Here is a 56,613-nt window from a genome sequence, read left to right as displayed (position 1 = left end):
GTGGCGGGGGTGAGCACGCCCTTCAGCGTCCAGGCGTCCGCGCTGCTGTGGTCCACACCGACTGCGAGGTCGTGCACCACGCCCAGCCGCATCCCCGAACGCAGCGCTGCCTGCTGCGCGTTCTCCAGCTGTTCGTCGCAGATCCACTGCAGCCACCGGTGGAATCCAATCCGGTCCTCGAGCCTTCCCCGCAGCGCCTGCGCCTCCTGCGAATCCAGCGAGAATGCCGGGTCCGTCCACATGGGATCGTCCGGCGCAGCGTCCTCGCGGATGGCTGACCAGAGGGCGAAGTCGTCCAGACCGCTGCCCGAAATGCGGCAGAACTCATCGAACGCCGCCTGCCGGGACGGCGACCGACGCGTGTAGTACAGCAGCTCCAGCGCCTGCAGTTTCGCCGCGTAAACCGCATCCCGGTCCAGCCGCTCGGCGTCCTTATTAAGCCCTGCCACTTCCTCGCGCAGCTTCTCCAGCGCGCCGCGCTTCCGGGGGCGCAGGTAGGCAAGCTCCGGAATGGCCTCTATGCGGATATAGATCGGGTTGAAGAACCGCCGGGTGGACGGCGAATACGGTGAGGGCTGCACCGGCGGAACCGGTTCTGCGGCGTGCAAGGGGTTGACGAGGACGTAGTCGGCGCCGCGGGCTCCACTGAGTGCGGCGAGGTCGGCAAGGTCGGAGAAATCCCCGATCCCCCAGGAACGCTTCGAACGCACGGAGTAGAGCTGGGTGGCGAGCCCCCAGCCGCGCCGCTCCTCAAGGTCCCGGGCGGTGTCCAGCCGGCCCGGCGTCACCACGAGGGTTGCGGTGGCGGTGACGCTCCCGGCTTCCGCGTGCAGCGTGTGCCAGCCGAGCGGAAGGTCCTGCGGCAGGGCAAAGGTGGCCCGGCCCGTTGCCACGCCGTCCACGTCCTGCGGCTGCACCCACACGTCCTGCTGGGCCGCGTCCACGCTCCCGGCACCGCCTTCAAGGCTGATGCGGAGGCTCACCGGGGCGCCGTCGGGGATGTGGACAGGTACCTGGGCCGGCTCGCCCTGCTGGATGACGACGGCGGGAGGCAGCGTTCTGCGCCAGGGTGCCAGTTCCGCTTCGGCCAGCCCGGCCCGGATCTGTTCATCGGTGTGGGCCGGCACGCCCAAAGCGCCCAACACCTTCGTCAGGGTCTCCGGGGAAACTGCGTGCGGCAGCCCGTCCCAGCCCTGGAAGGAAGTGCCCACCCCATGGGCGTCCGCGAGCTGCTGCAGCAGGTGGGCATCCACGGCCGGTGGTTCCGCGGGCGCGTTCCGCCGTAATACGTGCTGCTGGTCTGATGCCGTCATGCGTGTCCGCCTCGTCTGGTGTGATGGGCCTGAACTTACGTGCTGCACGTTGCACCGGGCGTTTGCACCCCCGCGCACAACCGTTGGTTCAGATTATTGCAGTGCTGCCGCGGGACGAAACTGCGGACCGAAACCGGCCGGCCCGCCACAAAACGTCACGCCCGCTGCCGTGCGTTACTTCCCGCGTCGAAAAGAGAAGGAACAAGGCGGGATTCCGCCGGGTGGAAGTGAATCTGTGTAGCCTCGTGACGATCGGCGGCACGTTTCCATCACTCGACGACGCGCCGGCAACATGCAGGCAGCAGCAGGCATTCAGGCACATACGCAACTGGCACGCAGCCAACAGGAGGGAACCGGGGATGAGCCTCAGCGAACTGAGGGTGTTCGGACGTTCGGGCACCCCTATCAGCCAACTCACCCTTGGCACCATGAACTTCGGCGAAGGTACGGGTGGTCCGCACGGGGCCCCCACCGGCGCCGAAGAGAGCATCCGCATCATCCATTCCGCCCTCGACTCGGGCATCACCGCCATCGACACAGCGGACGTCTACTCCCAGGGCGAATCCGAGCAGGTGGTGGGGCGGGCCCTGCGGGGCCGGCGCGACGACGTTTTCCTGGCCACCAAGTTCCACGGCCAGATGAGCGCCAACCCGGCCCATTCCGGCAACTCCCGCCGCTGGATCACCCAGGCAGTAGAAGGCAGCCTCCGCAGGCTGCAGACGGACCGGATCGACCTGTACCAGGCGCACCGGCCGGACTACAACACTGATGTGCTGGAAACGATCACCACGCTCAACGACCTGATCCGGCAGGGCAAGATCCTGTATTACGGCACGTCGGTCTTCACACCGGCGCAGCTGGTGGAGGCCCAGTGGCTGGCCAACACCAACCACCTCATCCCCCCGCTGGGCAACCAGGTGCCGTATTCCATGCTGGTCCGCGGGAATGAACGCGACGTCCTTCCCATTGCCCAGCAATATGGGCTCGGCGTCCTGGCCTACGGCCCACTGGCGGGCGGCTGGCTCTCCGGAAGCTTCACCTTCGAAGCCGGTAAGGCCCCCACCCGGGTGCACTCGCTCCCGGGCCGATACGACATCTCAGGGCCCGCCAGCGAGCGCAAGCTCCATGCCGCGGATGCGCTGGCCCGGCTGGCGGACAAGCTGGAACTTTCGCTGGTGGACCTGTCCATCGGGTTCGCCCTGACCCACCCGGCCATCAGCAGCGTGATCATCGGACCCCGCAACGAGGAACATCTTCAGGCCTACCTCGGCGCGGCGGATGTCCGGCTCAGCGAGCCGGTCCTGGACGCCATCGATGACCTGGTGCCGCCGGGCACCAACTTCGTGGAGCGGGACGCCGGCGCCATCGTTCCGTCCATCGAGTTCGCGGAATTGCGACGACGGTAGGCGGCTTTCCAAGGTAGCGCCCGGGGTGCGCCGGCCGCGCAGGCCGCGGCCCCGCCGTCGTGCGCCGGCTGAAAATCCCGGCTTAAAAAGGGTGGGCCGGTACCCCTTCCTGGCAGGGCGCATGCCCGGGATCGTGCTGCGGGACAACGCGAACCCTTGACTCGATGGTGGAACGCTCTTAGCGTCATAAGCGATACCCGCGTCTCATGGAATTCAGGGGCATCCGATGCCAATGTCCGAAGAGGAGCGGAGGCTGCTCAAGGAGCTGGAGCTCGGACTGATCGCCGACGATCCCCACCTGGCCATGGAGCTGCTCTCCGGTTACCCGTCCCGCCGTATTCCGCCGGGCCTCGTGCCCGGCTGCCTGGTGTGCGTGCTCGCGTTCACGATCGTCGCCGCAGGCATTGGCAGCCAGGAGCTGGCCGCCGTGGTGGTGGGCGCTATGCTGCTGGTCCTGGGTGGCTGCCTGCTGCTGAACCGCCCCGCCACCGGGCGCGGTCCGCAGCGTGGGAGGGCTACGGGCTGAAGTACCCGCGGCCGGGCTGCCGGCTGACGTCCTTGTGGCGGTCAACGGCGGCCGTTCCCGCTACGGGGTTACCGGCTGATGTCCCGGTGGCCGACCTTTGCCGGCTGAGCCCCTGCGGCCTCCGGCGCTGACCGTGTGCCGTCCGCGGGCGCGGCGGGCTGCGGGGAGCGCTGGGTCCGCGGCGTCAGGATGAAGAGGCTGCCCAGGACGACGGCGGCGCCAAGCCAGCCAAGTGCCGGGAGCCGCTCGCCCACTACCAGGACGGCAAGGACCGCTGCCACTACCGTTTCCAGCAGCGAGATGCTGGTGGCCGTGCTGGCCCGGACCCGCGCCAGGCCCCAGCCGAACAGGATGTAGCCGGCAAACATCGGGACCAGAGCCATGTAGGCGCCTACCGAGAAGTTGGTCCAGGAGTCGAGCAGCGGCGCACCGGTGACGGCCAGGACGGGCATCAGCAGCAGCCCGCCCAGCCCGAAGATGCTGCCCATTGCCGCCCGGGACGGGATGCCACCGCCGATCAGTCGGTGCGCCGCCCACGAGTAGAGGGCATACGTGCCGCCGGCCAGCAGCCCCAGGAGGATTCCAGCGGTATAGCCCCAGGCCCCGGCGGCGTCTGTACCGGCTTCCGTACCAGTGGTGGTCGCGGGACTGTGGCCGGCGAACGAGAGCAGCGCCGCTCCGCCCACGCCAAGGAACGCACCAATGATCCAGCGCCGGGTCAGCGGCTTCCGGTCGGTGAACCGTTCGATCAGGGCTGCCGCAACGGGCGCCGATCCGATGGAAACCACAGTTCCCACGGCCACTCCGGACAGGTGCATGGAACTGTAGAACGCCAGGGGGTATACGGCCACGGCCGCCGCTCCCATGGCCACGAGCCGCCACCGCCGCAGGATGCCGGACCGCTGCCTCCTGATGGCCCGGGCCGCGAACAGCGCCTGGAGCAGGCCGCCCACCCCCATGGCTACGGCGCCGATGGCCAGCGGGCTCACCCCCGGCGCGAGGGTGGAGGCGGTCCCCGTGGTGCCCCACAGGATGGAAGCCGCCACGACGAACAGGGCACCCCAGAACGGCGCGTTGCCGGGCCCGGCATGCACGGCGACGACTGAAGCGGGGCTGTCTGTCCCTGGGACATCTGTCCACGGGCTCACGGTTGCACCGTTTTCTGTCCGGCGACTGCCTGTCACAGTCCTGCCAGCATCTGTTGGGCAATGCGCTTGGCCTGCTGGAGGTTGGCGTCGTCGCCTTCGAGGCCGGCCCTCGCCATGGCGCCTTCGAGGAGGAAGGAGAGGTGCTGCGCGAGCCCGGCACTACGTTCGGCCTCGTTCGGTGAGGCCGCAGTCGCGGGACGACCGGCCAGATGCGCAGCCAGATGCGTGGACAGCAGGTGTTCCACCTCTTCCTTGTGCTGCCGCACCGCCAGCCTCCCGGGATGGCCGGCGGGCAGTTCGGCCGCCGCATTCAGCAGGCCGCAGCCGCGGAAGCCGTGCTCGTAAGCGACGTTGGCGTGGTCCAGGTAGGCGTCGAAGACGGCGAGGACCCGTTCAGCAGGGGTGGCGGCAACTGCCACCCGGGCGCCGTACAGGTCCAGCCATTCCTCATGGCGCGCCTCGAGGTAGGCGGCCACCAAATCGGCTTTGGACGCGAAATTGTTGTAGAGGCTTTTCTTCGCGACCCCGGCCGCGGTGGTGATGGTGTCAATCCCCGTGGCGCCCACGCCCTGGGCATAGAACAGCCGGGCGGCGGCTTCAAGCAGCAGTTGCCGCGCCGGCCGACGGGCGGGCAGCGTTGCAGCGGACGCAGGATCAGCAGCAGGCAGCGGCCCAGCGGACGAAGCAGTGGGTAGGGCTGCGGCAGAGGGAACTGATGCGTCGGCGGGCATGGGGCGACTCCTTGGTAGGTAGACCAGTCTACCTACCAAGGAGACTTAAGACCAGACCAGGCCAGCTATGCCGCGGCGGCGCCCGCCCGCGACCGCAGGTCAAGCACGACGGAGTCCACGAGAGCTCCGGGTTCCAGGGCGATATCGCCGATGATGTGCGCCTCATCAGGCTCTAAGGCTTCGAGGGTAGCCAGCTGGGACTCGAGCAGCGTGCGGGGCATGAACTCATGGGCCCGCGCGTCCATCCGTGCGGCGATGGTTTCCGGACTGCCGGAGAGGTGCACGAAAACGACGTCCGGCGCGGCGGCCCGCAGAAGGTCCCGGTAGCTGCGCTTAAGCGCTGAACAGGCGACGATGGGCGCAACCGGCGTGCCGCCGTCGTAGTTTCCCGCGATCCCCGCGCCATGCCCTGCAGCATCCCGCGCTGCCAGATCCTGCCCCGCGAGCAACTGTCCGATGCGGGCGAGCCAGGGCTCCCTGTCGGCGTCGGTGAGCGGGATGCCCGCGGCCATCTTCTCCTTGTTGGCGGCGGGGTGGTAGTCATCGCCGTCAAGGAAGGGAACACCGAGGCGCCCGGCCAGCAGGGCGCCTACGGTCGACTTGCCGCACCCGGACACGCCCATCACCACCAGCGGCGGGACCTGGGTGGTCACTGCCCGCCTGCTGCCTGCGCGGAACCGCCGCCGTTGAAGCTCAGCAGGACCTTGCCGGAGCTGGTGGAGTCCTTGGCAACCTCGAACGCGTGCAGGGCATCGGACAGCGGGAACTCGTGGGTGATGACAGGCTCGATGTGCAGGCTGCCATCGGCGAGCGCGGCGATGACCTCATCGATCTCGTCGTTGAAGCGGAACGAGCCCTTCAAATCCAGCTCGCGGGTGATGGCCAGTGAGATGGGGACTGGCTGCATGCCGGTGGGCAGCAGCCCCACCATCACCACTGTGCCGCCGCGGACGGCGCCGCGGATGGCCGAGGCGAGGCCGTGGTGGTTGCCGGAGGATTCGATCACCACATCCGCTTCGACGGCCTCAATGGCCGCCGTGTCCGCGGCGTTGATGACCTGGTCCGCGCCTGCGGCGGTGGCGATCTCCAGCGGTTTGGGGTGCAGGTCCACCGCGGTGATGTATGCGGCGCCGGCACGCTTGAGCACGGCGACGGCCAGCGCGCCGATGGGTCCGGAGCCGATCACCAGGGCGGTCTTGCCGCGGACATCTCCCGCCCTGGACACTGCGTGCCAGGCGACGGATGCGGGTTCGATCAAGGCTGCCGTGCGCAGGTCGATACCCTCGGGCAGGGGCCGCAGCATCCGCACGGGAAGGTTGACGTAGCGGCTGAACGCGCCGTCCGTGTGCGGGTGGCGGGCCGCACTGCCCAGGTAGGTGCAGCCGGGCGAGAGGTTGGGCCGGTCAGCAGGGTACTTCGCCGCGCCGGGTCCGGGGGTGGCGGGGTGGACGGCGACGGCGGTCCCCGCCTGCGGTCCCTCGCCGTTGGCCGCGGCGCGGACCACCACACCGGAGATCTCGTGGCCCAGGACCAGCGGGTCCTTCAGGATGGACTCCCCCGCGGCGCCGTGCAGCCAGTAGTGCAGGTCCGAGCCGCAGATGCCGCCGTACAGCACCTCCACCACTGCCTGGTCGTCGGCCGGATCGGCCAGCGGGACGTCATCGATGCGCAGGTCCCCCGCGGCGTGGGCCACCAGGGCCGGGCCGGAGACGGGCAGCTTTTCAGTCACTGTGTCCTGGAAAGTGTTCCCTGGCATCAGACCACCACCGTCATTCCACCGTCGATGAAGATTGTTTGGCCGTTCACGAAGTCGGAGCCGCTGGAGGCAAGCCAGACCACCGGCCCTGCGAGGTCCTGCGGGGTGCCCCAGCGGTGGGCCGGGGTGCGGCCCAGGATCCAGGAGTTGAACGGCTCATCGTCCACCAGATTCTGCGTCATCTCCGTGTGGATGTAGCCGGGGGCGATGCCGTTGATCTGCAGTCCGGAGGCGGCCCACTCGGCCGTCATGGCACGGGTCAGGTTCCGCAGCCCGCCCTTCGCGGCGACGTACGGGGCGATGGTGGGGCGGGCCAGGTCCGTCTGGACGGAGCAGATGTTAATGATCTTGCCGCGGCCGCGCGGGATCATGTGACGCGCTGCTTCCCGTCCCACCAGGAACGCGCTGGTGAGGTCCGTGGAGATCACCCGTTCCCAGTCGGCCACGTCCAGGTCCAGCATGGGCACGCGGTGCTGGATGCCGGCGTTGTTGACCAGGATGTCCAGCGGGCCGACGTTCTCCTCGATCCAGGCGATGCTGCGGGCGGCGGCGTCGCCGTCGGTGACGTCGAAGGCGATGCTGGTGATGCGTCCGGGCGGGAAGTCGGCGGCGAGCGCCGTTTCGGCTTCCTTGAGCCGCTCCGGGTTGACGCCGTTGAGCACCACGGTGGCGCCGGCGTCGGCCAGTGCACGGGCGAGCGATGATCCGATCCCCCGGCTGGATCCGGTGACCAGGGCAACGCGGCCGGTCAGATCGAACAGAGCGCTCATGCGGGCAGTCCCTGCTGGGAAGAAGCCTGCTGGAATGGGCCCTGCTGGACCAGGTTCGCCGGGGTCTCGCCGGCGGCGAGTGCTTCGAGCTGGCGCTTCAGGAGCTTGAGGATCCTGGGCTCGAACGCGGAGGCGTTGCCGCCCACGTGCGGGGTGATGAGGGCGTTGTCCGTGGACCAGAGGGGATGGCCCTTTGGCAGCGGCTCGGGGTCCACCACATCCAGGGCGCACTGCAGCCGGCCGGAAACAACCTCGGCGGTGAGCGCGTCGGTGTCGATGACCGGGCCGCGGCCCACGTTGACCACCAGGGCGCCGTCGGGCAGGGCGACGAGGATCTGGGCATTGACCAGGTGGTGGGTGTGGTCGTTCAGCGGGAGGACCGATACCAGGATGTCGTGCTCCCGGGCGAGGGTTTCCAGGTCAGCGGAGGAATGGACCCGGCCGTGCTCATCCGTGCGGGCCGTGCTGCCCACGCGCGTGACGGTGACCTCGAAGGGTTCCAGCCGGCGGGCCAGTTCCTGGCCGATGCCGCCGATGCCCAGCAGCAGGACGCGCCGGTCCGCGAGGGACTGGCGGCGCTGCGGTGCCCAGTTTTCGGTCTGCTGGTCGCGGACGGCCTGGTCGATGCCGCGCAGCTTGGCGAGGATGAGGCCCACTGCCAGTTCCGCTGTGGCAGCGGCGTGCACGCCCGAGGCGTTTGCCACCGCGGCGCCCGGCCCTGCTGCCTCGCGGACGCCGTCGAACCCGGTGGACTGGGTCTGCACGAACTTCAGGTCCTGTACCTTGTCCAGGTTCCCCAGGACGGCCCCGGCGTTGATGTACGGAAGGATGACGCCGTCAATGCTGCCGTGGGCCGCGTCGGGTTCGCCCTGCATGTCCCACACCACGCCCCTGAGTCCTTCGGGAAGCGGGGAAAGGTCAGCCAGGAGCTGGGGTTCGGGGAAACTGACGGTACGTATCAACTGCATCGGTGCGGCCTATCGGGTTGGCGGGCTGGATATTCGGCTGCCCGGGTCCCGGGCAGTGCGGAGTGGCTGTTCGTCAGTCCTCGCGGCGGTCAAAGGTGAGGCCGCCGGGAACCTGGAACGTGGGCATGAGTTCAAGCATGCCAACATTCACGTGGCGCGGGGTTTCGATGGCGTAATCAAGCGCATTGACAATGTCGTCGGTGGTCAGCGACTCGTAACCCTCGTAGTACGTCTTCCAGGCTTCTTCCATGGCTTCGGGGCTGCCGCCCATGTTCCGGCCGAAGATCTCGGTTTCCACGCGGCCGGGGCAGATTTCGGTGACCCGGATGCGCTTGCCCACGGTGTCGTTGCGGAGCTGGCGGGAAACCTGGTGCACGGCGGCCTTGGTGGCGTGGTAGACCGTGTGACCGTAGAAGTTGTAGGTTCCGGCGATCGAGCTGATGTTGACGATGTGGCCCAGGTCGCGCTCCACCATGCCCGGCAGGACCAGCCGGGTCAGCTGCAGCAGCCCGCGGAGGTTGACGTCCACCAGTTCATCGATGTCCTCTTCGGAGGAGTCCAGGATGTTGCCCGGTCGGGAGACGCCGGCGCAGTTGACCAGGACGTCCACGTTCAGGTCGCGGACGACGGCGGCCAGCGCTGCGGTGTCGGTCAGGTCCACCACGTGCGGGACTGCTCCCGTCCGGTCCGCCAGTTCAGCGAGGCGTTCTTCGTTGCGGGCCACGGCGTGGACGGTGAGGCCGCGCTTGGTGAGGCGTTCGGTGATGGCGGCGCCCATGCCGGTGGAAGCTCCGGTGACGAAGGCGGTGGTGTAGTCAGAAAAAGACATGTGGTTCTCCAGGTGTGGGGAATGGGAGTGCTCCTGCGCCCGGCAGCGGGGCCGGACGCAGGAGCCTGTGGATCGGGGGTGCTTAGGCGTCCCGCAGCGGTTCGTGGGCACGGTCCTTGACGGTGCTGACCGCTGCGAGGGTGCCCAGCGCCGTGATGACGGCGTAGAAGGCAGGCATGTAGATGTTGTTGGTTTCCGCAATCAGCCAGGTCATCAGCAGCGGAGCGGTTCCACCGAAGAGTGCCGAGGAGATGTTGTAGCCCACGCCGTAGGCGGAGTAGCGGACACGGGTGGGGAACAGTTCCACGAGCAGGATGTGGATGACTGCCGTGTGGCCCGCGAAGACGACGGCCATGATGCAGGCGCCGAGGATGGCCAGGCCCATCTGGCCGGTGGCGATCAGGGCGTAGGACGGGATGCCCAGGACGGCCATGGCGATAGCCGAACCGGCGATGACCTTCTTGCGGCCCAAACGGTCGGAGAGGGCGCCCATGAACGGGATGGCGATGCAGATGACCACCAGGCTGCAGGCGGTGACCAGCAGTGCTTCACCAATGGTGAAGTTCAGCTGCTTGCCCTTCAGGAACGTGGGCATGTATGAGAACAGGACGTAGTAGCCGGAACCGTTCATCAGCGGAATGAACAGCGCCAGGAGCATTGCGCGGCGGTGCACCGGGCTGGCCAGGGCTTCCTTGAGCGGATTCTTGGAAAGGCCGCCCTCTTCCTTCAGCTTCTGGAAGTTGGGGGTGTCGCTGATCGCCTTGCGGATGTACCAGCCAATGATGCCCATGGGGATGGCCACCAGGAACGGAATACGCCATGCGAAGGAACCGAAGCCGCCGCCTTCGATCGCTGCCTGGGTGAGCCACGGGGACATGGAGAAGGCAACCAGGGTACCGGTCAGCAGGGCTGCGAAGGAGGCGATCTGGGCGTAGGAGGTGATCACGCCGCGCTTGCCTTCAGGGGCGTGCTCCGCGAGGAAGGTCATGGCGCCGGCAGCTTCGCCGCCCACGGAGAATCCCTGGACCAGGCGGAGCAGGACCAACAGGATGGGTGCGGCAATTCCGATGGCCGCGTACGGCGGCAGCAGGCCAATGCCGGCAGTGGCAACGCTGATCAGCATGATGACAAAGACCAGCAGTTTCTGCCTGCCGATCCGGTCACCCAGGTAGCCGCAGACGATGGCGCCAAGGGGCCGGACGAAGAAGGACACCGCATAGCCGGCGAACACGAACAACAGGGCGTTGTCCGGATTGCCCGGGGCCAGGAAGACCAAAGCCAGGGTGCCGGCCATGAAGGCAAAAATGCCGTTGTCATACAGCTCCACGAAGATGCCCACGCATCCGGCGGTGACAACCTTGCGTGTCTGCTTCGCAGTCAGACGGTCATGCTGCGGTGCTACCGCATTCGTTGATGTTGACATCTTGTTTTCCTTTGTGGGTTTGGGAAAAGCATTCACGGGATTCAGCTTCCTGACGCTGGGCTGAGTTCGTGCCAGCGCTCGCCGGCTCCGATGCCGAGGAGTCCGAAGACCGTTTGGATGGTGCTCCGCAGCCTGTCCAGTTCCAGGCAGGCTGCCCTGTGGGTGGCCGTTGCATCAGCAACGGTTGTCTTTCGAAAGGTGATGGTGTGTCCGGGCCTGGCCTGCGCCAGGGCGTCCAGGGAGCGGCTCGTGACCACTGCCAGGACCGGATAGCCCGCCGTCACGCCGCGTCCCCGGTGCAGGACCAGCAGTTCCTCCCGGGACGGGACCTCAATGGCCCCCACCGGGACGCCGCGGGACAGTACTTCGGAGGTGAGCTGGCGTTCGGGCAATGCGCCGCCGAGCCGGAGGCCAATGTGGTTGCTCCTGGGGCTGACGGTGTACTGCGAGGTAAAAAGCAGGTCTGCGGTGTCGCCGAACTCCGCCACGTCCGGACCATCGGTGACGTCGATGACCGGGTGGGTGGTGAAGTCCGGTTTGGTCAGGCCCAGCCGGAACAAGGGCAGTCCGTAATGCGGCTGGGTAATGGGGGCGGTGGTCTTTTGCGTGGCGAGTTCGGTTCCCTCAATAAGCTTGAGGCCAAAGCCCACCACCGTGTCCGGGGCGCAGCTGCCCAGCAGGGTGGGCACCGTGAACGATCCGTGGACGGCGAGGTAGGCCCGGAGCCCGGTACGGATTCCACGGACTGCCACTGTTTCGCCGGCCCGGACGGAGACCGGCTCCCACTGCGGGCAGTCGCGGCCGCCCACGGTGAGGTCCAGCGGTGCGCCGGTGACGGCGATCAGCAGATCCGTGGTGGCACGCATCCGGAAATCCAGTGCGGTGAGTTCCAGCAGCGGTTCGTTGTCCGTGTTCCCGGCCAGGATGTTGGCGGCCTTGGCCGAGAACTGGTCCAGGGCGCCGTTGACCGGGAGGCCAAAACCGGGGCCTCTGGTGCGGCCGAGGTCGGTGACCACGGAGTGTCCGGGCTGCAGGATGACGAGGGATCCGGTCATGGCCGCGCCTCCAGGAACTGGCCGGCGAGGCTGTCGAAGTCCGCTTCCGGGATGGCGTGGAAGCGCAGTTCGTCGCCCGGAACGTAGGGCACCAGCGGTTCGCGGGTGGCGTCAAGGACAGTCAGCGGCGTCTGGCCGATGACGCACCAGCCACCGGGTGCCGTGGCCGGGGCGATCACTGCCTGGCGTCCGGCCACGGAGACTGCCCCGGCGGGGACGGAAAGCCGCGGGTCTTTGAGCCTGGGGACGGGGAACGGGAAGTCCGGTCCGTCCATCATGGGAGAGCCGGCCGGCGCTCCCAGGCAGCGGATGACGTAGGTCTTTTCGGTGTGCCGGGCAATGACGTCAGCGGCGTCCAGGCCCTGCTGTGCAGCCACGCGCTCCAGGTCCGGACCGTAGCTGCCGCCGTACACCACCGGCACTTCGAAGCGGCGGGGCTCGCGGACGGTGGCGCCGGTGAAGTCCAGCTGGCGCATGGCGAGGAGCACGAATGCCCGCACCTGCCGCGCTGAGGTGACGTAAGGATCGAATTCCACCAGCACCGAATCGTAGGTGGGCACGGCGCCGTGGACGCCGTCCACGCCTGCCGTTGCCAGCCAGCCTGCCAGGGAGTGGACGGTGGCCCAGTCGGCTTCTACATTGCCGGAGGTTGCCACTACCCGGAGGGCGGCGTCACCCGACTCGTGGATTTCCAGTGCAGCGGGGGCGGCGATGGTTGGGGCCGGCATGGTCAGGAAACCTTCTGCTTCGCGGCGAGCACCTGCGCCAGCGGGGCTACGGTAACACTGGCGGCGATCAGTTCGCTGCGGATCAGGCGGGCCAGTTCGACGGCGCCGGGGTTGTCCCCGTGCAGCAGGATGGTGTCTGCCTGGATGGCGAGCTCCCTGCCGGACGCGGTCGTGATCAGGCCTTCGCAGACCATCCGGACGGTCCGTTCGACAATGACTGCGGGATCGTGGATGACGGCGCCGGGCTGGCTGCGGGGAACCAGGGTGCCGTCCTCCTGGTAGGCGCGGTCTGCGATGCCCACGATGGCAACCGGCAGGCCGCGGTCAGCTGCTGCGGTGGCCAGTTCGCCGTCCTGGGCGAGCACGATCAGGCGGGGGTCCACGCGGGCCGCGGCGTCGGCCACGGCCTCTGCGTAGTCGGCGCGGGTGGCTACGAGGTTGCCGAGGCGCCCGTGCGGTGCCAGGTGGGAGACGGATCCGCCGTGGTAGGCGGCAAAGGCCGTGAGGGCGCCGAGCTGGTACACGACGTCGTTGCGGACCTCGTCCGCGGTGAGGTCCATGGCGCGGCGGCCGAAGCCGCGGAGGTCCGGGAAGCTCGGGTGGGCACCGATGCCCACTCCCTTGCGGACGCATTCAGCAACGGTGGCATCCATGATGTCCGGATCGCCGGCATGGAATCCGCAGGCGATGTTGGCGCTGGACACGATATCCAGGAGGGCCTTGTCGTCGCCGATCGAGTAGGCACCAAAACCTTCACCAAGATCCGCTACGAGATCAACTGTGGGCATTGCGGGCCTTCCTCTGCTGCATGTTTGGGGATGTAAAAAAGTGTGGCACCGGAGACTTGACTCACACAAAGACGTAATCGGTGTCACGGGATAGGGGACGGTTATGACCCCCGCTTGCGGCCTTCCTGCCGACACCTGGAAATGTACTTAGGGCGTGTTTCGGAAATGTAAAAGCAATGCGGCCAAATGACGCCTCTGCGGTTTATGCAAAATGCATATGCCGTCATCGGAAGCCGCTATGACCGGAGCGGGGATAGAATGTTCTGGTCATTGGGAAGTCATCTGCAATTAACCTATGCCTGAGGCCGGGATCACACAAAGACGTAATGCCTGTCCCGCCATAGCGCCAACGTATGACCCCCTGCAGCACTGTGCCGTCCCCGCCGGAAAGAGAAACGCTATGGACACCCGCAAGCTGGCGTACTTCGTGAAGATCGTCGACTCCGGCAGCATCACCAAGGCAGCCGCCGCCCTCCATGTCGCCCAGCCGGCCCTGAGCCAGCAGGTATCCTCCCTGGAAACCGAACTGAAGCAGCGGCTCCTGATCCGGAGCAAGCAGGGCGTGGAGCCCACCGCCGCGGGCCACACCCTCTACCGCCACTCGCAGACCATCCTGAGGCTGGTGGAGCAGGCACGGCTGGATGTGGCAGCATCCGGCGCTGCGCCGTCGGGCCGGGTTTCCATCGCCATCGCTCCCTACAGCATGGCGTCCAGCCTGACGCCGCGGATCATCAGCGAAGTGAACCGGCGCTACCCGGACATCGTGCTGCACCTGACCGAAATCTACGGCGGCGTACTGAGCGAGGCCATCAAGAACGGCCGGCTGGACATGGCACTGATTTATGAGCCCGGACCCATCCGGGGCGTGCAGTTCACCACCCTGATCGTCGAGGACCTGTACCTGATCGTCAACGCCGGCCGCGAGCTCCCGGTGGGGCCGGAGGCGGACACCATCACCCTGGAGCAGGCGGCTACGTTGGGCCTCTTCCTGCCGGAGCAGATCCACACCCTGAGGCAGGTGGTGCAGGCCGGCATCGAGGGCAAGGGGCTCGCGCTCCGGCTGGTGGGCGAGGTGGAATCGGTCCCGTCCCTCACCCGGCTGCTGCGCAGCGACCTGGGGGCCACCATCTTGCCGAAGTCGGCCGCGGACGCCCTGTTCCATGAGGAGGACTTCCGGGTCCTGCGGATCGTGGAGCCGGCACTGCAGTGCAAGATCGCCCTGTGCACCCCGGACCATGAGCCGCTGTCCGAGGCCGGGTCCGCGGTGCTGCTGGTCCTGAAGGAAATGCTGCAGGAAATGCTCCGCAGCAAATACCCGCCGATTTCCGCCGAAAAGCCTGCTGCCGCGAATTAGCCATCATAAGACGGCCTTATCAGGTCACGCTCCATTAGTCTTATCCATGGAATTAGGGGCGGCCTAGGATAAAAGCCATAAGGGTTCGCCAACGGCGTTTACCCGGCACAAATGATTCCTTGGAGCCCAGCCATGAAAAAGATCACCAGCCTGCAATACCGCAAGTCCTCGGACCGAAGGATCCAGCTCAAGGCGGGCACCGGCTCGCATTGCCCCACCAACGGTTTCTGGCGGCCTGAGGACGGGCCGGCGTCGGACCCTGTTTTTGTCTTTGAGGGAAGCATGATGCCGCCGGGCAAGCGCGGCTCCACCATGTGGTACCTGGATGACAGCCAGGTTGGTCCGCCGGCGCACCTCCTCCCCGGCATGAACTGAACGTTTCACCACAGCAGAAGGGCCCGGAGTTCCGAACGGAACCCCGGGCCCTGCTTTGTGCCTACAGCGCGGGTTCGAGTTCGGCGTCCTCCACCAGCAGGCCCTTGGCCTTGAGGACGTCCGTGAGCTTGCACAGCTCGATGGTGGTGCCGCCTTCCTTGTAGAGGCGGATGAGTTCGTCCTCGGCGTCAACGCGTGCCTGGGACAGTGCGATGACTTCCTCGATCTCGTCCTTCCGGACCACCACGACGCCGTCGGCGTCGCCCAGCAGGACATCGCCGGGGTAGACGATTTCGTCGCCGAAGACCAGCGGGTGGTTGATGGGGCCGATGGTTTCCTTGACGGTGCCCTTGATGCAGACGCTGCCGGAGAACACCGGCAGGCCGAGCTCGATCAGGTCCTTGGTGTCGCGCACGCCGGAATCGGTGACCATGGCGGCTACGCCCTTGGCCTTCATGGCATTGCCCAGCACGTCGCCGAAGGTTCCGGCTTCTTCGAACTCACCGGCCGCCACCAGCACAACGTCGCCCTTCCGGGCGTAGTGGATGGCCACCTGCAGCATGAGGTTGTCCCGCGGCGCGCACACCACGGTGACGGCCGGGCCGCAGAAGGACATGCTGCGGTCGATCGGCTTGATCTTCGAGCTCAGCGCACCCTTGCGCCCCTGGGCTTCGTGGACTGTGGCGGAGGAGAACTTGGACAGGCGTTCGATGGCGTCCTCGGACGGCTTGTCGAACTTGGTCTTAACGTGGATCACGGGTTGGCTCCTGGAGGGGCTTGTAGGGAAGGTGTAGCAGCGGGCAGGTACGGACCGCAGGGCTCAGGAGAGCGCCAGGACCGCTTTTTCGATGGCAGCGATGGATTCCTCGATCACGGGCAGTCCCGTGGCGTAGGAGATCCGGAAGTAGGGGCCCACACCGTAGGCCGAGCCCTGGATGACGGCCACGGAGGCGGCGTCCAGGAGATAGAGGGTGAAGTCCTCGTCGTTGGCGATCAGTTTCCCGTCCGGCGTGGTCTTGCCAATGACCCCGCCGCAGTTGACGTATGCGTAGAAGGCGCCTTCCGGCGTCGCGCAGTTGAGGCCTTCGATGGCGTTGAGCCCGGCAACTGCCGCATCCCGGCGTTCGCGGTACACGGCCACACTTTCGCGGACGAAGGCCTGGTCACCGGTGAGCGCCGCGGCGGCGGCCGCCTGGCTGACGGACGACGGGCAGGAGGACATCTGGGACTGGAGCTTGTTGATGGCTGCCACCAGGGGCGCCGGTCCGCCGGCGTAGCCGAGCCGCCATCCGGTCATCGCGTAGGCCTTGGAGACACCGTTGGTGACAAGCACCCGGTCCTTGAGTTCCGGCGCCACGGCAACGAGGCTGGTGATCGGCTCGGCGCCGAAGTGGATTTCGTCGTAGATCTCGTCGGTGAGGACATGGACGGCGGGGTGCTCCTTGAGGACGGCGGCCAGGCCGGCAAGTTCGTCACGGGAGTAGACGGCCCCGGTGGGGTTGGACGGCGTGTTGAGGATGACCCACTTGGTGCGGTCCGTGAGTGCGGCCGCAAGCACCTCCGGGGTCAGCTTGAAGCCGGTGTCCTCGGAGCAGGGGACAATCACCGGGGTACCCTCATTGGCGAGCACCATGTCCGGGTAGGACACCCAGTAGGGGGCCGGAATGACCACCTCGTCACCTGCATCCAGGGTGGCCATGAAGGCGGTGAAGATGACCTGCTTGCCGCCGCCGCCGATGGTAATCTCGCCGGCCGTGTACTGCTGCCCGGTCTTGCGCTCGAGCGTCTGCAGGATGGCCTGCTGGAGTTCCGGCGTTCCGGTGACAGAGGTGTATTTGGTTTCGCCGCGGCCAATGGCGGCGATGGCGGCGTCCTTGATGTGCTGGGGGGTATCGAAATCCGGTTCACCCACCGTCAGGTCCAGGATCCGCCGGCCCTCGGCCTTGAGCTCCCGGACGCGGGCCGCTGCGGCCACACTCGGTGAGGATTTGATTCGGGTGACGCGTGACGCTGGCACGAATTCAGGCATGTTCTCTTCCGGGGCCTTCCAGTGCGGTCGGAGTGTGATTCATTCGAGCGTAGGGAACGATGCCCACGCTTGGATAAGACCTAAAGTGCGTGGACAGATAAGCGCCCCTTATGACACCCCACCCAGAAGAATCCGCTATAGCACCACGCCAAATAGGTATTCCCCGCCCGGCAGCGGGGCCGCGTAGCGTGGCAGGCTGGACATCCTTCCCGCGCTCGGCGCATGGCGCACGACGGCGGCGCCCGGCTTTCCGCCGTCCGCCCGGGTGGTCCTCCGATACTTTCGTCCCAGGAGCCTTTTGGCAGCAAGGAGCCGGCCGTGTCCGCCCACCATGCCTTCCGTCCAACCGCCGCGGCCACGCACTCCGGCGGGTCCCCGCGTGGCGCGTACCGGTACCGGGGAACACCACAGCCGGACCCTGCCGCCGCCAGGATTGGCGAGATCCGGGACCTCCTGGAGGAGCAACGGCGGATGATTTCCCTCCGGTCCAGCCGGCTGCGGGCCCTGTTTTCCGAACTCAACGAACGCGTGGCCCAGGCCGTCTGCGACGGCGTGAAGGTCACCACCATCGCACGGGCTGCGGGCGTGCCGGTCACCGTAGTCCGCGGCATCGGGCTGGGCCGGGACGGGCTGTATCCCTCGGGCCTGCCGGCCGAGGACCAGCTGCGCACCATTGCCGGGATCGCGGACGAGGTGTCCGCTGTCGAAGCGGCGCGTGCCGCCGTCGAACGCCACCGCGTCCAGGTGCTGGCGGACGCGAGGAAGCAGCGCCTGCTGGACGATTACCAGCTCGCCTCGGCGAGCGGCCTGAAGCACGACGAAATCCGCAAGATGACCAGGGGCGTGAACACCCGGCCGGAGGGCTGACCGGCTGCGCCCGGTACCCGGGGCGGACGGGAATATTGTGACCCCGGCCCGGCGTTGTTGCCCTGTTCGGAAGAATCTGTCCAGAAGAATCAGTCGGGAACAATCCCGTCGGAAGAACCTGTACAAGTGATTCCGGACTTCAACAGCCAGAGAGGAGAACGCATTAAATGGCAGTTGATTACGATGCTCCACGGGTAACGCCGGAAGACGAACCAAACGTTGCCATCGAGGAGCTGAAGGCCGACAAGCCGGGACGCCGGGAGGCCGCTCCCGATGTGGACGAGACGGACCTTGCGGACAGCTTCGAGCTCCCCGGAGCCGATCTGTCCCACGAGGAACTGCAGGTCCAGGTGGTCCCGGTCCAGGCGGATGAGTTCACCTGCATGTCCTGCTTCCTGGTCCATCACCGCAGCCAGCTTGCACGGGAAAAGGACGGGAAGAAGTACTGCAGGGAATGCGAGTCCTGACGGACCGTGCGGAGGCGGCTGACCGCCGCTTCCGCCTTGACCGGGTGGGCTGCTCATAGCGGAAAGCCCTTTCCAAGCCGGTCACGTCCTGATTGAATGAAGCACGCCACGCTTTCTTCAATCACACAGAACGGCTTTCACAGTGCGCATCAATGACAACGGGGCTTGGTGCTGGTTCCAGGACGAACGCGCCCTCATCGATCCGTCCAACAACACCCTGCTGGTGGGTTCCGTCGCCGCTCCGGAAGGACCCGGTGGCGCCGGGCGCGGCGGCAACATCGAGGTGGCAGTGCTTGACCCCGCCACGGGGCACAGCCAGGTCCACGTGCTGCACGAACGGCTGGAATCCGATGACCACAACGCCCCGGCGCTGCTGATCCGGCCGGACGGCAGGTACGTGGCCATGTACGCCCGGCACAAGACGGACAACTACTCCCGCTGGCGGGTATCCGTCCGGCCGCATGACGCCTCCGAGTGGGAGCCTGAGAAGGTCTTCGACTGGACCGAACTGGCCGAGGGCCGCGGCGCCACCTACTCCAACCTGCACCGGCTGGACGCCGAATCCCGCGTATACAACTTTGTCCGCGCCATCAACGACGACCCCACCATGCTGGTGTCCGAAGACGACGGCAGCACCTGGCGCTACGGCGGCAAGCTCTTTACCCGCCCCAAGGTGGGCTACGTCAACGGCTACACCCGCTACTGGGGCAACGGCCTGGACCGCATCGACCTCATCACCACTGACCACCACCCCCGCGACTTCAATAACAGCATCTACCACGGCTTCATCCGGGACGATGCCCTGCACGACACCGAAGGCCGGGTGGTCAGCAAGCCGCTTCTGGGCTCCGGGGGCGTTAACCAGGACACCCTCACCACAGTCTTCCGGGCCGGCACCGAGATTGACGGCGACGTCCTCACCCATGCCTGGACAGCAGACCTGCGGGGGCAGGGCAACCAGCTGGCGGCCATCATCAGCTGCCGGGCCAACGACGTCAATGGCACGCTCCAGCGGCAGCAACAGCTCGACGTCGACGACCACCGGCTGCTGTACGCGCGCTTCGACGGAACGGAGTGGGCCCTGAACCCGCTGGCCGTGGCCGGCCCGGGCCTGCTCCCCCATGAGCAGGACTACACCGGACTGGGCGCCGTTGACCCTAACAACCTGGACCAGGTCTACATTTCCACGCCGGTCCACCCCGGCACCGGCGCAGCCACGGACCACTACGAGATCTACCGGGGACAGACAGCCGACGGAGGCGCCAGCTGGAGCTGGAGCGCGGTGACCGAAGACTCCCGCTCCGACAACCTCCGCCCCCTGGTGGTTCCCGGCGATCCCTCCGTCCACGCCGTGCTGTGGTTCCGCGGCAGCATGGCCTCTTCCCAGGCGTACACCGCCGAGGTAGTGGGACAGGTGGGCAGCCCGGAAGAGAGCTGGCGGACGGCCACGCGGCCGTCCCGCTGACCGAGTGTGATCGAACCGCCACTGATCGGTTGACCGTTCAGGAGAGCCTGCAAAGAATGGTTGAAACGATATTCCTTACAGACCGGGGAGACCCTTGCACTACCTTCCAGAGGGCCGCCCGGTCCTGACAGTTTCCACCCTGGGCGCCCCCGGCGAGGGGCTCGGCACCGTGCTGGGCTGGCTGGCCGAGCACGGCGTTTCAGGCGTTGAACTGCGGCTGGCGCCGGGCCAGATCGCAGCACCGGCGATGACCCGGCAGGACCGTGCCTGCCTCCGCTCGGAGGTGGCGGACTCTGGCGTGGCCATCACGGGGCTGGCCAGCTACATCCGGATGGCGGACCCGGCGCCGGACGAACTCGTGGTGGGAGCCCTCGAAGCCGCGCTGTTCCTGGCCGCGGACCTCGGAGCGCCCACAGTCAGGGTTTTTCCCGGCGCCCCCACGGAGCCCGCCGACTACCAGCAGGTGCCCGTGACGGCGACGGCCCGGCACGAGGTCAACGCCCTCGCCGCCTGCCGACTCACCGCCGTCGGCCGCCTTGCCGACGAACTGGACGTGTTCCCGGCGCTGGAAACCCACGACTCCCACCCCCGCGGAGAAGACATTGCCGCCATCCTGGACCAGGTGGAGGGAAGGGTGGGCGCCGTGTGGGACCTGATGCACCCCTGGCGTGTGGGCGAAAGCCTTGAGGATACGTGGAACATCCTGGCGCCCTGGCTCACCAACGGCCTGGGCAGCGTCCAGGTCAAGGACGCCGGGCTGCCGGAGAGCCGGACCCCGGTGCCGATCGGGGACGGGAACCTCCCGGTGGACGGTTTCGCGCAGCTCCTCAGGGACCGCGGCTACACCGGGCTGCTGTGCCTGGAATGGGAGAAGGCATGGCACCCCGATGCTGTCCGGCTGGACGCCGCCATCGGGTCAACCAAGGCCTGGTACCTGCGCCACTGGCCGGACAGCCAGCAACCCGTTTCAGGCCAAAATACCGTTGTGGAGACACCGTGAACGCCCAGCCAGACCTCAATTTCGACTACTCCCCCTGGACCTTCCGGGACAATGCCTCCACCGCGCAGCGTGAGGCGCAGCTGGAACGGCAGCGGGCCCTGGCCGGCAAGGGCGGCATCACCATCGGCGAAGGGGCCTACGTTTCGGCGCTGGCCATGGTGGACCCTGACAGCCTGGCCTTGGGGGACGAATCGCTCATCGCCGCCCACGCGTACCTCACCGGGGACCTGCGGATCGGCAGCAACTGCACTGTCAACGCCTTCACCGTGGTGCGCGGCACCGTCAGCATGGGCGACGGCGTCCGCATCGGCGCGCACACCTCCATCCTTGGGTTCAACCACTCCATGGAGCCGTCCGCGCCGGTGTTCCGGCAGCCACTCACCAGCAAGGGCATCGTCTTCGGCGACGACGTCTGGATCGGTTCCAACGCGGTGGTGCTCGACGGCGTCACGGTGGGTTCCCACGCGGTCCTCGCCGCCGGTGCCGTGGTCACCAAGGACGTGCCCGACTGGGCGGTGGTGGGCGGCAATCCCGCACGGTTTATCCGCGACAGGAGGACCCCGCGCAAGCCTGCCGGCAGCGGCGATGGGGTCCTGCGGGAACGGCTGGCGTCCTTCGCCGGAACGGCCCGCGCTGATGCCCCCGGGATCATCGCCCGCTCGTGGCAGCAGGAGGCGTCAGGCACCGGCGGCTTCGGAGAGGGCCGCTACGTGGACCGTCCGGGTGCGGCGGCAACGGTCCGGGCCCACTGCGACGCGGTCGAAATCGCCGATCTCCTCCTCCGCACCACTCCCCCGCAACTCAGCAGGGACGCACACGCGGACCGGCTCCGGTCCCTGCAGGATCCGCGGACAGGCCTGGTGCCCGAGTACGGCCCGGACGGGCTGCCGGACGCCGGCGAGCTGGCTTTCGGGCACGGGGCGGCCACGTATCATGTGCTCTCCGTGGGGTACGCCCTCGACCTGCTGGGAAGCGGATTCAAGCACCCCATCCACGCGGTGGCCGGGACCGGGCCTGCCGATTTGGCAAACCGGCTGAACGCGCTGCCGTGGCGGAAGGAAGCCTGGGAGTCCGGAGCCTGGGTAGATGCCTGGGGAACTGCGGAGTATTGGAACCTGGCCCACGCAGCGGACGCCAACCCCGGGAGCACCGGCACCCTGGAAGCCCTGTTCGGCTGGCTCCTGACCCGGGTCAACAGCGCTGCGGGAACCTGGGGAACCCCTTCGGCCGATACCCGCCTCAAGGTGGTCAACGGCTACTACCGGCTCACCCGCGGCACCTTCGCCCAGTTCGGCCTGCCGGTCCCCCACCCGGAACAACTGATCGACACCGTCCTGGAGCATGGGGCTGATCCCCGGTACTTCGCGGACGGCCGGCAGAACGCCTGCAACGTGCTGGACGTCGTCCATCCGCTCTGGCTCGCACGGAAACAGGTGGCGCACCGGGAGGCGGACATCCGGGCCTGGGCCGCAACCCAACTGGACCACGCCCTGGGCCAGTGGCAGCCAGGGCAGGGCATGGCCTTCAGCGCGGCGCCCGAAAGCGGCCAGCAGAACCTCCCTGGCCTGCAGGGCACCGAAATGTGGCTCAGCATCATCTGGTACCTGGCGGACCTGCTGGGACACTCGGAAGCCCTGGGCTACCGCCCCCGCGGCGTGCACCGGCCGGAGCCGGCCTTCCTGCTCCCCACGCTGTAGCCGGGCCGCGCGCCGGCAGGGGGCTGTTCATTGATTGAAAAACCTGGCTGACGCGCGGCGGGCAGTCCGTCATGCTGGTGGGGACTCACACTCCGGCCGTGCCGGGCGACCCGAAAGAAGGAACCGATGTCCCTCAGCGTGGAGGAAATGAACAAACAGCTTCCGGTGGCCAATGCGCTGCCGGGCGAGGCCGTCCCCTACTACATGGCCTCCGGCGAGGGCGCCCGGTATGAGATCAACGGGCAGCTGGTCACGGTCATCGCCCGGGCCGCGGACACCGGCGGTATCTTCAGCGCCGCCTACATTTCCGGCGGCATGGGCGCCGGGTCGCCGTTCGTCAGCCACAGGATCGAGCACAAGACCCTGTACGTTTTCGACGGCATCCTGCACGTCTGGCTGCCCGGCGAGAGCCGGATCCTGACTCCCGGCGATTCGGTGGTCATCCCGCCGAACACGCCGCACGCCTACCGGATGGCCAGCCACTACACCCGGTTCCTGAACTGGATGACGCCCGGTGGCGGCGAGGCGTACTACGAGCGGGTGGGCACACCCATCGATTCGCACGTCCCGCCGGTCCGCGCCGGCCGGTCCGCGAGCCCGCAGGAGCAGGCCGAGGTGGGTGCCGAGTTCGGCATCACCTTCCCGGACGTGGAGCGGGTGGCGCCGTCGTTCAAGCACGACGCCGGGCTGCCGCCAACGCAGAGCCCCTACTTCCTCAGCGCGGGCGAGGGTGAGCGGCTGGCCAGCTACCAGACGATGTTCACCTACCTGTCCCGCCCGGCCAACACCGGGTCCAACTACTTCGCCGTCCACACCAAGGGCGCCAAGTCGCCCTACATCCCGCTGCACTTCCACTCTGAACACACCGAGAACTTCCTCTGCACCGAGGGCCGGATGTGGCTCTACGCCAATGGCCGCGAGATGCTTCTGACCAAGGGCGACTTCGTGCATGCCCCCGCCGGGACCATCCACTCGTTCGCGTTCGACGCCCACAACACCCAGATGGTGGGCTTCCTGACGCCGTCGGTGTTCAACGGGTTCTTCGAGTACTTCAACAAGCCCACCGAGGACTACATGTACACGGAGGGCGGCCAGCCGTACATGGACATGGAAGGTTTCGGCCGGGCCCAGGCGGAGATGGACCTGACCGTCGTCGGACCCCCGCCGCTGCGCCGCGCAGCCCTCGACATCCCCTAAATCCAGCCCACCAACCACCCGAAGCGTTCACAACAGAAGGCCCGGACTTCCGAAAGGAAATCCGGGCCTTCTGCGATTTGAAGACCATCCATGGCTCCGTAACCGCCGTTTTGGCGCCTGATAAGGGCCCTTACGGAGCAATCGATGGTTGGGGTGGTTCAGGAGGTGGCCTGCCTGACCAGTTCGCGGCCGTAGTCGTTGCCGTTGGGGGTGCGGACCACGGTGTGCATGTGGAACGGGGCGGGCTCATCGTTGCTGAGGAACACTCCGGTGTGGTGGTCGAGCTCCAGCACCACCACCGGGCTCTGCAGGCGGAAGTAGAACGCCTCGTCCCCCTCCCAGCCGCCGATCCAGCTGAAGTACGTCTCGCCGTAATGCTCCTGGATTTCCCGACGGCGGGCGGTGCGGGGTCCGTCCGGAAGGTAGCCAATGAAGTCGTCCACCACGGCGTCCAGGAGTTCGCGGGCTTCCGCCGGCATGTCCGCCACCAGGATGCCCTCGTAGGGGATCACCCGGTTGTCCTGGAAGCAGCCGCCGAGGTGGCGTTCATCGCCCGGGTGGATCCGGCCCGCGGGCATTGCCGGGTCCACCATGGAGCCGTAGGACACGGCGCTGGAACGCAGGTCCACCGGCAGCGCACCCATCAGTTGCCGGGCCAGGGCGATGCGCTCCTTGAAGACCTTCACGCCCCGGTGCGGGCCGGCGTCGATCATGTCCGGCTCGGCGCCCATGAATACCGGCGAGATCACCAGCTGGGTGCCCGCAACCAGGCAGTTCAGCGCCGCGTGGTGGCCGAAGAGCTGCCAGCCCCACGGTTCCGTTTCGGACGGCTCCCCGTAAACGGCGAAGTTGTAGCTGAACTCGTTCATGAGCTGCGGTAGCTGCACCAGGTCGCCCAGGAAGCCGTTGATGCGCATCAGGTTCCGCAGCAGCTCAAACCCTTCCCCGGACAGGCTCGCCTCCACCACGCCAAGGATCGCGTCCCGGACCGGCTCGCCGAGTTCGTCCAGGCGAAGCCCGGTATCGTGCTGCATGAACTCGGGGTTGGCCCAGCTCTGCCACTCGGGCGCGTCCACGGCGTAGGAGAGCTTCCCCGCCTGTTCCGGCGTGAGGGCATCCAGGAGCTTGCGCGCGGCGGCCACCATGTCCGCCGTCGGCGCTTCCTCCCCGGGCCGGGCTGGAGCAAGCGTAAAAAGGCCCTTCCGGCGGACGCCATCGCTGGTGATTCCGGCAAAGGGCTGCGGATAGAGCTTCTGCCAGCCCTCGATCATCGGGCCTGCGAAGGAGTCGGTCTTCGCGGCCTCGGCGTATTCGCGGGCGTTCAGGCCGCGGATCTCCGCGACGCGCGGATGGTCCGGGGCAAACAGGTAGTCACGGAATGACGGCGTCGACACGGGCGCTCCTCTTGGAAAGTTCTGGAAATTCTGCTGCCGGGATTTCCGTGCCCGGCTCGTGCGCCGGCCCGGTGGCTGCGGCTTCTTGGCGCGAACCGGGAAGCCGGCCCGCCGCGATGGACAGCGCGGCCGCTGCGGCTGCGGCGGAATGTCCGCGCCACGCCACGTGCTGGTCTGGCCGGACCAGCACGGCGTCGGCGCCCCACAATTCGGAAAGGCGGGTGCCGTCGTCGGAAGGCCCGACGGCGGCGACGGTCACCGGAATGCCCTGCCGGGCCGCTGCTTCCAGTACCGGCGCAAAAGCCTCGTCCGCGGGCACCCCGCCCAGCGCGCCGGCGTCGGCCAGCAGCGTGAAACCGGAGCCCAGCGCGCTGTACAGGGAGAAGGACTCCGCCAGCCAGGCATGCGGCAGCAGCGAGCCCGGGCTGGCGGACGGGACGTAGTGGATGGGGTCCTCGGGCGGTACAGGCAGGCCGTCGGGCACCACCAGGGGCGAGCCGGTGTACGCATAACCCAGCACCAGCCCCAGGGAATCGAACTCGCTCTGCTTCACGGCCAACGCGTCGCGGGCGGTGAGCCGAGCGGCGTCACCGGCAGGCCCGGATGCTGCCAGCTCCGGATCCGCGAAGTGGTATGCCAGCGCTTTGCCGTTCCGTGCGGCGTCGCCGATGGTGCGGTCCGCCACCGGCCGGCGCTCCTCGCCGTAGCTGGCCAACAGCGCAGGTCCGCCCCACCCGTTGATGGTTGCGGCCAGCTTCCAGGCCAGGTTGGCGGCATCGCCAATGCAGGTGTTGAAGCCGTGGCCGCCCCACGGCGGGTTGAGGTGCGCGGCGTCGCCCACCAGGAAGATGGTGCCGCGGCCGTACTCGGGAGCCAGCAGCATGCGGGCGGTCCACGGATCGGTGGCGAGCACCTCGATGTCCATCCCGTCGCCCACGAGCGCGCGGACCATGGCGCCCGCGTCCTCTGTGCTGACGGTGACGGATGGGTCCACACCCTGCACGATGGCCCACCAGGTGCCGTCCAGGTCCATGGGCCCCACCATCCCGGACGTTTCCGAACCCACCACCCAATACTGCACGGCCGGGTCCAGGGTGATGGCCGGGGCCAGCGACGCGGAGCGGAACAGGATGCTGATGTTGGACAGCGCCGCGGAGCCGCCCTCCAGGCGGATCTCCAGGCTGCGGCGGACTGCGGAGGACCCGCCATCGGCACCGATCACATATTCGGCCGCAATGGTGCGGGCGGCACCGGACGTTCCATCCGAAACCACGGCGGTGTGTGGCGCCGGGGTAGTTTCACCTGTCGTATGGACCTCGCTGACAGACCATCCGGTCACGAAGGTCACCAGCGGGTGGCTGCCGACGGCGGCTCTGAGCACTTCTTCGAGGACCGGCTGCGGCACCTGCTGCCCGCCTTCGGGCTGCGGGCCATAGCGGCCGGGGACCAGCTGGAAGGCGTTGGAAAAGCGCCGCAGCTCGTGCGCGGCGGGGCCCGTCAGGCCGGTGCAGAAGATGACGTCCTGGGCGTAGTCCACCGGCAGCGGCGAGGCGTCCCGGAGGGCCTCGGCGAGCCCCAGTCGGCGCAGGTGGGTCATGGTGCGGGCGTTGGTGGTCTTGGCCCGTGGCCTGGTGTGGTCCACGCCGGTGCGGGGTTCGATCACCGTGCTGGCGACGCCGCGGGAGGCGAGGTCCAGAGCCAGGAACAGCCCGCTGGGGCCGCCGCCGGCGATGAGGACCTGCGCCTCATCCGGGATGTCCGCCGCGTCCGTCACGGGAAACGTTTGTGGGATGGTGCCCTGCGGGGTGTCCATCAGGCACGGCTCCGCAGGGAAATGTCGCCCACGGGGGTGGTCAGGGTGCCGAGCTTCTCGATCTCCACCACTACGGTGTCGCCGGGTTGCAGCAGCCACTGCGGGGTGCGGGCGTAGCCCACGCCTTCCGGGGTGCCGGTGGCGATGACGTCGCCCGGGTGCAGCGTGAAGGTCTGGCTGATGAGCGCGATGATGGCAGGCACGGAGAAGATCATGTCCCGGGTGTTGCCGTTCTGGGCTTCGATTCCGTTCACCAGGGTCCGGACCTGGAGCCCGTCGCGGAGATCGCCCACCTCGTCACGGCTGACCAGCGGACCCAGCGGCCCGCTGAAGTCGCCGTTCTTGCCCAGCGTCCACTGCGAGGTCAGCTTCTGGGCCTTGCGGGAGGTGATGTCGTTGAAGGTGGAGTAGCCAAAAACGGCGTCTGCCGCGGCGGCCTCGTCCGCCGATTCGACCCGGCGGCCGATGTAGGCGGCCACTTCCCCTTCCCAGTCCAGCCCGGCTTCACCGGCGGGGACCGGCACCGGGACGTTGCCCACGGACAGGGACGCCGTCCAGCGGGCGAACAGGGTGGGGTACGGGGGCAGTTCCTGGTCCTTGAAGCTTCCTTCGGCCACGTGCGCCTTGTAATTCAGGCCCACGCAGATCACCCGGGCCGCGGCGGGGACCAGGGGCACCTCGGTGACGCTGTCCCTCTCCAGCCAGGCGCCGGCGTCGGACGCGTCTTCCGCACCGGCCTGGGACGCCATGCTGGCAACCAGCGTGGCTGCCTTGTCCTGCCAGCCCTCGGGGTCGGCCCAGAAGTCGGTGACGGTGGCCAGCGGGAGGACGTTCGATCCGGCGAGGGCTGCCGCCCAGGATTCGCCGTGGTGGTTGATGCCGATGAACTGCATGAGGTGGCCTTTCAGGTCTGGCAACCGGGCAGGCAGGCTGCCCGGGCGTGGTGGAAAATCAGCGCTCCGACTGGCGGCGGAGGAAATCTAGGGTTGCTGCAGTGGCCGTTCCGGCTGCCGCGCTGCTGCCGTCCGGGGTGGCCCACATATGGTCCGCCCCGTGCAGCAGGAGAAGTTCGACGGCGGCGCCCGCGTCTTCAAGCGCCGCGGCAAGGGCGGTGGACTGGGCTGCCGGGACGAACCGGTCCGCTGTGCCATGGATCAGGAGGAAGGGAGGGGCACCAGCATGCACGTAGGTAAGGGGGCTGGCGGCCCTGGCCCTGTCCGGGGCGTCGGCGGGCTGGGCGCCGATCAGGAGTGCTTCCCGGGAACCGGGATCATCGGCGCTGGCTACGGCATCGGGCCGGGCCTGGGCCCCCATCCGCACCAGGTCCGTGGGCGGATACCAGGCCACCACCGCGGCGACGCTGTCTCCCACACCCGTGCCGCCTGCGTGTGTCCCGTCCGGCTGCTCCGCAAAAGCGGCTGAGCCAACGGTCAGGCCAACCAGGCTGGCCAAGTGGCCGCCCGCAGAATCACCCCACGCGTAAATGCGCCCGGGGTCCACGTCGTAGTCTGCGGCGTGCGCCCGGATCCAGCTGACCGCGGCCTTGGCGTCGTGCAGCTGGGCGGGAAAGGTGGCTGTATCCGTGAGCCGGTAGTCGGCGGAAGCCACCACAATACCGGCGTCCACCAGCTGTTCAATGGGGCTGAACCCGAAGCCGTCCACGGTGGGCCCAAGCGAGGAGCGCTCCCCCGTCCGCCAGCCGCCGCCGTGGAAGTGGACCACCGCGGGGCGCGGGGTAGCGGACGCGGCGCCCCGGGCGGGATCCGCCGCCGGGAGGTAGAGGTCCAGCAGCAGCGGCGCTCCGCCGCCGGGGCGGGCGAACTCAATTCCCCGAAGGATTCGCCCCGCCGTCGTCGTTGACTCCATGTGTACCGCGCCGTTCTGTCCCGTGATGATCCCGTGGTGACTGCCTGACACGCCCGGTGTGGGCTGCGTCATGAATCAACTGTGGGGTATCGGGAAGCCGCACGGCGCGGCCGGTTTCACTGAATGAAAAGGCTTGCCGAGCGTGCGGCCTATCGCGGGGCGTAGTGGGCGGCCAGCTTCGCGAGTCCTTCGTCCAGCGACACCGCGGGCGCCCAGTCCAGGAGCTCCCGGGTGCGGCGCTGGTCGAACCAGTGGGCGGTGGACAGCTGCTCGGCGAGGAACCTGGTCATGGGCGGTTCTTCGGTGCGTCCGGCCCACAGCCACAGCTTTTCCACCACGGCCCCCGCTCCCCGGGCCACGGCTCCGGGGACGGCCCAGGACGGCGCCGCAACACCGCCGGCGGCGCAGATGCCGGCGATCAGCTCGCCGACGGGACGGGGCTCGCCGTTGCTGACCACCACCGCCTGCCCGTGGACGCGGTCCATGCGGGTCAGGGCGGCCACCATGGCGGACGCCGCGTTGTCCACGTAGGTGGTGTCGATCAGGGCCGCTCCGGCGTCCAGCAAGGGCAGGCGGCCGACGGCGGCGCGCGCCAGGACGCGTTCCACCAGTTGGGTGTCACCCGGGCCCCAGACGATGTGCGGGCGCACGGCGGCCACCCGGAAGTTGGGGGAATCTGCCGCCAGGGCCAGCAGTTCGGCGGCGCCCTTGGTGCGTGCGTAGTCGCCGTGGGCGTGTTCCGGGTCTGCCGGTCCCGCGCCCAACCCCACTATGGCGGTGCCGGAATTCGCCACGGACGGGGACGAAACGAACACGAAGTCCGGAACGCCGGCCGCCCGCGCGGCGTCCAGGAGCCGGCGGGTGCCCTCGATGTTCACCTCGTCGAACTCCGCCGCCCGTCCCGTGAAGGAGACCTTCGCGGCCAGGTGGATGATGCCGTCCTGGCCCTGGACGGCATCGTTCAGCACCCCGGCGTCGGTGATGGACCCGCACAGGTCCGTGGCGCCGTCGACCCCCGAAGGGCGCCGCTGCAGCGTGGTGACGGTGTGGCCCTCGTGAACCAGGAGCCGCGCAACGGCGCCGCCGAGCATGCCACTGGCGCCGGTGACCAGGACCCTCATGGTTTCCCTGGCCGACCGCCGGCCAGCACGCGCGTTGCCCAGCGCGAAAGGCGAGTCCTGTCGATCTTGGCGTTATGCCGGATGTCTGTGGGCTGCGCGGGAACGGCCAGCACCGCGGAGATCTCGACGCCCGCCGTGCGGGCGGCTGTCCGGACGCTTGCGGCGAGGGCGGGTTCCGCTGGGCCCGCGGTGCGCGTTGGAGGCACAGTTTCGACGACGGCCACCACCGCCTGCGTGCCGGCCGGTCCGACTCCCGTGACAGCAGCCAGCCGGACGCTGTCCAGCCGTTCGATGGCCTGCTCGGCACCCACCGGAGTCACCGCGGCGCCGGGTGCCGTCACCACGTGGGCGAGGCGGCCTTCCACCCAGAGCCTGCCGGCGGCGTCGAAGTGCCCCACGTCCCCGGTGCGGTGCCAGCCGGGCAGGCCTGCGCTATCCCGCTGGGTCAGCCAGAGCCTGTCGTACGAGTCCTTGACGTGCGGGGCGCTGACCAGGATTTCACCGGTCACGCCGGCATCCGTCACCGGAGTGGTTCCGGACGCGGTGCCGTCCGCCGCGAGCGGGATGATGGCCAGGCGTGCCCCGTGGACGGGTTTGCCGACGCACACGCCGTTACCGCCGCCTTGGAGGGTTCCGGACGCTGTTTCGGCGTCGGCTTCCCTGATCTGTTCCAGGCTGATGTCCGTCACCGGCAGGGCTTCGGTCATCCCGTAGGGAGTGTGCAGCGAGGCCGCGGGCACCAGTTGCTGGACCTCCGCCAGGAGCGGTTCTGGGACGGGGGCTCCCGCGGAGAGCAGCAGCTCAACGCGTGCCAGCGCCTTCAAGCCCGCCTCATCGAGGTCTTCCCGGGTGTCGACGACGTTCCGGAGCGCAGCCGGTGAGGCGAACACCACCGTCGCGTCGATGGCTCTGGCGGCGTCGGCCAGCGCACGGGCTGTCAGGGTTCGGGGCGCCGTGACGTCCATGGCGGGGGTGACGGACACAGCACCCAGAGCCGGGCCCAGGAGGGCGAAGGGAGCGAAGCCGGCCACCAGGTTGGACCCTGCCCGGATGCCGAAGGTGCTGGCCACGGTGTCCCGCATCGCGGCCAGCTGGCGGTGCGTGTAGAGCACGCCCTTGGCCGGCCCGGTGGAGCCCGAGGTGAACAGCACGGCGGCGGGGGCGTCGGGGAAGGCAGCATCGGCGGGCTGCGCAGTAGCGCGTCCGGCGCCGGGCCGGGTCAGTTCTGCGAGGGAGGTTTCGGCGCCGAGCAGGCGGCGGCGGCCGGCCGGGAGGGTGCCCACGCTGATCCGGCGTCCGGGCCAGCCCAGGGCGGCTGCTGCCGCCAGGGCCTTGTCGATGCCGATGATGAAATCCGGGGTGGCGCCTTTCACGGCGCGGCTCAGGCCCTTGGTTCCCAGTCCGGCGTCGGCCACCACCACCACGGCGCCAAGGCGCAGGCAGGCGTAGAGGGCCACCGTGAGGTCCACCCCGGGCGGCACCATGAGGCTGACCCTGCTGCCGCGCCCTACTCCGGCTTTCGCCAGCCCGGCGGCGAGGTCCAGGATTTTTTGGTCCAGCTGCTGCCAGCTGAGAGACCGGGCTGCCGTGCCGTCCGGGGCCATCTCCACAACGGCGGAACCGGTGCCGGCGGGCCCTGCGGCCTGTTCGCCGAGCAGGTCCCAGAGGGGCCGGAATTCAGCGGTCTCCGGCGCCCCCGGAGTGGCTGCGGTGGCCGAAACATCAGCGGGAGCGGCAGAAATGTCAGCGTCGGCGTCCGTGCCGGCACCCTCCTGGGCGGCCAGCCACTCAAACACCGGTGTGGCAATGTCCCGGTCTTCCGCCACGAGGTGTCCCGCGCCTTCGAAGCGGTGCACCTTGGCGTGCGGAAGCCTGCCGATGAGGTCTTTGAGGTAGCGGTCGGAAAAGATGGGATCGCGGGGGCCCCACAGCATCAGGGCCGGGACCGTCAGCCCGCGCAGCCCGTTCGCCACGCCGGCCAGCGCCGCAAAGCTGGGATGGAATTCGTCCACCGGAATGTCGGCCACGAAGTTGCCAACACCTGACCGCCGGCTGGCACCCCGGTAGGGGGCCATGTAGGCGGCCTTGACGTCGGCGTCGAGGGGCGGGTGGGCCAGCGAATGGGTCACCCGCAGGAAAGCGTCAGAGGTGACCGTTCCCCACTGGTGCACGGCGGGGTGCAGTGCCAGCCGGAGCGCCGGCGGAATTTTGGAGGTGGACGGTTGGTGGACGGCCGTGTTGGTCAGGACCACGCCGGTGAGCTGGTCCGGGTGTGCCAGTGCCCAGCCCAGGCTGATGACGCCGCCCCAGTCGTGTCCCACGGTGACCACGGGACCGTCCAGGCCCAGCGCCGTGGTGAGGTCGCCAAGGTCGTTGATCCGGTCGGCGAGGCGCCGGAACGTTCCGGTGCGTTCCGAAAACCCCATGTCCAGCTGGTCCACGGCCACCACCCGCCACGGGTGGGCGGGATCGGACCCGGCGGCCAGCAGCGTGCGCCATAGGTAGGACCAGGTGGGGTTGCCGTGCACGCACAGCAGGGTGCCTTCGGGTGTAAGACCACGGGCCTCGAGCTGGGCGCCGTTGTCCAGGATGTGCCAGTTGCGGACCGTTCCGGGCTCATCCGCCCCGGAGGTGGAGGGCACGGCAAGTTCGCGGGACCACTGCGGATCCACGCCCGGCCAGGCGGCGGCTACCAAACGATTTCAATCATGGCGGTGTTCAGGCCGGAGCCCACTCCCATGCACAGGACGCGGTCCCCGGCTTCGAGGGACTGGGACTCGGCGGCAAGGGTCATGGGCAGCGAAGCCGGTCCCACGTTGCCCCAGTGCGGGAATGTGATGGGCACCTTAGCCGGGTCCAGGTCGATGGCATCGATGATGGCCTGGGTGTAGGCGTTGCTCACCTGGTGCGTGACGTACCGGTCCATGGCGGCCCAGTCCCACTCCGGCTGCGCCTCGTGCCAGGCGTCCACCACAAGCCGCAGGCCGCCGTCGAGCAATCCCTTGGTATCGGTATTCATGCCGTCGATGCCGCCCACGCACAGTTCGTGGTGTTCGGTGCCGGCGCGCATCACCCCGCCCACCAGCCGGTGCGCGCCGGGGTGCCCGTCCGCCGGGCCAAGGACGGCCGCGGCAGCGCCGGAGCCCAGGGTGAGCGTGGCGAACTCGCGGTTGAAGTCCTCGCGGGTGGTTTCGGGCCGCTGCAGCCGGGCGAGCGTCGCCTCCTGCGTGGCTTCGGCGTCCTCGGCGTTGACGATCACGGCGTATTTGATCTGGCCGGAGTCGATCATGTTTGCCGCGAGGGTCAGGCCGTTGACGAACCCGAGGCAGGCGTTGGCGAGATCGAAGTTCATGGCCGACGACGGCAGGCCGAGTCCGTGGTGGATCTTCACCGCAACGGAAGGCTCCAGGTTGCGCCGGGTCACCGAGGTGTTGATCAGCAGGCCCACCTCGGACGCTTCCACGCCGGCCTCGGCAAGGGCCTTGGCTCCTGCCTCGATGGCGGCGTCGTCAAACGACGTCCCGGGCGCCCACCAGCGGCGGTGCGTGATCCCGGCGACGCGCTCCAGGAGCCGGGACGGGAATTTCAGCCGCTGCAGTGTCGATGCCAGCCGGCGGTCGAAGTCAACGGAACTCACGATCCTTGGAGCTTCGACGCTGCTCACCGAGAGCAGCGCGGTGTTGGTGTGACGGAAGGTTGCATTACCTACCAATTGAAGCCCCTGTTCGTTTCTGTCCTGCGGTGTCTATTACCCACCGGCGCAGGAGCTTAACTATGCAGGCAAGTGCCCCGTCGTGCACATTTATTCCCGGGTCACTGCGGTGCCGGGGTGTCCTGGAGGGGGCGGCGGGCCAGCCAAGCTGCCACTATGGCGCCTGAAATATTGTGCCACAGCGAGAAAACAGCGGACGGCAGCGCGGCCAGCGGGCTGAAGTGTGCCGTGGCCAAAGTGGCGGCCAGCCCGGAGTTCTGCATGCCGACTTCGAAGGCCAGCGCACGGCGTGCCTTGTCATCCAGGCGGCCCAGTTTCCCGGCGAGGTAGCCCAGTCCCAGGCCGAACCCGTTGTGCAGGACCACGGCCAGGAACACGATGCCGCCGGCGGCCACGATCTTGCTGGCGCTGCCGGCAACCACGATGGCCACAATGAGGGAAATCACGACGGCGGACGCCCACGGCAGTGCCGGCAGCACCTTGTCCACGAGCTTCTTCAGGAACAGCCGGGCCAGCAGCCCGGCAACCACCGGGAGGAGGACCGTCTTGACGATGTCCAGCACCATGCCGCCGGCGTCGATCTGCAGGTATGAGCCCGCCAGGAACAGGACGAGCAGGGGCGTGACGATCGGGGCGATCAGCGTAGAGACGGAGGCCACCGCCACGGAGAGGGCAACATCACCCTTGGCCAGGAAGGCCATCACGTTGGACGCGGTCCCGGACGGGGCACAGCCCACCAGGATCAGGCCCACGGCCAGTTCCGGCTCCAAATTCAGTGCCGTGGCGATGAGCCAGCCGGCGCCGGGCATGATCACGTAGTGCGCCACGATGCCGAGCGCTACCGCCCAGGGCCGCTTTGCCACGGCGGCGAAGTCGGGCGGGGTCAGGGTGAGGCCCATGCAGAACATGATGATGCCCAGCAGGTAGGGCACGGCGCTCCCCATGGGTTTGAAGGTCCCGGGGAGCAGGTACCCCGCGATACCTGCGGCCACCACGAGGAGCGGGAAGACCGTCACGGCGACGCGGGCAATCCTGCTTTCCGCTGCCAGTGCCGGATTCAGTGGTGCGCCCTCAGGGGACTTCTGCGATTTGGTTGCCTCAAGCATCTATCAATGCTGCCACCGACTGGTATTGTTCCGCCAATTGATGACCGAAGCCCGTCATGGCAGCAGTCCCTGATGCCTGGCTCGCTGATAGGCGTAGGCTATTGAAGCCCTACGCCCAAGGGGCCCTTCATGGACACCCGGAAGCTGAAGTATTTCCTTGCTGTGGTTGACCACGGCGGATTCAACCGCGCAGCGGAACATCTCCTGATTGCCCAGCCGTCGCTGTCCCAGACCATCGCCGGCCTCGAGAAGGAGCTGGGAGTGCCGCTGTTCCACCGGATCGGGCGGCGGGCGGTCCTCAGCGATGCGGGCAAGGAACTGGTGGATCCTGCGCGGGTGGTCATGCGGGACCTCGACGCCGCACAATCGGCCGTCCAGTCTCTGCGGGGAATCCGGAGCGGGCGGCTGGACATCATCACCATGCCGTCGCCGGGCATCGAGCCGCTGACCTCCATGATCAGCGATTTCACCCTGTCCTACCCGTCGGTGCGCCTCAACGTCTCGGCCGCGTTCACCCCCGAAGAAGTGGTGGAGTCCGTCCGCAGCGGCAGCACGGAAATCGGCCTGGCGCGCTCGCCGGGAAGCTGCCCGCCGCCGTCGCCCGCCGCGCCGGAAACCGCGCGGTCCTCGCCGTGGCCGGCCGCTCGCTCCTGCCGCGGGAGCGCTGGGCGGACCTGCCGCTGGACCGGGTCTACGCCCTGGCGGACTACACGGAGCTGGATTCGTCCCGCGATCCCGAACTGTCCGCCGCCCTGCTGCGCCGGATCGGCAGGGAAATCGGGCAGGACATCGGACAATACGGTGGACGGACCCGGGAGAAAGCACGGGTGTAGGCACGGGAGTAGGCACCGTAGAAGTCACAAGGGTGGCCCTGCGCTAAGGCACCGCCAAGGCCCATGGCACGTCCGTAAAAACCGGGCGTGCCATGCCGGCCTAACCGATCTCCACCCACTGTGACCGCCATTCGGGGGCTGGGAACGCCTCGCTCCAGTAGGCCGTCTCCGTGGCGATCCGGCCGTCCCGGAACTCGAAGATGAACACCGTTTCGTAGACGGGGCCGCCGTAGTCCAGGGACGCCTCAGCCACCACCAGGTTGCCCCCGCTGGTCAGCCGCCGCGGCGTGATGGTGGGCAGCTGCGGAAAGGTGTTGTAGATGCCCCGCCGGTTCTCCGCGCCGCGGACGTACTCGCCGGACTGGGGCCAGTGCATCACCGCGTCATCATGGAACAGTTCGTCCATGACCTCGATATGCCGGTCGTTGATGCACTGGATCAGCCGTTGCACCACCTTCTCGTTGCTGCCCGTCCCATCCATGGCTTGCCCCACCCTTTCCTGCGGCCCGTCCACTTTCGCAGTGGATTGTGCGCACATGCTAGGCCTGTGTGGCCGGCCGGGCAACGCCCCGGCGGACGACGGCGGGGCCGCACCCTGGGTGGCTGCGGTTCCTAGGACCCGCCGGCACCGCAGCCGGCGCCGCCGTATTCCAGCCAAGCCGGCATTGCGCCAGCGAAGGAGTCACGGATGGCCGGGGTGCTGGTGACGGTCCAGTCGATCCGGCCGCCCACCTCGGCCTCGTCCTTATCCCATTCGAACCAGTTGAGCATTTTCAGCTGCGGGAACTGCTCGCGGGTTTGCGGGCTGAAGACCTGCTCCCACCAGGCCTGCTTGATGTCGGCCTCGGCGGCGCCGCCGGCACCAGGGTTGTAGAGGGCAGCTGTTCCCGGAATGGCAAGCGGCTTGTTGCGGTTCACGGCGTACTCGGCGTAGAAGTCCGGAAGGGAACGCTCGTCCCCGTTGGCGCCGTTGTAGTTGCCGGTGAGCTGCCAGGCGAACTTGCCCGCTTCAGGCACCTCATTTTCGCCCCAAGGATAGGTGGAGCCCCAGTGGAACAAGGACAGGCCTACCCAGTCCACCGCGTCATCGCCCGGGTAGTACGGGGCGTAGGGGTCGTCCGCCGTGTTGAGGGCGCCGTCGCTGTTCGTGTCCAGGGCGGCGAAGCCCGGCGAGCCCGCCTCCACGCCGTACTGCCGGCCCGGGTAGGCGTATCCGCCGGCGTAGGACGGCGCCCACATCATGGCTGAACCCGGCGCCCCGGCGTGGACAGCGTCCGCCACCCGGGTGAAGGCCGCTTTGTATTCGAGCGGCTGCTGCGCCCCGGGGAACCAGAAGCCGTTCATCTCATGCCCGAAGCGGACAATCACGGGAACACCGCCGGCGTTGACGGCGGCAAGGTCCTGTGCCAGCGTGGCGGCAACCTCCGGCGTGACGGATCCGAGGTCCTGTTTCGGTTCGAGGGTGAGCAACAGGATCCGCCCGTCGGCCCGGACCTTCGCGGCTGTGTCCTTGAGCCGGTCCCGGTCCTGATCACCGTAGGGAAAGTCGAGGTAGGACACGGCCACGGCCGGTTTGTGGCCAAGTTCCGCCGCGTAGGTGGAGAGCGGCTTGGTGCCCAGGTCCGAGTTGATGCCGAAAAGGACGCCCGACGCCGGCGCCAGGGTTTTCCCGTCCGTCACCGGGCAGGAGGGAGGGTCAGCCGGGGCGGCGGAGGGTGCCGGCGTTTCCCCGTCGGGGCGGTCCCGGTTGGCCAGCCCGCTGGAGATGCCGGCCGCGCCGATGCCCGCGGCGATCAGCACCACCGCCACGGGAAGCGCCCAGTCCCTTGCACGGCTGAAAAACATCCGGCTCCGGCCGGCCTCCTGCTCGGTGGACGGATCGTCGGACATAGCAAACTCCCTGCTGGCCTGCGGTTTTGTTCCATCCTAAGGTCAGCAGCGGGAAAGGCAGCGGCTGGCTACCGCTCCCCTGCGGACCGGAGTTCACCTGCCAGGAAGCCCAGCGCAGCCTTGCCTTCGGGCAGCCCGGCCGTGTGGTTCAGGTGCCCGTGCACGCCGCCGTCGGCGAGGAAATACGTCACGGGGACTTTGGCCTGTTCCAGGCTGGCGGCGAAGAGCTCGGCGGAGCCGCGGGCGTCGTCGTACTCGCAGGCCAGAAGGGCCGTTGGCGGGAGCCCTGCAGGGTCCGCGTACCCGGGCATCGCGTAGGACGGCGCCATGCTGACCGGGCCGCCCACGTAGTTCTCCGCCGTCCGGATGCAGTCCTCCAGGGTGAACCGCAGGTGCCGGGGCAGGCCCGCCATGACCTCCTCGTCCAACCCGGCGGCGGGCAGCGGGAGTTCTGCGTGCAGGAAGGGGTAGGCCAGCAGGAGCTTGGCGGGCAGCGGCTTGCCGGCATCAATCAGGTAGAGCGCAGCGCCCACGGCCAGATTGCCGCCCGCGCCGGCGCCGCCCAGGCACAGCAGGTCCGGATCCAGGCCCAGCGAGGTGGCGTTCTTCCGGGCCCAGAACCACCCGGCCAGGGCGTCATCATGCGGGATGGGGTAGGACACGCCGTCGCGGGCCAGCCGGTAATCCACGGACAGCACCGGTGTCCCCGAATCGGCCAGCACGCGGGCCAGGTAGTCCGATTCCGGGATGTCCACGCTTCCGCTGACAAACCCCCCGCCGTGCAGCCACACCAGGGCCGGGGTGTCCGTCCCGGTGGCTTCACCGTATATTCGGATGGCCACTGGACCTTGCCGCCCGTCGGCTGTCACCGTGCGGATGGGAACGTCGGGGCCCGGCTGCCGTTCGGCGTCGGGGTTCAGGAACCTGGGGCCCTCCGGCGAGGCAAGGTATTCGGCAAACCCGGCGGCCGGGGCTCCAGGCACCTGCCGGGCTGATTGCCGGGCTGTTTCGCGTGGCGTCATGGTGTTCCCAGCTTCCGGGAGAAGTAGCCTACGGCGAGAGCCAGAATGGAATCGAGTTGGTCCTCGGCGCCGAAGAAGCAGTGGTCGGCGTCTTTGATGGTGACCACCTCGTGTTCCACGCCGGCTTCCGCGAGCGCGGCCGCCAGCAGGTCGGTCTGGGAGTGCGGAACCAGCCCGTCGCTGTCGCCGTGGACCAGCAGGAAAGGCGCGGCCCCCGCCGCCACGTAGCTGACGGGGCTTGCCGCTGCCAGCAGGTCGGGGCGGTCCGAGCCGCCCACCAGCATGTATTCCGGCTGCAGCGTCATGCCGGGTGGGACCGCTGCCGTGAGCGCAGCGGGGAAGAGACCCTGAGGCATGGACATGGGCGGGATGTCCGCCAGGGAGGACACGCCGTAGAAGTCGACGACGGCGCTGACGCCCGCGGGGTGCCCCTGCGCGCCGAGTCCGCCATCCAGGTCCGGGCGGTTGCCGGTGAGTCCCAGCAGCGCCACAAGGTGTCCGCCGGCGGATTCGCCCCAGGCGCCGAACCTGTCCGGATCGATATTCAGGGGGGCGGCAAATTCGCGGAGGTAGCGCAGCGCTGCCTTCAGGTCGTGGAGTTGGGCCGGGAACGGCGCCTCCAGGGAGTGCCGGTAGTCCGCGGTGGCGCAGGCGATGCCTGCCTCGTTCAGGAGCCGGAAGACCGAATCCGGCGCGAACGTGGGCGGCAGTTCACGCCGGTCCCCCAGCTGGAAGGCGCCGCCGTGCACCCATAGCACCAGCGGCGTCGGGCCTGATGCCTGGCGTGGCAGCCAGATGTCCATCTTGAGGGGGCGGAAGCCGATGGCGCGCGCATAAGTGACCTCGCGGTGCACTGACGACGCGTCCGAGACGGCCTCCGGTGTGCCGGGTGCGTCGTACACGGGGAACGGCGGGACGTCCCTGTTTCCCGGCCGGGAAGGGTCAACGCCGGAAACGACTGCGCGGGAAGGGTCAAGTACATCGGTAGCGTCATCCACTGTCATAGTGTGCTCCTCATCAGCTCGGGGTGTGCGGTGTCCCCGCCGGTGGCGGCGGCGAAAGTATGGTGTCCGGGGCCGACGACGGCGGACGGTTCGCCCGGCAGCCGTACCTCGGCGGTGGTGCCGGAGGGGATGTCCGCGGTGAGCGTCAGCACGCCGTCGTCCGTCATCCCGCCCGGCGCCGAAGCACCCTTCGACAGGGTCCAGGCGACGGTGATCTGGCCGTGCGGCCCGTGGTGGGACGTGGATGCGGAGGTGATGCCGGCTCCGGGACGCGGTTCGATGATGACCCGGTCCCAGCCGGCGCTGCCGGGCGCCTGCCGCAGCCCGGCCGTGTAGCGGTGCAGGAAGGACACCACGGCGCCCTTGCTGTAGTGGTTCAGCGACTGGTGCGCCGTGCCGGCGGCGTCGATGCCGTTCCACAGTTCCCAGACCGTGGTGGCGCCGCGGTCCACCATGGCCAGCCAGGACGGCTCCGAGTCCTGCATCAGCAGTTCATAGGCGAGGCCCGGGTGGCCGTTGCTGGCCAGGACCGGGAGCAGGTAGGGGGTGGCCAGGAAGCCGGTGCCCAGGTGGGTGCCGGCGTCGCGGATCAGTTCCACCAGCTGTGCGGTGACGGTTGGGCGGCGCACCGGGCTGACCAGGCCGAACGCCAGTGCCCGGACGCAGTTGGCCTGGCTGGCGTGGGTGACCCGGCCGGCGGCGTCGAGGTATTCCGTTGCCCAGGCGTCCCGGATGGCGTCCGAGAGTTCGGCGAGGTGGGCCGCTTCCTCCGCCAACCCCAGCACCCCGGCGATGCGGGCCATCAGGTCCGTGGTGTGCCGGTAGTAGGCGGTGGCCACGATGCCGTTGTCCGCGGTGCGGGCGGCGAACAGGTCCGGCTCCGGGCCTCCCGGTTCCATCCACTCGCCGAAGTGGAAACCGGTGTCCCACAGGAATTTCTCGTGGGCGGGAGGGACAGGCGCCTGTGCCGAGCGGGTGGCGTGCCGCTGCGTTGCAGCGGTGGTCCGGACGAAGCCCAGCCACCGATTCATGGCCTCCCAGTTTTCAGCGAGGATCGAGGCGTCCCCGGTAGCCAGGTAGGCCTCCCAGGGCACCATGACAATCGCGTCGCCCCAGCCGGAGGAGCCGTTGGTGAAACCCATGAATTCGGCCGAGGTGGCGGCAGGGCCGGGCGACGGCGAGATGTTGGCGATGACGCCGTTGTCCCACTGGTCGGCGCGGACGTCGCGCAGCCATTTGCGGGTGAACCCGGTGACGTCGTACAGGTAAGCGGCGGTGGGAACGAACAGTTGCCAGTCCCCGGTCCAGCCGGCCTTTTCACGCTGCGGGCAGTCGGTGGGGACCTCGCAGGAGTTGCCCAGGAAGCTCCACTCCACAATCTCGTGGAGCTTGTTCAGCCGTTCGTCGCTGCAGTGGAACGTGCCGATGCGTTCCAGGTCGGTCCGGACCAGGCAGGCGGTGACGTCCCCCGGGTGAAGGTCCGCTGTGAGGCCCTGCACCGAAACGAACTGGAATCCGTGCGTGGTGTGCCGGGGCTCGAAGACTTCGCCGGCGGCACCGGAGGCAGTCACCGTGTCCACCTGCCCGGCGTCCCGGAAAGCCCCGGGCGCGCGGAAGTCGTGCGGGCGCAGGTGGTCCCGGGTGACGTCGCCGTCCGGGCCGAGTGCCTCGCCGTATTCGAGGGTGACGGTTTCGCCCGGCGCGCCAAGGGCAGCAAGGCGGATCCAGCCGTGGATGTTCTGGCCGAAGTCCACCACCTGGTGTCCGGTGGGCAGCCGCGTGATGGACACCGGCGCCAGCTCCGCCGTCACCCGTGTGGGCGGGGCAAGGGGTCCGGTAAGTGCGTCGAAGCTGCCGGAACGCACGACGGCGGCCCGCGGCGGCGCCGGCAGAAGGCCCGGTGCGGACGCACCTTCCCCGCGGTCGCCTGCCCGGGGTGACTCACCGTCGTCGGCCGTGCGGAAATCAACGTGCTGCCCCGCCATGAGGTCCGCGCTGATGACTTCCGTAGCGGACACCAGCCACGACGCGTCGGTGCCGATGACCTGCCGTCCCGCCCCGGACTCCAGCTCAAACTGGGCGAGGAACGCCGTGTGCGTGCCGTACATGTCGGCGTCGCGCGTGTACCCGAAAGTGCCGCGGTACCAGCCGTCGGTGAGGACGGCGCGGAGGGTGTTGTGGCCCGCGGCGAGCAAGTCCGTGACGTCGTAGGCCTGGACCTGGAGGGTGGTGTTGTAGCTGGTGGAGCCGGGGGTGAGCTGCTGGCAACCGACGCGTTGGCCGTTGATGAAGAGTTCGTAGATGCCGTGGGCGGTGGCGTAGGCACGGGCTTTGTCCGGTGGTGCCGCGAGAGTGAAGGTCCTGGTGAGGGCGTATCCCGGGCGCTCGCCTGGCTGGTTGACCGCCTCCTCGGCGGGGCCGATCCACTGCGCCGTCCAGTCCGAGGGGTGCAGGAGGCCCAGCTCCACGGGCATGGGTTGGGACCAATCGCTGGCTGTTTCCGTGCCGCCGGCGGTGACGTCCCAGGTGCGCACCCGCCACTCGAACCGGCTGCGGGAATCCAGGGCCGGTCCGCTGTAGGCGATGCCGCTGGACTCCGCTGACGCGATCCGTCCGGTGTCCCAGCCGTTCGAGGCTGTGATCCGGTACGCGGCCTGCCGGATGGTTCCTGGGGGCGGCGTCCAGCCCAGGCGGGGCTCCCGGACGGCCAGGCCCATGGCTTCGCTCAGGTGTTCGGCCCGGAGCCGGGTGGGGGCGGTCATGCGGCAGGTCTCCTGGAGGTGGGGGTGCTGGGACTTCAAGCTTCGTTGGCTGTGCCTTGCCCACACAGACGGCTTTCAATGGTTGGAATAGTATTGTGGTTCAGCTCACGGTGCCGCTGTGGGCCGTAAGCTCTGCCAACGGCGCTAGGAACCACTGCCATGACACTGTCCCCGGACACAGAAACGCACACGGATACCCCCAACGCCGCCGTGACTGCCCGCGGCAAACGGCCCAAGCAGGGCGAACCCGTCATTGACCGGGCGCTGAGCCTGCTGGCCGTCTTCTCGGACCGCCGCCGGGCGCTGACCCTCTCGGAGCTTGCCCGCCACGCGGACATGCCCGCGCCCACCGCGCTGCGCCTGATCTCCAGGCTGGTGGCCTGGGGTGCCCTGGAGAGGCTCGACGACGGCCGGTACGTCGTGGGGGTCAGGCTCTGGGAGGTGGCATCCCTGTCACCGCGCGGGCACGGCGTGCGCGAGATCGCGCTGCCGTACCTCGAGGACCTTTTCGAGGTGACCCGCCACCACGTCCTGCTGGCCGTACGGGACAACGAAGAGGCGGTGCTGATCGAGCGGCTCTCGTCCAAGGACGCCACCGAGGTGGCGTACCGGGTAGGCGGCCGGGCGCCGCTGCGGTCCACCGCCGTGGGGCTGGTGCTGCTGGCGGGCGCGGACCAGCAGTTCCAGGAAGCCATCATGGCCAAACCGCCGGAGAAGGAACCGGGTGTGGCGGAGATGCCCGAGGGGCAGCTGCGGCGGACCCTCTCCGACGTGCGCCGCACCGGAATCGCCATGATCCGGCGCAGCCACCCGTCCATGACGGTGTCCGTGGCATCGCCGGTCTTCGATGCGCAGGGCTCCGTGGTGGCGGCCCTGTCCATCGTGGTCCCGGACGGCTCCACGCCACCGAACGTGCTGGCGCCGGCGGTCCGTGCCGCCGCCCGCGCCGTGTCCAGGAACCTGGGGCACCAGGCAACGGTCAGCGCGGACGTGCGGACGCACTCGCGGGGGTAGCCGCCTAGCCCGCGGTGGCCGGGGCGCTCCGTGCAAACACGCGGGCCGCCCGTGAACCTGCGGCGGCGCTGGCCCCGATGGTGATCAGGGCACCCAGGATCAACGCCGAGGCTTCGCCCGGCTCCAGCAGGTTCAGCTGGGTGCCGATGGCGGCGGCAGCAACCGGCACGCCCAACTGGGATGCCGATAGCACCGCGAGCGGCAGCGGCTGGCCGAGCAGGCGCAGGCTGCCGTGGACCAGCAAGGTTCCTGCTCCGAGGCAGAGCCCGAGGAGCACCATGCCGGGGGTGACGGCGAGGGCCCGCAGGTCCAGCGATGCGCCCAGCCAGACGAAGAACACGGGTCCGAGGAAGCCGTCGCTCACGGCGAAGAGCTGGTGCGCCAGCCGCCGGGGCTCACCTACGGCCGCCACCACCAGCCCGAAGGAGAATCCCGCCAGCATCACGGACACATGCCCTGCCACCGCCAGCCCGGAGAGGGCGAAGAGCAAGGCGAGCTGGATCCGGAGTTCCAAGGCGAACTTCCGGTCCTCGGACACGTCATGTACCCGCCCGCGGGCGCCGCTGAGCTCCAGCCAGCGGAGAACGAAGAACAACGCCACCGAACAGGCCGCGACGGCGGCTGCCCCCACCGCCGCCCGCGCAGCGTTGGGCGGGTCCACGGCGAGCGGCAGCGCCACGATGCAGGCGATGTCTGCCACAGCAACCTGAGCCGTGGTGGTGAGGACCTTTGGACCGGCCAGCCGCAGGGAATCAATGATCGGCAGGACGAGGGCCGCCGAGGACGAGGCGAGCAGGACGATGTAGAGCGGGGCGTGGCCGGTGCCGAAGGCGAACGCAATAGCGGTTCCCACTCCGGCCGCGAGCGCCGCGGCGATGGCTGCCCGGAGCGCGCCGCCGGCCAAGGCAGGACGGATGGCCCGGTCCCGCACCGGCACGTGCGTACCGGCCACGAACATGATGAGGGCGAACCCTACGTCCGCCACGAACGTGAACGTCGGATCGGAGGAATCCACCAGGCCCAGGCCGGTGCGCCCAATGGCGATGCCGGCCAGCAGCTGCCCCAGCACCATGGGCAGGTGCCATTTCCGCGGGAATGCCAACAGGGGTCCCAGGAGCGCGACGGCGGCGATCAGCGAGAGCTGGAAGAACGACACACGCCTTCCTCCTTCTGCCGGCGCGCCCGGACCTCCATCCGCTCCGGGTAACGGCTGCGGCCGTGGCCGGTGGGATTCGCCAGCGGCGCGGATGGTGCGCTCACAGTACCCACGCCGCTGCAGGCGGTCAATGGCGCGGGTACTGTGGGCCGCTCAGGAGGCAGACCGGGTATCGAAGGCGGCAGCTGATTCCCGCAGCAGCCGGGTAACGGTGTCCAGCGGGGTGCTGGCGGGCCGGCGTCCCGCGAAGCGCCGCAGGACGATGCGCCGGGTTCCCAGGCCCGGGACATCCAGGACTTCCACGCCGTCCTGGACCACCCCGGCAAGGGCCAGGGTGGGGACGATCGCCACCCCTTCGCCAGCGGCGACAAGCGCCAGTGCCGTCAAGGTTTCCTGGTACTGGTGCACCGTTTCGATATGGGCGCCCGTTGAGTGGCGGAGCCGTCCGATCACTGCGGCGTTGGCTGCTGATTGCTCGACGCCCAGCCACGGAAGCGGGAGCCGGCCGAGGTCCACGTTTTCGGTGGTCAGCAGGGCCCCGGTGGGGACCACCAGTTTCCATGGTTCGTCCAGGAGCGGCTCCTCGATCATCCCGGCCGCGAGCGTCCGCTGCTCCGCCGTGGTGGAGTCCAGCTCCACCACCACGGCATCGAGCTGGCGTTGGCGGAGCAGCCGCATCAGGGCAGGATAGTCGTCCTCCACGATCCGGATCTGCAGCTGGGGGAACTGGTTCCGCCATTCAGGGAGCCGCGGGATCACCACTGTCCGCACGAAGCTGGTGAACCCGCCGATGCGCACCACCCCTTCGATGGTGGCTCCGCTTTCCATCCGTGCGCGCGCCACGGTGAGGGCGCGCTCGATCTCTTCGCCGGCCTCTGCCAGAGCCAGGCCGGCGGGTGTCAGCACTGAGCCCTTCGGCGTCCGAAGCACCAGCGCCTGCCCCGTTTCGTGCTCGAGTTTGCTCAGTTGCTGGGATACCGCGGAGGGCGTGATCCTCAGCTCATCGGCTGCCGCGAGAACACCGCCCGTACGGGCAACGGCCAGCAGCACCAGCAAGCGGCGAGGGTCGAGATTCATGTTAAGCCGTTCTAAACCTGGTCTTCAGAAGAATGCAATTGAACTACACCTCTTCCGGCCCCGACAATTGCCGTTAGGTAACGATTTCAGAAAGGACACCATGGAACTGCTATGGGAAATTGCCGGTTGGGCCGGCGCCGTCGCCATCCTCAGTGCATACCTGACCGTATCCATGGGGTGGCTGAAGGCCGGGAAGGCTTTCCAGACCGCGAACCTCGTGGGCGCGTCCGCATTCATCATCAACGGCGCCTTCCATGGTGCGTGGCCTTCCGTGGCCACGAACGTTGCCTGGTGCCTCATTTCCGCCGTGGCGCTTCTTCGCATGCGTGCCGCCGGCGGCTCTGCCGGCAGTGACGCGCCCGCGGTGCAGCTGCCTGGCGTCCCGGACACCACCGGCCAGCTCGCCGTCATCGAGCCGCGCGTCAGTGGACCGCACCCCCTTGAGGCGCGCGCCGTTGAAGCGTATGCGGCGGAGCCGTGTTCCGCTCAGCCCCATGCCGCTGAGCCATACGTCGTTGAGCCGTACACGGCCTGCGCCGCGCCAGCGGCCGCTCCCGTACGGCAGGGCGCCATCGCCATCTAGCGGTGGCTATCTGGCACCGTGCCGAGCGGTCAGTCTTCGCCGCGGTAGGACACGCGGCGGACCAGGACTTCACCAGCAACGGCGTAGACGCCGAACGCCCTCCCGGTGAACGCCTTTGCGGTTTCGAAGGCCCAATGCCGCCCGTCGAGCTCGGTCAGCAGCAACTCCGGGCTCCCGCCCGGCCCGGCGGCGCGGACCGTAAGGCGGATCCTGTCGCCACCCACGGCACCCGCGCTGAAGTCCGACGGCGGCGGGCTGGCTGCGATGGCCAGCTCGATGTCCCCGGCGGGAACCGTCGCCTCCCACGTCCGGTCAAAGCCGGCAACGACGGCACGCGCCGTGATCCTGATGCCGTCGCAGTCCTGGCCCTGGCTGGCTTCGATTCCGAACCAGTTGTCCTCGGCGTTCCGCACGGCCACGCCCCCGCTGCCCGTGGCGACGCTCAGTACTGCCCGGAATTCCATGCCGAGGTGGCGCTGGCGCTGGGCGAGGAAGCAGGGCCGGGGCGAAGCCATGGTGCTCCCGTCGCCGGCGATCAGGAGGCCTTTGGACGTCGGCGCCGTGAACTCGGCGGGCATCCGGCGGACCCCGATCCAGTTGGGGTGGTCCGGGGCTGCTCCGTGGGTGAAGTCGTACTCCACCTGTTCCGGCCGCGCCCCGCCCACGACGGGCAGCTGAGCGTGGGGCCACCCGTCCTTCCACTCCACCGTGGAGAGGAAGGACTCCCTGCCCAGGGGAGAAAATGCCTGGGTGAGGCCCACCGGACGCACGCCCAGCAAAACCATGGCCGTTCCGCCGTCGGGAACCTCCACCAGGTCCGCGTGCCCGGTGTTCTGGACCGGCGATCCGGTGCCGGCCGCGGTGAGGACGGGGTTGTGCGGCGCTGACTCGAAGGGCCCGTCCGGGCGGCGTGACCGTGCCACAGTGACAGCGTGGCCCCTGTCCGTCCCGCCCTCCGCCGCGACCAGGTACCACCAGTCGCCGCGATGGTAGAGGTGCGGCCCTTCCGGCGAATACAGGCCGCTGCCGGACCACAGCGCGCGGGGCCGCTCGAGCGCTGCTCCCGTTGCAAGATCCACCCGCACCTGCTGGATCGCGTCCGGGTGGCGGGCGAAAGTGACATAGGCGGTGCCGTCCTCATCCCACGCGAGGTCCGGGTCGATGCCGTCCACTGCCTCGATGGCGGTGCCGTCGCTCCACGGGCCGGCGGGGTCGGTGGCCGTAAACACCACGCAGCCCCGGCCGCCGAGGAAGATGGACACGATCAGGTAGAAGACACCGTCACGGTAGCGGAGGGTGGGCGCCCAGACTCCTCCGGGGGTGGGGACGTTGGCGAGCCGGACCTGCTCCTCGCGGGTGGCCACGTGCCCCACCAGCTCCCAGTCCCCAAGGTCCTTGCTGTGATAGATCGGCAGGCCCGGCAGGTATTCAAAGGATGAGGTGGCCAGGTAGTAGCCGTCCGGGGTTCTGACGATGCTGGGGTCAGGGTTGAATCCGGACAGGATGGGGTTGGTGTGCATCCAGCCATCCTGCTGCCTGCAACCACGTCAGGGCCGGGCCGGTTTCACCCTTTGGAAGGCATTCTGCCCGGCGGGATGCCCCTCCTCTACAGGAAGCTGTCCTCGCTGAGCTCGAAATCCTCTCCCCCGGCCAGTTCAACACTGATCTGCCGCCCGTTCCACAGGATGTCCCGCCGCACGTCCGCGGGCGAACGGAGCACGGCGCTCCCCAAGGCCCCGCCGGACCACCGGAGGTCCACGCCGATGCCGCCCACGGCGCGCAGCCCACTGATCGATCCCTCGCCCCACGCGGCGGGCAATGCCGGGAGGAACCTGATGGCGGCGGCGTCCGACTGCACCAGCATCTCCGCGATGCCCGCCGTCGTTCCGAAGTTGGCATCGATCTGGAAGGGCGGGTGGGCGGTGAACAGGTTGGGGTAGACCCCGCCGCGTTCGGCCAGCCCGTCCCCGGCCACGCGCAAGGCGAGGTGCACGCTCTCCTCCGCTTTGCCGGCGTCACCCAGATGGGCCCACAGGCCGAGGCGCCAGGCCATGGCCCAGCCCGTCGATTCCGGGCCCCGGAGTTCCAGCGTCCGGGCTGCCGCGGCGGCCAGTTCCGGGGTGGACTCCGGGCTCCACTCCTGCAGCGGGAACAACCCCACCAGGTGCGAGGTGTGGCGGTGTTCCGGCTCGTGTTCGGTGGCAGCGAAGGACCATTCGAGGACTTCACCGCGGCCGCCGATGGCCGGCTGCGGAAGCGCGGCCACCTTGCGGGTGAGGTCATCAAGCCACGGCGCCGGGGCACCGAGCGCGGCCGCCGCCTGCCGCGCCGAGCCGCACAGCGCCCTGAGCAGGGAAACGTCCATGGTGGAGGACGTGCCCACCGCTGCGGGGCCGCCGTCGTCAGCGACAAAGCGGTTTTCGGGAGAGGTCGACGGCGACGTGTACGTTCCGCTGTCAGGTTCGCCGATGATCCAGTCCAGTGCGAAGAGGGCCGCGCCTTCGAGGGCGGGCCACGACGCTTGGAGGAGGGCGAGGTCCCCCGTGTAGGCGTAGTGCCGCCACACGGCGTCGGCCAGCCACGTTCCGCCCATCGCCCAACTGGCCCACATCGCGTTACCCTTGCCGGCTCCCACCGCGAACGGGTGGCCCCAGGGGTCGGTGTTGTGGTGGGCCGCCCAGCCGCGGGCACCGTACAGGCCGGCCGCCGCGGTCCCGGTGCCGGCGAGGGTATCCACCAGCCGGAGCAGCGGGTCGTGGCATTCCGCGAGGTTGGTTATGAGGGCGGGCCAGTAGTTCATCTGGGTGTTGATGTTGATGGTGTAGTTGCTGCTCCAGGGCGGCGGAAGCTCTTCGTTCCAGATGCCCTGGAGGTTGGCCGGGAAACCTCCCTGCCGCGAGGAGGCGATCAGCAGGTACCGGCCGTAATGGAACAGCAGCGCAATCAGGGCAGAGTCGGACTTGTCCGTTTCAAAGGCGTGGATGCGCTCGTCGGTTGGCTTCGCTGCGGCGGACGCCGGGCCGCCGCCGAGTTCGAGCGAAACGCGGCTGTAGAGCCCGGCGTGGTCGGCGAGGTGGCGCTCCAGCGCCGGCTCGAAGGCTTCTTCGTTCAGTACCCCCGCGATCCGTGCGCTGAGAAGCCCCGCCAGCGCATCGGCGTCGCGCGCGGTGTTGGCGTGGCGGGCATAAGGGTGGTTAAGCGCGGTGCCCGTCGCCACGACGATCCGGACAAAAGTGGCGCCCCGGATGCCCAGGACCCCGTGAGCAAAGCCGGCATCGCCGTCTGTGACAATGCCGGCGTGAACTGCTCCGGCGCGGGATTCCGGGCCGTATGCGATTGGTTCGGCAGCCTGTTCGTGGGACGGCGCGACGTCGGCCGGTAGCAGCACGCCCAGCCGGAGCTCTGTTCCCCAGTCCTGGGTGACGGCGTCCATGCCCCGTGCGGTGATTTTGTCCGGCGAGATCCCGATCCGCAGGTCGGCGGGCATTCCAAACGCGATGTCATGCACAATGACGGCGTCGGGGTGGGAGGCGAACGTCCGGTGACGCGCCTCGGAACCGTCCAGGAGGTAGCGGTGCCCGGCGACGCCTGTCCGGAGGTCAAGCCACCGGGCGGGGCCAGCTGCCGGGGCAACGGTGCCGGCAGCTTCGACGGAGACGACGGCGAACGGAAGATAGGCCTGCGAGTGCGTGCTTTGGAAGCCCATCAGCAGGTCCTCGGCCCGCCGGACGTCACCGGCATCGATCGCCCCGCGTACGGCCTGGAGCAGGGCCGTCCCGTCGGCCGGGTCCAAAAGCGGCGCGGACCTGTCCGTGGGGCCGGACCAGGCCGAGCCCTCGTTGAGCTGGATGCGCTCGCCGCCGGCCAGGCCGCGCAGCGTGGCACCGGCGAGGCCGTTGCCCACCGGCAGTGACTCGACGAAGTGTTCCGCCGGCCCGCGGTACCAGAGCACGTGGCCGGGATCGGCGGGGGGCAGTTCGATGGCCGGCGGATGCCCCGCCGGGAGCCGGCTCAGTACTGTCCCTTGATCACGAAGTAGGAGCCGCGGATGGTGCCTGCGAGCTTGGATTTCTGGCGCGCAAACTTGAAGCTGGACGCCAGTTCCTCCGGCACCTCCATGCCGTCTGACAGCTTGAACCCAACCGCCCGTTTGGCGCCCTCCTCGATGCCGTACATGACGTTGATGGACAGCCCGGACTCGTAAAACACGTATGCCATCCGCAGCCCGTCCACCTCGAAGGCAGAAACTTCAAGCGGCTTCGAGGCAATCACCAGGTCCCGCTCCGTGGCGAGGATGTTGTGGATGTACTTGAGCGTCTCCGGATCCTCTTCTGCGGCGGTGACGGTGAAGTCATGGTCGTACTTGTTCTTGTAATAACGCGCCTCGTTGGCCCGCAGCCCGGCCAGGGCGTCCACTACCGGCGATGATTCCAGGCCAACAGTGGACACGTTCTTGAAATCCACGGTGTACGGCATGAGTCCTCCTGGGTATTGTCCTGTGGCACATCGTTGCAGATCAGCGGCTGCCGCGCACTCACGCCTGTGGTTTGCGGGCAACCACGGTGTAGGTGCAGGGGACGAGGTCCCGTTCGGCTTCCGGCCACGCGTATCCGTCCGGCACGTCCACCATGCGGGGCGAGAACTTCCACGGCAGCGTAGTGCCCTCGTCCAGGCGGAGGATCTGCAGGCCGGCGCCGATGAGGAAGTTGATGATGTCGGACAGCGGATGCGCCCACTGGTAGGTGCGGGAATGGGCCACCTTACCGTCACCCGCGTAGGTGGATTCCTCGTCCCACACCTGAGCTTGGCCGCGATTGAAGTACGGGTAGCGGAGCTGCAGGCCATGGGCGTCCTCATCCACCGTGTAGAGGGCAGGATGGCCGTCGCGGATGTAGAGGCCAGGGCGGCAGCGGAGGCGAGGGCGGACGGCGAGAAGTCCAGGCCGGTAACCCGGGCGCCCGCACGGGCCAGCGACACCGTGTCCGTCCCGATGTGGCACTGCAGGTGGCACACGTCCAGCCCGGCAACAGTCCCGTCCGGAACGAAGGGCGCGAGCGCTTCACGATCGGTGCGCACCACGGGGGTCAGGTAGCCGGGATCATCCAGCGCCGCGAGTCCGTAGGCTTCCTCGTGCAGGGGCACCCGGTCTTCCCAGTTGTCCCTGTTGGTGGCGCGTGCGGTCTCCCAGTCGACCGTGATCGGGCTGTCGCTCATTCCGGCAGCCTACATCGTTGTACAGCCGCAGGTGCCGGAAAACACTCCATCATGACAGGATCCTGATACCGTCCCCGCTGATCTCAATTTCGGTGAGGTTGACCCGTTCGTCCGGAGAGCTGTTCGGCCAGTGGAAGCTCAGGTAATCGCGGCCGCCGGCTGTGCGGAGGATCATGCCATGGCCGCCGTCGCTGGACCACAGAGGCTCGCGCTGCTGGGTCCAGGGCCCGGTGATGGTCCCACTGGCCGATTCGGCGACGCCCATCGCATACCCCCTCTCGCCGTGGCTGGACCACAGCATGAGAAGTGTGCCCTCAGCGGCACGGATCAGGAACGGGCCATCGGTGAACATGGGATCCGCGGCCAGGTTCAGTCCCTTGGGAGGTTCCACGCCCTCCGGGAAACGAAGGGGACGGGTCCAGTTGGCCGAGGACGCCGCGAACAGGAGGATCGGCTCATCAACACGGGAGCGGAGGTCATCGGACAGCCGCAGCGCGTACATTTCGCCATCACCGATGCCTGCCTGGTCCGGCGTCCCCTCCGCCCCACAGCTATAGACCAGCCAGCGCGTGCCGTCGGAGTCGATATGCAGGGTTCCGTCCAGGCACGGCTGGGCTGCCGGCGTGACAGGTCCGTCGCTCCAAGGACGGTACGGGCCGGTAGGGCTGTCAGCGACAAGCACGGCGACCCCGCGGGGCCGCGCACCAGTGGACGTGGCAAAAGTGGCGAACATAAAGAACCGCCCGTCAAGGGCGTAGGCTTCCGGCGCCCAGAACTGCGTGTCAGCCCAGAACCCCGGTGGCGGGCGGAACGCGGCAACGGGGCCGTCCCAGTGCTCCAGGTCCCGGCTGGTATAGCAGTCAAAACCGGTTGCCGGTCCGCCCCACACGCTGGCGTCACTGGTTCCGAACAGGACGAACTCGCCGGGGGCAGGCTCCAGGATGAAAGGGTCACGCATCCGGATGTCATTGAGGCGCAACTGCGGAACCGTCGCCTGTTGGCCCGTCATCGGCTTACCTCATAGTCCGGGGAAGGTGCCGGCGCCGCTTCGAAGCGGTGCGTTCCGCCCGTGACGCCGTGCCGCGCACCGTCCGGAAGGACGACGTCGGCCGCCACCCCGTCCGGGACGGTCGCCTCGAGCCGGAACACGCCGCCGTCGTACTTCCACGCGCTGCGGACCTCGCCGTGCGGGGTCTTCAGGGACGTGGCCGCCCAGTCGATCCCCTCCCCCGGCTGCGGCTGGATGAGCACGCGGGCGTAGCCGGGTTCCAGCGGGCGGATGCCGCCGATGGCCTTGTGCATCCAGTCCGCCACCGCGCCCAGGGCGTAGTGGTTGAAGCTGGTCATTTCACCGGGGTTGATGGTGCCGTCCGGGAGCATGGAGTCCCAGCGTTCCCACACCGTGGTGGAGCCCATGGTCACCGGGTACAGCCAGGACGGGCAGCCCTCCTCCAGCAGCAGCCGGTACGCCTCGTCCACATGCCCCGTATCGGTCAGTGCGTGGGTGATGAACGGCGTCCCCGCGAAGCCGGTGGACACCCGGTAGCCGTTGTCCCGCACCAGTTCGGCCAGGCGGTTGCCGGCGAACTCCCGCAACTCCGGTGTCAGCAGGAGGTCGAAGGCGATGGCCAGCGCGTAGACGGTGGTGCAGTCGCTGCGGATGGTGCCGTCAGCTGCCACGTAGTGCTCGGCGAAACCGTTCCGCACCCGGGCGGCGAGCGCATCGAAGGAGGCCTCGTCGTCGTGCTTCCCCAGCAGTCCAGCGGTCCGGGCGGTGAGCCTGGCGGTCCGGTACATGCAGGCGGTGGCCACGACGCCGGTGTCCGCTTTGGCTGCCCACGGCTGGTCCGGTGCGGCGTCGGGATCGAGCCAGTCACCGAACTGGAAGCCCGAATCCCACAGCCCTGCTGGCGAGAGGAGCCCTTCCACCCGGCGGGTGTGCGAGGCCATTGATTCGTACTGGTTCTGGAGCACGCTGAGGTCACCGTAGGCCTCCCACAAGGCCCAGGGCACCCAGACCGATGCCTCGCTCCACAGCGCGGAGGACTCCGGCGCGGGGAATTCAGCCGGCTGCGGGCAGTACTTCAGCGCATCAGGCACGGTGATGGGGACCAGCCCGTCCTGCGCCTTCTGTTCCGCTGCGAGGTCCAGGAGCCAGTCCTGCAGGAAGCCCTTGACGTCGTAGAGGTAGGCGGCGGTGGGCGCGAAGACGGCGATGTCGCCGGTCCAGCCGAGCCGTTCGTCGCGTTGCGGGCAGTCGGTGGGCAGATCCAGGAAGTTGCCGCGCAGGCCCCAGACGATGTTGCGGTGCAGCTGGTTCACCAGTTCGTTGGAGCACTCGAAGGTACCGATGCGCTCCAGGTCGGAATGGACCACCACAGCTTCAAGGTCATCTACCGTGAGGTCCCCGGGCCAGCCGGTCACCTCGACGTAGCGGAAACCATGGAAGGTCTTGGTGGGCTCGAAGGAGTCCTGGCCGCCGGAGAGGATGAACGTGTCCGTGGCCTTCGCCGTGCGCAGCGGCCGCACGCCCAGTTCACCGTCCTCCAGCACTTCGGCATGCCTGATGGTGACGGTGTGGCCCGCTTCGCCCTGCACAGTGAACCGCAGCCAACCCACCAGGTTCTGGCCAAAATCCACCAACGTCTTGCCGCTCGGTGAGGTGAAGACGCCGACGGGACGGACGGCGCCGGCACGCACCACGGGCGGGCCCACCGGCTCGGCCAGCCGCCCGGCGTCGAACGCCACTTCCCGCACTCCGGTCCACGCGGCGCCGGGCACGAAACCGGGCTCCGCCCAGCCCTGCTGGAACCGGCGGGCGTCGATGGTTTGGCCGTCGTAGAGGTCGTTGAAGGTGGTGGCGGACGGGCCGGCCTGCCAGGATGCATCCGAGGCAACGGACTGGACGTGTCCGTCGGCAAACTCGATGTCCAGCTGCCCGAAGAACCCCAGCTCGCTGCCGTACAGGTTGGACATGCCGTGCCAGGCCAGCCGGCCACGGTACCAGCCGTTGCCGAGCTCCACGCCGATTGCGGTGGTGGGCCGGATGAGGGCGGTGACGTCGTAGCTGCGGTGGCGGAGGCGCCACTCGTAGGAGCTCCAGCCGGGGCTCAGCACGTCGTCACCCACGGGGGTGCCGTTGATGGACGCCTCGTAGACGCCCAGGGCGGTGGCCCGCAGCGTCGCCTTCACCACCGCGCCGTGGCCCTCCGCGAGGGTGAACTCCTTTCGGAGCAGCGGGGCGCCGTCGAAGTCGTTCTCGGGCGTGATAATGGCGGCGAGCCAGGAAACTGAAGTCATGGAGGGAGTGTTCCGTTCTGGTGGAAGCAGGGTCAAGGGTGGTCCGGTCCGCGAAAACGCAGGCGACGTCAGGCGTAGTGGCAGGCGACGTCCGCCGTGCCCACGCGCCGCAGCGCGGGCCGTTCGGTGGCGCACAGTTCGGTGGCGAGGGGGCAGCGGAGCCGGAAGGGGCAGCCGCCGGGACCGGGCACTGCAGCAGCACCGGTGCGGACCCCGAGTGATTCGCGGGCTTCCCGCCGGGCGGCCTGTTCGGCGGGCCGGGGCACGGGTGAGGCTGCCACGAGGGCCTGTGTGAAGGGGTGCTGCGGGTTTTCGGTGACGACCCCGGCCGGTCCGCTTTCCATGACCTGGCCGCGGTAGAGCACCACCACGCGCTGGGCCAGGAACTGCACCACGGCAATGTCGTGGGCGATAAACAGGTAGCTGAGGCCGCGCTCGTCGCGGAGGTCCGCCAGGAGGTTGAGCACCTGCGCCTGGGTGGAGAGGTCCAGGGCGCTGACGGCTTCGTCGCAGACCACCAGCTGGGGATCGCAGATCAGGGCCCGCGCCACGGAGATCCGCTGCCGCTGGCCACCGGAGAACTGGCTGGGGTAGCGGTCCACTGCTTCCCGCGGGAGCCCGACACGTTCCAGCATGTCCTCGGCCTTGGCGCGGGCCTCTGCCGCCGGCACCCCGCGAAGCCGCAGCGGTTCAGCAAGGGATGCGCCCACGGTGTTGCGGGGGTTCAGCGAGGAGTTGGGGTCCTGGAAGACGGCCCGCAGTTCGCCGCCGAGGGCCCGGCGCTGGGCGGCGCCGGCGGAGGTGATGTCCGTGCCCTGGTAGCTGATGGATCCGCCGGAAACCTTCTGCAGGCCCAGGATAGCTTTGCCGATGGTGGACTTGCCGGAGCCGGACTCCCCCACCAGTCCCACGGTTTCGCCGGGGGCGATGCTGAAGCTGACGTGGTCGACGGCGGCCGGTGCGGCGGCTGCCTTGCGTCCCCGGCCGTAGCGGACCACCAGGTCCTTGACCTCCAGCATGGGGGTGCCGTCGTGGGGAAGGGTGGAACCGGTGCGTTCCGTGACTGCGGTGCTCATGCCAGGTCCTTCTCGATGACGGCGGTGTGCTGGGAGGTGGCGCTAGTGTGCTGGGAGGTGATCGGGAGGAGGCGGGCGGCGGGCACGTCGGTGGCCAGCCAGTCCATGCCTTCGACGGCCAGCTGGTCCGCCTTGACGCAGCGCACCAGGCCCTCATCGGTGCCGGACGCCAGCAGCGGAACGGGGTCCGTGCAGGCGGAGCCGGCGAACTGGCACCTGGCGGCGAAGCGGCAGCCAGTGGGCCAGTCCTTGGGCTGCGGCACCTGGCCCTGAATCGTGGCCAGGCGTTCGGGCATGTTGTCCGCGTCGTTGGCGTGCGGGTCCGCGGCCAGGAGGGCCAGGGTGTACGGGTGGCGCGGGTTGTCCAGGATGGCGGCGGTCTTGCCGTTTTCCACCACCTGGCCGGCGTACATCACGGCCACCTGGTCGCAGATGTCCGCCACCACGCCGAGATCGTGCGTCACCATCACCACTGACATCCCGGTGTCCTTGACCAGTGCCCGGAGCAGGGAGAGGATTTCGGCCTGCACCGTGACATCCAGGGCGGTGGTGGGTTCGTCCGCCACCAACAGACGGGGCTGTCCGGAGAGCGCCAGGGCGATGGCAACGCGCTGGGCCATGCCGCCGCTGATCTGGTGCGGATAGGTCTTCAGGATGCGGTGGGCGTCCACGATGCCCACCTTTTCCAGCAGGTTCCGGGCCTCGTTCCGCGCTTCGGCTTTGCCCATGCCGCGGAGCCGGCGGATGGCTGCGGTGAGCTGGTAGCCCACAGTGAACA

General features: G+C 68.5%; 50 protein-coding genes and 1 pseudogene (2 of these 51 running past the window's edge). 14 read left to right on the top strand and 37 right to left on the bottom strand.

Annotated elements, in window-relative coordinates; all coding sequences use genetic code 11:
• Positions 1-1,313: the 5' portion of a 4-alpha-glucanotransferase gene (gene malQ / locus ACFV4R_RS04605; RefSeq protein ID WP_377201247.1), read on the bottom strand. It extends 880 nt beyond the left edge of the window; 1,313 of the gene's 2,193 nt are visible here — the first part of the coding sequence; the start codon lies at positions 1,311-1,313; the stop codon falls past the left edge of the window.
• 359 nt (positions 1,314-1,672) lie between these two features.
• Here malQ and ACFV4R_RS04600 point away from each other — a divergent pair, with 359 nt between their 5' ends.
• Both ACFV4R_RS04600 and ACFV4R_RS04595 read left to right on the top strand, forming a co-directional pair.
• A complete protein-coding gene (locus tag ACFV4R_RS04600; protein ID WP_377201246.1) occupies positions 1,673-2,719 on the top strand; it encodes an aldo/keto reductase in 1,047 nt (348 codons plus the stop codon).
• A gap of 226 nt (positions 2,720-2,945) precedes the next feature.
• Positions 2,946-3,245: a DUF3040 domain-containing protein gene (locus tag ACFV4R_RS04595; RefSeq protein ID WP_377201245.1), complete on the top strand. Its 300-nt coding sequence runs from the start codon at positions 2,946-2,948 to the stop codon at positions 3,243-3,245.
• A gap of 68 nt (positions 3,246-3,313) precedes the next feature.
• On the opposite strand, the gene ACFV4R_RS04590 is transcribed toward ACFV4R_RS04595, so the two are convergent.
• The 11 genes from ACFV4R_RS04590 to ACFV4R_RS04540 form a co-directional block, all read right to left on the bottom strand.
• Entirely contained in the window at positions 3,314-4,300 is a 987-nt protein-coding gene (locus ACFV4R_RS04590; protein WP_377201338.1) for a DMT family transporter, read from the bottom strand.
• Between the two features lie 125 nt (positions 4,301-4,425).
• Complete coding sequence (locus tag ACFV4R_RS04585; protein WP_377201244.1) at positions 4,426-5,124, bottom strand: TetR/AcrR family transcriptional regulator; 699 nt, start codon at positions 5,122-5,124, stop codon at positions 4,426-4,428.
• A gap of 65 nt (positions 5,125-5,189) precedes the next feature.
• Positions 5,190-5,777, bottom strand: coding sequence for a gluconokinase (locus ACFV4R_RS04580; RefSeq protein WP_377201243.1), 588 nt, complete (start codon positions 5,775-5,777; stop codon positions 5,190-5,192).
• On the bottom strand, positions 5,774-6,880 hold the full coding sequence (locus ACFV4R_RS04575) for an L-idonate 5-dehydrogenase (protein ID WP_377201242.1): 1,107 nt from the start codon (positions 6,878-6,880) through the stop codon (positions 5,774-5,776). Before ACFV4R_RS04575 ends, ACFV4R_RS04580 begins: the two co-directional genes overlap by 4 nt.
• Positions 6,880-7,650, bottom strand: a complete 771-nt coding sequence (locus tag ACFV4R_RS04570; protein WP_377201241.1) for an SDR family oxidoreductase — start codon at positions 7,648-7,650, stop codon at positions 6,880-6,882. Before ACFV4R_RS04570 ends, ACFV4R_RS04575 begins: the two co-directional genes overlap by 1 nt.
• A complete protein-coding gene (locus tag ACFV4R_RS04565; protein WP_377201240.1) occupies positions 7,647-8,618 on the bottom strand; it encodes a 2-hydroxyacid dehydrogenase in 972 nt (323 codons plus the stop codon). Before ACFV4R_RS04565 ends, ACFV4R_RS04570 begins: the two co-directional genes overlap by 4 nt.
• A 73-nt stretch (positions 8,619-8,691) precedes the next feature.
• Complete coding sequence (locus ACFV4R_RS04560) at positions 8,692-9,447, bottom strand: SDR family oxidoreductase (protein WP_377201239.1); 756 nt, start codon at positions 9,445-9,447, stop codon at positions 8,692-8,694.
• An 82-nt stretch (positions 9,448-9,529) separates the two neighbouring features.
• On the bottom strand, positions 9,530-10,870 hold the full coding sequence (locus ACFV4R_RS04555; protein WP_377201238.1) for an MFS transporter: 1,341 nt from the start codon (positions 10,868-10,870) through the stop codon (positions 9,530-9,532).
• A 41-nt stretch (positions 10,871-10,911) separates the two neighbouring features.
• The gene (locus ACFV4R_RS04550) at positions 10,912-11,925 is read right to left on the bottom strand and encodes a biotin-dependent carboxyltransferase family protein (RefSeq protein ID WP_377201237.1); all 1,014 of its coding nucleotides are present in this window, start codon (positions 11,923-11,925) and stop codon (positions 10,912-10,914) included.
• Positions 11,922-12,653, bottom strand: coding sequence for an allophanate hydrolase subunit 1 (locus ACFV4R_RS04545; protein WP_377201236.1), 732 nt, complete (start codon positions 12,651-12,653; stop codon positions 11,922-11,924). The genes ACFV4R_RS04550 and ACFV4R_RS04545 overlap by 4 nt, the downstream gene beginning before the upstream one ends.
• Before the next feature lie 2 nt (positions 12,654-12,655).
• Positions 12,656-13,441: a LamB/YcsF family protein gene (locus ACFV4R_RS04540; protein ID WP_377201235.1), complete on the bottom strand. Its 786-nt coding sequence runs from the start codon at positions 13,439-13,441 to the stop codon at positions 12,656-12,658.
• Between the two features lie 400 nt (positions 13,442-13,841).
• Here ACFV4R_RS04540 and ACFV4R_RS04535 point away from each other — a divergent pair, with 400 nt between their 5' ends.
• Both ACFV4R_RS04535 and ACFV4R_RS04530 read left to right on the top strand, forming a co-directional pair.
• The gene (locus ACFV4R_RS04535; RefSeq protein WP_377201234.1) at positions 13,842-14,795 is read left to right on the top strand and encodes a LysR substrate-binding domain-containing protein; all 954 of its coding nucleotides are present in this window, start codon (positions 13,842-13,844) and stop codon (positions 14,793-14,795) included.
• Positions 14,796-14,927: 132 nt separating this feature from the next.
• Positions 14,928-15,170 carry a hypothetical protein gene (locus ACFV4R_RS04530; RefSeq protein WP_377201233.1) on the top strand — a complete coding sequence of 81 codons (243 nt, stop codon included), beginning with the start codon at positions 14,928-14,930 and terminating at the stop codon, positions 15,168-15,170.
• 61 nt (positions 15,171-15,231) lie between these two features.
• Here ACFV4R_RS04530 and ACFV4R_RS04525 read toward each other — a convergent pair whose 3' ends face one another.
• Both ACFV4R_RS04525 and ACFV4R_RS04520 read right to left on the bottom strand, forming a co-directional pair.
• Positions 15,232-15,927 (bottom strand): 4-carboxy-4-hydroxy-2-oxoadipate aldolase/oxaloacetate decarboxylase, encoded by a 696-nt coding sequence (locus ACFV4R_RS04525; RefSeq protein ID WP_091717628.1) that lies wholly within the window; start codon positions 15,925-15,927, stop codon positions 15,232-15,234.
• 63 nt (positions 15,928-15,990) lie between these two features.
• A complete protein-coding gene (locus tag ACFV4R_RS04520) occupies positions 15,991-17,199 on the bottom strand; it encodes an aspartate transaminase (RefSeq protein ID WP_377201232.1) in 1,209 nt (402 codons plus the stop codon).
• A gap of 318 nt (positions 17,200-17,517) precedes the next feature.
• Here ACFV4R_RS04520 and ACFV4R_RS04515 point away from each other — a divergent pair, with 318 nt between their 5' ends.
• The 6 genes from ACFV4R_RS04515 (at position 17,518) to ACFV4R_RS04490 (ending at position 23,892) form a co-directional block, all read left to right on the top strand.
• Positions 17,518-18,066, top strand: a complete 549-nt coding sequence (locus ACFV4R_RS04515) for a hypothetical protein (RefSeq protein ID WP_377201231.1) — start codon at positions 17,518-17,520, stop codon at positions 18,064-18,066.
• Between the two features lie 167 nt (positions 18,067-18,233).
• Positions 18,234-18,533, top strand: a complete 300-nt coding sequence (locus tag ACFV4R_RS04510; RefSeq protein WP_056082606.1) for a DUF4193 domain-containing protein — start codon at positions 18,234-18,236, stop codon at positions 18,531-18,533.
• A 142-nt stretch (positions 18,534-18,675) separates the two neighbouring features.
• Complete coding sequence (locus ACFV4R_RS04505) at positions 18,676-19,998, top strand: BNR-4 repeat-containing protein (RefSeq protein WP_377201230.1); 1,323 nt, start codon at positions 18,676-18,678, stop codon at positions 19,996-19,998.
• A gap of 94 nt (positions 19,999-20,092) precedes the next feature.
• A complete protein-coding gene (locus tag ACFV4R_RS04500; RefSeq protein ID WP_377201229.1) occupies positions 20,093-20,998 on the top strand; it encodes a sugar phosphate isomerase/epimerase family protein in 906 nt (301 codons plus the stop codon).
• A complete protein-coding gene (locus tag ACFV4R_RS04495; RefSeq protein WP_377201228.1) occupies positions 20,995-22,695 on the top strand; it encodes an acyltransferase in 1,701 nt (566 codons plus the stop codon). The genes ACFV4R_RS04500 and ACFV4R_RS04495 overlap by 4 nt, the downstream gene beginning before the upstream one ends.
• 126 nt (positions 22,696-22,821) lie before the next feature.
• Positions 22,822-23,892, top strand: coding sequence for a quercetin 2,3-dioxygenase (locus ACFV4R_RS04490; RefSeq protein WP_377201227.1), 1,071 nt, complete (start codon positions 22,822-22,824; stop codon positions 23,890-23,892).
• Between the two features lie 158 nt (positions 23,893-24,050).
• Here ACFV4R_RS04490 and ACFV4R_RS04485 read toward each other — a convergent pair whose 3' ends face one another.
• The 8 genes from ACFV4R_RS04485 to ACFV4R_RS04450 form a co-directional block, all read right to left on the bottom strand.
• Positions 24,051-25,286 (bottom strand): DUF3500 domain-containing protein, encoded by a 1,236-nt coding sequence (locus ACFV4R_RS04485; protein ID WP_377201226.1) that lies wholly within the window; start codon positions 25,284-25,286, stop codon positions 24,051-24,053.
• A complete protein-coding gene (locus tag ACFV4R_RS04480) occupies positions 25,264-27,099 on the bottom strand; it encodes an FAD-dependent monooxygenase (protein ID WP_377201225.1) in 1,836 nt (611 codons plus the stop codon). Before ACFV4R_RS04480 ends, ACFV4R_RS04485 begins: the two co-directional genes overlap by 23 nt.
• Positions 27,099-27,992 (bottom strand): fumarylacetoacetate hydrolase family protein, encoded by an 894-nt coding sequence (locus ACFV4R_RS04475; protein WP_377201224.1) that lies wholly within the window; start codon positions 27,990-27,992, stop codon positions 27,099-27,101. Before ACFV4R_RS04475 ends, ACFV4R_RS04480 begins: the two co-directional genes overlap by 1 nt.
• Positions 27,993-28,050: 58 nt before the next feature.
• Entirely contained in the window at positions 28,051-29,037 is a 987-nt protein-coding gene (locus ACFV4R_RS04470) for an alpha/beta hydrolase fold domain-containing protein (RefSeq protein ID WP_377201223.1), read from the bottom strand.
• 77 nt (positions 29,038-29,114) lie between these two features.
• Positions 29,115-30,086 carry an NAD-dependent epimerase/dehydratase family protein gene (locus tag ACFV4R_RS04465; RefSeq protein WP_377201222.1) on the bottom strand — a complete coding sequence of 324 codons (972 nt, stop codon included), beginning with the start codon at positions 30,084-30,086 and terminating at the stop codon, positions 29,115-29,117.
• Positions 30,083-32,782, bottom strand: a complete 2,700-nt coding sequence (locus ACFV4R_RS04460) for an alpha/beta fold hydrolase (protein ID WP_377201221.1) — start codon at positions 32,780-32,782, stop codon at positions 30,083-30,085. The genes ACFV4R_RS04465 and ACFV4R_RS04460 overlap by 4 nt, the downstream gene beginning before the upstream one ends.
• Positions 32,776-33,798: a 3-oxoacyl-ACP synthase III gene (locus ACFV4R_RS04455; protein ID WP_377201220.1), complete on the bottom strand. Its 1,023-nt coding sequence runs from the start codon at positions 33,796-33,798 to the stop codon at positions 32,776-32,778. Before ACFV4R_RS04455 ends, ACFV4R_RS04460 begins: the two co-directional genes overlap by 7 nt.
• A gap of 101 nt (positions 33,799-33,899) precedes the next feature.
• The gene (locus ACFV4R_RS04450) at positions 33,900-34,904 is read right to left on the bottom strand and encodes a bile acid:sodium symporter family protein (protein WP_377201219.1); all 1,005 of its coding nucleotides are present in this window, start codon (positions 34,902-34,904) and stop codon (positions 33,900-33,902) included.
• Positions 34,905-35,033: 129 nt separating this feature from the next.
• On the opposite strand from ACFV4R_RS04450, the pseudogene ACFV4R_RS04445 reads away from it, so the two are divergent.
• Positions 35,034-35,207: pseudogene (locus ACFV4R_RS04445) on the top strand (LysR family transcriptional regulator); the annotation flags it as partial.
• 329 nt (positions 35,208-35,536) lie between these two features.
• Positions 35,537-35,737, top strand: coding sequence for a hypothetical protein (locus ACFV4R_RS04440; RefSeq protein WP_377201340.1), 201 nt, complete (start codon positions 35,537-35,539; stop codon positions 35,735-35,737).
• A 100-nt stretch (positions 35,738-35,837) separates the two neighbouring features.
• On the opposite strand, the gene ACFV4R_RS04435 is transcribed toward ACFV4R_RS04440, so the two are convergent.
• The 5 genes from ACFV4R_RS04435 to ACFV4R_RS04415 all read right to left on the bottom strand — a co-directional run bounded on the left by ACFV4R_RS04435 (position 35,838) and on the right by ACFV4R_RS04415 (position 42,415).
• Positions 35,838-36,275, bottom strand: a complete 438-nt coding sequence (locus ACFV4R_RS04435; protein WP_377201218.1) for a nuclear transport factor 2 family protein — start codon at positions 36,273-36,275, stop codon at positions 35,838-35,840.
• A gap of 74 nt (positions 36,276-36,349) precedes the next feature.
• Positions 36,350-37,627, bottom strand: a complete 1,278-nt coding sequence (locus ACFV4R_RS04430) for a hypothetical protein (RefSeq protein ID WP_377201217.1) — start codon at positions 37,625-37,627, stop codon at positions 36,350-36,352.
• 68 nt (positions 37,628-37,695) lie between these two features.
• Positions 37,696-38,649, bottom strand: coding sequence for an alpha/beta hydrolase (locus ACFV4R_RS04425; protein WP_377201216.1), 954 nt, complete (start codon positions 38,647-38,649; stop codon positions 37,696-37,698).
• Entirely contained in the window at positions 38,646-39,653 is a 1,008-nt protein-coding gene (locus ACFV4R_RS04420; RefSeq protein ID WP_377201215.1) for an alpha/beta hydrolase fold domain-containing protein, read from the bottom strand. The genes ACFV4R_RS04425 and ACFV4R_RS04420 overlap by 4 nt, the downstream gene beginning before the upstream one ends.
• Positions 39,650-42,415: a family 78 glycoside hydrolase catalytic domain gene (locus ACFV4R_RS04415; RefSeq protein WP_377201214.1), complete on the bottom strand. Its 2,766-nt coding sequence runs from the start codon at positions 42,413-42,415 to the stop codon at positions 39,650-39,652. The genes ACFV4R_RS04420 and ACFV4R_RS04415 overlap by 4 nt, the downstream gene beginning before the upstream one ends.
• A gap of 159 nt (positions 42,416-42,574) precedes the next feature.
• On the opposite strand from ACFV4R_RS04415, the gene ACFV4R_RS04410 reads away from it, so the two are divergent.
• The gene (locus tag ACFV4R_RS04410) at positions 42,575-43,429 is read left to right on the top strand and encodes an IclR family transcriptional regulator (RefSeq protein ID WP_377201213.1); all 855 of its coding nucleotides are present in this window, start codon (positions 42,575-42,577) and stop codon (positions 43,427-43,429) included.
• 4 nt (positions 43,430-43,433) lie between these two features.
• Here the strand turns inward: ACFV4R_RS04410 and ACFV4R_RS04405 are convergent, their stop codons facing one another.
• Positions 43,434-44,585 (bottom strand): cation:proton antiporter, encoded by a 1,152-nt coding sequence (locus ACFV4R_RS04405; RefSeq protein WP_377201212.1) that lies wholly within the window; start codon positions 44,583-44,585, stop codon positions 43,434-43,436.
• Between the two features lie 153 nt (positions 44,586-44,738).
• Positions 44,739-45,662 carry a LysR family transcriptional regulator gene (locus ACFV4R_RS04400; RefSeq protein WP_377201211.1) on the bottom strand — a complete coding sequence of 308 codons (924 nt, stop codon included), beginning with the start codon at positions 45,660-45,662 and terminating at the stop codon, positions 44,739-44,741.
• 100 nt (positions 45,663-45,762) lie between these two features.
• On the opposite strand from ACFV4R_RS04400, the gene ACFV4R_RS04395 reads away from it, so the two are divergent.
• Positions 45,763-46,245, top strand: coding sequence for a hypothetical protein (locus ACFV4R_RS04395; protein ID WP_377201210.1), 483 nt, complete (start codon positions 45,763-45,765; stop codon positions 46,243-46,245).
• Between the two features lie 29 nt (positions 46,246-46,274).
• Here ACFV4R_RS04395 and ACFV4R_RS04390 read toward each other — a convergent pair whose 3' ends face one another.
• The 8 genes from ACFV4R_RS04390 to ACFV4R_RS04355 all read right to left on the bottom strand — a co-directional run.
• Positions 46,275-47,765 carry a family 43 glycosylhydrolase gene (locus ACFV4R_RS04390; RefSeq protein WP_377201209.1) on the bottom strand — a complete coding sequence of 497 codons (1,491 nt, stop codon included), beginning with the start codon at positions 47,763-47,765 and terminating at the stop codon, positions 46,275-46,277.
• An 86-nt stretch (positions 47,766-47,851) separates the two neighbouring features.
• Positions 47,852-50,197 carry a glycoside hydrolase N-terminal domain-containing protein gene (locus ACFV4R_RS04385; RefSeq protein WP_377201208.1) on the bottom strand — a complete coding sequence of 782 codons (2,346 nt, stop codon included), beginning with the start codon at positions 50,195-50,197 and terminating at the stop codon, positions 47,852-47,854.
• Between the two features lie 59 nt (positions 50,198-50,256).
• Positions 50,257-50,721, bottom strand: a complete 465-nt coding sequence (locus ACFV4R_RS04380; RefSeq protein ID WP_377201207.1) for a phage tail protein — start codon at positions 50,719-50,721, stop codon at positions 50,257-50,259.
• Positions 50,722-50,779: 58 nt separating this feature from the next.
• Complete coding sequence (locus ACFV4R_RS04375; protein ID WP_377201206.1) at positions 50,780-51,106, bottom strand: hypothetical protein; 327 nt, start codon at positions 51,104-51,106, stop codon at positions 50,780-50,782.
• A 402-nt stretch (positions 51,107-51,508) separates the two neighbouring features.
• Complete coding sequence (locus tag ACFV4R_RS04370; protein WP_377201205.1) at positions 51,509-52,468, bottom strand: glycoside hydrolase family 43 protein; 960 nt, start codon at positions 52,466-52,468, stop codon at positions 51,509-51,511.
• Entirely contained in the window at positions 52,465-54,759 is a 2,295-nt protein-coding gene (locus ACFV4R_RS04365) for a family 78 glycoside hydrolase catalytic domain (RefSeq protein ID WP_377201204.1), read from the bottom strand. The genes ACFV4R_RS04370 and ACFV4R_RS04365 overlap by 4 nt, the downstream gene beginning before the upstream one ends.
• 68 nt (positions 54,760-54,827) lie before the next feature.
• The gene (locus tag ACFV4R_RS04360) at positions 54,828-55,835 is read right to left on the bottom strand and encodes an oligopeptide/dipeptide ABC transporter ATP-binding protein (protein WP_377201203.1); all 1,008 of its coding nucleotides are present in this window, start codon (positions 55,833-55,835) and stop codon (positions 54,828-54,830) included.
• On the bottom strand, positions 55,832-56,613 hold the end of the coding sequence (locus ACFV4R_RS04355) for a dipeptide/oligopeptide/nickel ABC transporter permease/ATP-binding protein (protein WP_377201202.1). It continues 1,342 nt past the right edge of the window; the window shows 782 of its 2,124 coding nt (coding positions 1,343-2,124); its start codon lies off the right edge, out of view; it ends in the stop codon at positions 55,832-55,834. The genes ACFV4R_RS04360 and ACFV4R_RS04355 overlap by 4 nt, the downstream gene beginning before the upstream one ends.

Origin of the sequence: Pseudarthrobacter sp. NPDC059871 (genome assembly GCF_042731175.1) — a bacterium.
In the GTDB taxonomy this organism is placed as follows: Bacteria; Actinomycetota; Actinomycetes; order Actinomycetales; family Micrococcaceae; genus Arthrobacter.
This window is presented reverse-complemented; position numbering and strand designations above follow the sequence as displayed.

Bases quoted from the DNA above. Each gene is read 5' to 3' on its own strand.
- ACFV4R_RS04380 (WP_377201207.1), bottom strand. From the start codon at position 50,721: ATGCCGTACACCGTGGATTTCAAGAACGTGTCCACTGTTGGCCTGGAA.
- ACFV4R_RS04395 (WP_377201210.1), top strand. From the start codon at position 45,763: ATGGAACTGCTATGGGAAATTGCCGGTTGGGCCGGCGCCGTCGCCATC.
- ACFV4R_RS04550 (WP_377201237.1), bottom strand. From the start codon at position 11,925: ATGACCGGATCCCTCGTCATCCTGCAGCCCGGACACTCCGTGGTCACC.
- ACFV4R_RS04600 (WP_377201246.1), top strand. From the start codon at position 1,673: ATGAGCCTCAGCGAACTGAGGGTGTTCGGACGTTCGGGCACCCCTATC.
- ACFV4R_RS04530 (WP_377201233.1), top strand. From the start codon at position 14,928: ATGAAAAAGATCACCAGCCTGCAATACCGCAAGTCCTCGGACCGAAGG.
- ACFV4R_RS04595 (WP_377201245.1), top strand. From the start codon at position 2,946: ATGCCAATGTCCGAAGAGGAGCGGAGGCTGCTCAAGGAGCTGGAGCTC.
- ACFV4R_RS04490 (WP_377201227.1), top strand. From the start codon at position 22,822: ATGTCCCTCAGCGTGGAGGAAATGAACAAACAGCTTCCGGTGGCCAAT.
- ACFV4R_RS04480 (WP_377201225.1), bottom strand. From the start codon at position 27,099: ATGGACACCCCGCAGGGCACCATCCCACAAACGTTTCCCGTGACGGAC.
- ACFV4R_RS04470 (WP_377201223.1), bottom strand. From the start codon at position 29,037: ATGACGCAGCCCACACCGGGCGTGTCAGGCAGTCACCACGGGATCATC.
- ACFV4R_RS04435 (WP_377201218.1), bottom strand. From the start codon at position 36,275: ATGTGCGCACAATCCACTGCGAAAGTGGACGGGCCGCAGGAAAGGGTG.
- ACFV4R_RS04585 (WP_377201244.1), bottom strand. From the start codon at position 5,124: ATGCCCGCCGACGCATCAGTTCCCTCTGCCGCAGCCCTACCCACTGCT.
- ACFV4R_RS04535 (WP_377201234.1), top strand. From the start codon at position 13,842: ATGGACACCCGCAAGCTGGCGTACTTCGTGAAGATCGTCGACTCCGGC.
- ACFV4R_RS04510 (WP_056082606.1), top strand. From the start codon at position 18,234: ATGGCAGTTGATTACGATGCTCCACGGGTAACGCCGGAAGACGAACCA.
- ACFV4R_RS04465 (WP_377201222.1), bottom strand. From the start codon at position 30,086: ATGAGGGTCCTGGTCACCGGCGCCAGTGGCATGCTCGGCGGCGCCGTT.
- ACFV4R_RS04425 (WP_377201216.1), bottom strand. From the start codon at position 38,649: ATGACGCCACGCGAAACAGCCCGGCAATCAGCCCGGCAGGTGCCTGGA.
- ACFV4R_RS04415 (WP_377201214.1), bottom strand. From the start codon at position 42,415: ATGACCGCCCCCACCCGGCTCCGGGCCGAACACCTGAGCGAAGCCATG.
- ACFV4R_RS04555 (WP_377201238.1), bottom strand. From the start codon at position 10,870: ATGTCAACATCAACGAATGCGGTAGCACCGCAGCATGACCGTCTGACT.
- ACFV4R_RS04410 (WP_377201213.1), top strand. From the start codon at position 42,575: ATGACACTGTCCCCGGACACAGAAACGCACACGGATACCCCCAACGCC.
- ACFV4R_RS04520 (WP_377201232.1), bottom strand. From the start codon at position 17,199: ATGCCTGAATTCGTGCCAGCGTCACGCGTCACCCGAATCAAATCCTCA.
- ACFV4R_RS04540 (WP_377201235.1), bottom strand. From the start codon at position 13,441: ATGCCCACAGTTGATCTCGTAGCGGATCTTGGTGAAGGTTTTGGTGCC.
- ACFV4R_RS04390 (WP_377201209.1), bottom strand. From the start codon at position 47,765: ATGCACACCAACCCCATCCTGTCCGGATTCAACCCTGACCCCAGCATC.
- ACFV4R_RS04370 (WP_377201205.1), bottom strand. From the start codon at position 52,468: ATGACGGGCCAACAGGCGACGGTTCCGCAGTTGCGCCTCAATGACATC.
- ACFV4R_RS04420 (WP_377201215.1), bottom strand. From the start codon at position 39,653: ATGACAGTGGATGACGCTACCGATGTACTTGACCCTTCCCGCGCAGTC.
- ACFV4R_RS04565 (WP_377201240.1), bottom strand. From the start codon at position 8,618: ATGCAGTTGATACGTACCGTCAGTTTCCCCGAACCCCAGCTCCTGGCT.
- ACFV4R_RS04545 (WP_377201236.1), bottom strand. From the start codon at position 12,653: ATGCCGGCCCCAACCATCGCCGCCCCCGCTGCACTGGAAATCCACGAG.
- ACFV4R_RS04450 (WP_377201219.1), bottom strand. From the start codon at position 34,904: ATGCTTGAGGCAACCAAATCGCAGAAGTCCCCTGAGGGCGCACCACTG.
- ACFV4R_RS04365 (WP_377201204.1), bottom strand. From the start codon at position 54,759: ATGACTTCAGTTTCCTGGCTCGCCGCCATTATCACGCCCGAGAACGAC.
- ACFV4R_RS04575 (WP_377201242.1), bottom strand. From the start codon at position 6,880: ATGCCAGGGAACACTTTCCAGGACACAGTGACTGAAAAGCTGCCCGTC.
- ACFV4R_RS04400 (WP_377201211.1), bottom strand. From the start codon at position 45,662: ATGAATCTCGACCCTCGCCGCTTGCTGGTGCTGCTGGCCGTTGCCCGT.
- ACFV4R_RS04560 (WP_377201239.1), bottom strand. From the start codon at position 9,447: ATGTCTTTTTCTGACTACACCACCGCCTTCGTCACCGGAGCTTCCACC.
- ACFV4R_RS04475 (WP_377201224.1), bottom strand. From the start codon at position 27,992: ATGCAGTTCATCGGCATCAACCACCACGGCGAATCCTGGGCGGCAGCC.
- ACFV4R_RS04570 (WP_377201241.1), bottom strand. From the start codon at position 7,650: ATGAGCGCTCTGTTCGATCTGACCGGCCGCGTTGCCCTGGTCACCGGA.
- ACFV4R_RS04430 (WP_377201217.1), bottom strand. From the start codon at position 37,627: ATGTCCGACGATCCGTCCACCGAGCAGGAGGCCGGCCGGAGCCGGATG.
- ACFV4R_RS04360 (WP_377201203.1), bottom strand. From the start codon at position 55,835: ATGAGCACCGCAGTCACGGAACGCACCGGTTCCACCCTTCCCCACGAC.